Genomic DNA, 55,448 nt, shown 5'->3' on the forward strand with positions numbered 1-55,448 from the left:
TCGAGCCGAGCACGATCGCGACGGCGGCGCCGTGGTTGATGCCGAGCAGACCGGGTTCCGCGACCGGGTTGCGCGTGATCGCCTGCATGAGCGAGCCCGCCAGCGCGAGCGCCATCCCGACCAGGACGCCGAGCACCGTGCGGGGCAGGCGATCGTCGCGGACGACGACGTCGCTGTAGCTCCCGTCGTAGGCGAAGAGGGCGTGCAGGACTTCGCCGAGCGAGAGGCGGTTCGAGCCGAAGCCGATCGACAGCAGGATGACCGCGACGAGCGCTGTCAGGGACCCCACGAGGACCAGCGTTCTCACAGAAACGCTGGTCCTCATGGTCGTGCCGCGCTCCGTGACCTGGACCATGGCGTCCACGATAAGGGAAGGCTAGCCTAACGACGAAATCCGGTTCGACGGCGAAAGAAGATCTCCATGCACCTCTCCCGACGCGGCTTTCTCGCCGGCACCGCGGCGCTCGGCGCCACCGGCCTCCTGACCGCCTGCGGCTACCAGGACGAGACACCCACGCAGGGAGCGGGCGCGACCTGGTCGTTCACCGACGACCGCGGCCGGAAACTCGAAGGCGAGCGGCCGACGCGGATCGTCGCGCAGGTGACCGCGGCGGCGGCGCTGTGGGACCTCGGCGTGAAGTCGGTCGGGATCTTCGGTCCGTCGAAGTTCGCCGACGGCAAGCCGGACCCGCAGGCGGGCGGCGTCGACCTCAACACGGTGACCTCACTCGGGAACGTGTGGAACGAGTTCAACTTCGACAAGTTCGTCTCGCTGAACCCGCAGCTGCTGATCAGCGTGATGTACCTCAAGGACCAGATGTGGTACGTCCCGGACACGCAGACCGAGAAGATCGACAAGGCCGCGCCCAGCGTCGGCGTCCGGCTGCAAGACATCTCGATGCCCGAAGGGATCGCGAAGTTCATCGCGCTCGCGAAGGCGCTCGGCGCCGACACCGAGACTCCGGCGATCAAGGCCGCGAAGGAGGAGTACGAGAAGGCTGACGCCGCGCTCGCCGAAGCGGCGAAGAAGGCCGCTGGGCTGAAGATCCTCCTCGTGTCCGCGCAGAAGGACGCCGTCTACGTCTCGAACGCGCCGAAATTCGCGACCTCGAAGCACTACCAGAGCAAGGGACTCGACTTCGTCACGCCGGAGGCGCCGGACGAGAGCCAGGGCGGCTACTACCAGCAGATCAGCTGGGAGAACATCGGCAAGTACCCAGCCGACGTGATCATGTACGACAACCGCGGCGGTTCGCTTTCGCTCGGCCCGGACGGGCTCGGCGGCGTGCCGACCTGGGCACAGCTGCCCGCGGTGAAGGCCGGGAAACTGATCCCCTGGAACAACGAGACGCCGTTCTCGTACCAGCGTTTCACGCCGCAGCTGACGGAACTCGCCGCGGCGCTGAACAAGTTCGCCTAGCCCAGGAACTCCCGTAACGCCGCCGCGAGGTCGGCCGGGTTGTCCTCGGCCATGTGGTGCCCGGATTCGATCGCGAAGCCGCGGACGTCGTCGGCCCATTCGCGCCACACCGCGATCGGGTCGCCGTACAGCTCGGCCATGTCATCCCGGCTGGACCACAGCATGAGGACGGGACAGCCGAGCTTCCGCCCGGCCACCTTGTCGGCGTCGTCGGCTTCGCGGTCGGGCCCGAGGCCGGCGCGGTAGTCCTCCAACATCGCGTGGACCGTCTCGGGATCGTGGATCGCACGCAGGAAGTCGGCGTGGTTCTCCGCGCCCATCGCTTCGGGATCACCGCCGTACCAAGCGTCCGGGTCGGCGTTGATCACCCGCTCGGCGGGTTTCGCGAGCTGACCGAAGAAGAACCAGTGCCACCATTTCCGCGCGAAGGTCGCGTCGGCCCGCGCGAGCGCCTCACCGATCGGGACGCCGTCGAGGACGACCAGCCTGGTGACCGCTTCGGGGTGATCCATGGCCAGCCGATGCGCCACGTAGCTGCCGCGATCGTGCCCGGCGACGGCGAACCGTTCATGCCCGAGGTGCCGCATGAGGGCGACGATGTGCCTGGCCATGGCACGTTTCGAGTGCGCCGAGTGGTCTTCGGCGGTCTCGGGTTTCGAGGACTGGCCGTAGCCGGGGAGATCCGGGCAGACGACGGTGAACGCGTCCGCGAGCCGCGGCGCGACGTCGTACCAGGTGGTGTGGGTGCGCGGATGTCCGTGCAGGAGGACGAGCGGCGGCCCCGATCCGCCGTGGCGGACCCTGAAGGTCACTTCGCCCGTGTCGACGTTTTCGAGCTCGAAGCCTTCGAACATGATCCTCCCGCGCGTGCAATGAAAGGTCCTTTCCTAGCGAATTTTGCTAGGAAAGGACCTTTCATTGCAGCGTGAGCCGGGAGATCAGCTCTTGGCGTGCGCGTCCAGGATGTGCGCGACCGCCTCGGTGATCCGCTGCGCGAAGTCGATGTTCAGCCACTCGTCCGGCACGTGGATGTTCGAGTCCGGCCCGCAGGCGCCGGTGACCACGAACTGCGCGTCCGGGTACTTCTCGCCGAGCAGCCCCATGAACGGGATCGACCCGCCCATGCCGAAGCTCTTGTGCGGCTCGCCGAAGACCTCGCCGCTGACGTGGTGCAGCACCTCGTCGAGCCACGGCGCGGTGTCCGGAGCGTTCCAGCCGTTCTCCGCCTGGAAATCGCCGAGCTCGACCGAAGCGTCGTAAGGAACGTCGGTGGTGAGGACGCGGCGGACCGCCTCCATCGCGGCCTTCGCGTCGGCGGTCGGCGGCAGGCGGAAGCTCAGGGTGAGCGTGGTGCTGTCGCGCAGCACGTTGCCCGCGTCGGCGGGGAGCGGGAAGCCCTTCGCGCCGATCACCGAAAGCGTCGGCCGCCACGAGTTGTTGAGCAGCAGCTCCAGATCGTCGTCGGAGACCGTCCGGCCGACCACGGGGAAGAGCGTCTTCGCCGCGCCGGGCGCGATCTCGACGACGCCACGAGCCTCTTCGACGCGGTTCTCCGGGATGTCGACGCTGAGCTCGGCGAGCTTGATCTCGCCGGTCTCGACGTTCTCGATCCGGTCGATCAGCGCACGCAGGACGCGGAACGAACTGGCCACGATGCCGCTGGCCATGCCGGAGTGCTGCGCGGACTCGAGCACCTTCACGGTGACGTTGACGTGCAGCATGCCGCGCAGGCTGGTGGTCAGCCACAGGCGCTTGTAGTCGGTGCCGCCGGCGTCGAGGCAGACGACCAGGGAGACCGCGCCGAGCTTCTCCTTCAGGTGCTCGACGTAGGCGGGCAGATCCGGGCTGCCGGATTCCTCACCGGTCTCCAGCAGCACGACCGCGCGGGAGTGCTCGCCACCGGCGGCGCGCACGGCTTCGATCGCCGTCGTCGCCGCGTAGCCGGAGTAGCCGTCGTCGACCGCGCCGCGGCCGTACAGCCGCCCGTCGCGGATCACCGGCGTCCACGGGTCGAGCCCCTCGGACCAGCCACCGACCGGCGGCTGCTTGTCGAGGTGCCCGTACATGAGCACGGTGCCCTTGTCGGCGGCTTCGGACGTCGCCGGGATGTCGACGACCAGCAGCGGGCTGCGGCCTTCGAGCTCCACGACCTCGAGCGTCGCGCCGGGGATCTCCCGCGCGGCGATCCAGGAGCGGACGTGCTCGACTGCGGCGGCCAGATGGCCGGTCTTCGCCCACTCGGCGTCGAACGCCGGCGACAAGGCGGGGATCGCCACCAGGCCGGACAGGCTGGGAAGGACGTCGTTCGTCCAGTTCGAAACCACGGTTTCGCGTACGGATTTCTGCTCCACGTCCGCCATCCTGCCACGGGTGCCGGAGAGTGGGATGGATCACAGCGGCGGGCACGGATCGTCATCGCCCGCGCCGGCCAGGACACCCGTCCGGGTCTGTCGTCCGCTGGTCGACCCGCGAGTGCAACCCCTACTTTCGGCGGCCCCACACTCGGGCTTCCTAGCATTTTCCCTGTTCAGGCACCCTTTCTCAGCAACAAATCAGCATCCGGCCCTGACCAAAACGGCGTCCGGCATGCCAGGATGTGCGCACGAACCGTCAACGCCGATGGTGACCCGGCGCTTCAGATCCGACGCGCTGGTCCCCGCCGGCGCAGTCACTGTCGCCGCCACAAGTGGTCGCCAGCGGCGCCGACATCAAGGAGAGCAGCGCATGCCGTCCGAACACTGGACGCACCCGGAACCTGGAGACGGTCCCGCCGCCGCGGCGGCGCAACCCACCCCCGAACAGGTGATCGCGGGTTTGCGAGCAACGAGCGAAGGTGGCGCTGAGCTGACTCAGCTGCTCACTCCCGAAGGCGAACGGGTCGCCTCGCCGCAATTCGACCGGTATGTCGACGACATCGACGCCGAAGCCCTCAAAGGCCTGTACCGCGACATGGTCCTGGTCCGCCGGGCGGACCGCGAGGCCAACGCCATGCAGCGCCAGGGCCAGCTCGGCATCTGGGTCCCGCTGCTCGGCCAGGAGGCCGCGCAGATCGGCTCCGGCCGCGCGCTGGAGAAGCGGGACATGGCCTTCCCGAGCTACCGCGAGCACGGCGTCGCGTACGCCCGCGGCATCGACCTCAAAGAGGTGCTCGGCATCTTCCGCTGCACCGACCACAGTGGCTGGGACTACCAGGCCCACCGCTTCCACCCGTACACCATCGTGATCGGCAACCAGGTGCTCAACGCCGCCGGTTACGCGATGGGCCAGAAGTTCGAAGGCAAGGTCGGCGACGAAGACAGCGAAGCGACCATCTGTTACTTCGGTGACGGAGCGACTTCGCAGGGCGACGTGCACGAAGGCTTCGTCTGGGCCGCCGTCTACGACGCGCCGATCGTGTTCTTCTGCCAGAACAACCAGTGGGCGATCTCCGAGCCCACCGAGCGCCAGTCGCGGCTGCCGCTGTACCAGCGCGCCCGCGGTTACGGCTTCCCTGGCATCCGCGTGGACGGCAACGACGTCCTCGCCTGCCTCGCGGTCTCCCGCTGGGCGCTGGAGGAGTGCCGTCACGGCAACGGCCCGGTGCTGATCGAGGCGTTCACCTACCGGATGGACGCGCACACCACCACCGACGACCCCACCCGCTACCGGCTCTCCGACGAACTGGAGGAGTGGAAGCTGAAGGACCCGATCGAGCGCGTCCGGGCGTACCTCGCCCGCGGTGGCGGCGCCGACCAGGCGTTCTTCGACCAGGTGCAGGCCGACTCGGACGCCTTCGCGGCCGAACTGCGCGACTATTGCTTCAACATGCCCGAACCACCACCGGACCGGATCTTCTCCCACGTGTACGCGGAGTCCACGCCGCTGCTGGACGCGCAGCGCGAGGAGTACCTGTCCTACCTGGACGGTTTCATCGGGGCGGGGGAGCACTGAAATGGCCGACCTCCAGAAACTCACCATCGGCAAGGCGATCAACCTCGGCCTCCGGCGCGCCATGGAAGAGGACCCGAAGGTCCTGATCATGGGTGAAGACGTCGGCAAGCTCGGCGGCGTCTTCCGCATCACCGACGGACTGCAGAAGGACTTCGGCGAGCAGCGCGTCCTGGACACGCCGCTCGCGGAATCGGGCATCATCGGCACCGCGGTCGGCCTCGCCGTCCGCGGTTTCCGCCCCGTCTGCGAGATCCAGTTCGAGGGCTTCATCTTCCCGGGCTTCGACCAGATCTCCAGCCAGGTCGCCAAACTGCACTACCGGACGCAGGGCAAGATCAAGATGCCCATCGTGATCCGCGTGCCGTTCGGTGGCGGCATCGGCGCGGTCGAGCACCACTCGGAGTCGCCGGAGTCGCTGTTCGCGCACATCCCCGGTCTCAAGGTCGTTTCGGTCTCGAACGCCGTCGACGCCTACTGGGGCATCCAGCAGGCGATCAAGTCCGACGACCCGATCCTGTTCTTCGAGCCGAAGAAGCTGTACCACTCGGGCGCGATGAAGTCCGAGGTCGACACCGACACCACGCCGGACCCGCTGTTCAAGTCCCGCGTCGTCCGCGAAGGCACGGCGGTCACCGTCGTCGCGTACGGCCCGTCGGTGAAGGTCGCGCTCGACGCGGCGACCGCCGCCGAGGACGAGGGCAAGTCGCTGGAGGTCATCGACCTGCGGACGCTCTCCCCGCTCGACCTGGAGCCGGTTTTCGAGTCGGTGCGCAAGACCGGACGGCTCATCGCGCTGAGCGAGGCGCCGTCGGAATCGTCGCTGACCTCGGAGATCGCCGCGCGCGTGCAGGAGGAATGCTTCTACTCGCTGGAAGCCCCCGTGCTGCGGGTGACCGGATTCGACACGCCGTACCCGCCCGCCAAACTCGAGGAGCACTACCTCCCCGACCTGGACCGGGTTCTGCACACCGTCGACCGTTCGCTCGCCTGGTAAGGGGGAAATAACTGAAATGCCCGAGTACAAACAATTCCCCCTGGCCGACACGGCGGAGGGGCTGACCGAGGCCGACATCATCGCCTGGCAGGTCAAGCCGGGTGACACCGTGACGGTGAACCAGATCGTCGTCGAGGTCGAGACCGCGAAGGCCGCCGTCGAACTGCCCATCCCGTGGGCGGGCGTGGTCACCGAACTGCTCGTCGAGCCGGGCCAGACGGTGGAGGTCGGCGCGCCGATCCTCACCATCGACGTCGACCCCGGCGGCAAGGCGGCACCGGCACCCGCCGCCGCTCCCGCGGCTGAAGAGCCGGCGGAAGAGGAGATGAAGCCGCTGGTCGGCTACGGCTCCAAGGCCGTCGTGACGCAGCGCCGGGCGCGCAAGGGTGCTGCTCCCGCTGCTCCGGCTCCGGTGGCCGCGGCTCCTGCTCCCGTCGCGCCTGCCGCGCCTGCCGCGCCTGCGGTGGCTTCGAAGCCGAAGGGCGGGTACGTGCCGCTGGCGAAGCCGCCGGTGCGCAAGCTCGCCAAGGATCTCGGCGTCGATCTGCACGCGCTCACCGGCACCGCCGACGGCGGCGTCATCACGCGTGACGACGTGCACGCGGCAGCCAACGGTTCGGCCGCACCGGCTGCGGTGTCCACTGTGGACAGCGGCTACGACCCGGCGACGCGGGAACGCCGTGTCCCGATCAAGGGCGTCCGCAAGGCCACCGCCGCCGCGATGGTGCAGAGCGCCTACACCGCCCCGCATGTCACGGAGTTCCTGACCATCGACGTCACGCCGATGATGGAATTCCGAGAGAAGCTGAAGAAGTCGCGCGAGTTCGCCGGAGTCAAGGTCACCCCGCTGACCTTCGCGGCGAAGGCCGTCTGCCTGGCGGCCAAGCGCACTCCGGACGTCAACGCGGTGTGGGACGAGGCGGCGCAGGAGATCGTCTACAAGGACTACGTGCACCTCGGGATCGCCGCGGCCACCCCGCGCGGGCTCGTCGTGCCGAAGGTCCGTGACGCGGATTCGATGTCCCTCAAGGAACTCGCGATCGCACTCACCGAGCTGACCGACGTCGCCCGCGAGGGCAAGACCACCCCGGCGGCCATGCTCGGCGGCACGATCACCATCACCAACGTCGGCGTCTTCGGCGTCGACACCGGTACGCCGATCATCAACCCCGGCGAGTCCGCGATCCTGTGCCTCGGCGCGATCAAGGACACCCCGTGGGTGGTCGACGGCGAGATCAAGGTGCGCAAGGTGCTCCAGCTTTCGCTGAGCTTCGACCACCGTGTGGTCGACGGGCAGCAGGGTTCGGAGTTCCTGGCCGACGTCGGCGCCCTGCTGGCCGACCCGGCGGTCGCGATCACCTACTGACGTTTCGCGCGTGAAGGACGCTTTCGCCGCATGCGATGCGGGGAAAGCGTCCTTCACTGCGTCTGACGCGAGTTTTTCCCTGACAACTGGGAGTTAACGGCGCGATCACGTCGCGTAACAGAGTTGTCCGAGCCCTCGACACCAAAGCCAGGAATGCGGAAGTCGCAGGCCGGGGAGGGCTTGAAATGACCGACGATGCGTTGATCAAGAGGATCGCCAAAGCTTACTCGACCGCACTGGCGATCCGGATCGTCCAGGGTCAGGATGGACCGTTCGCGCGAGTGATCGAAAACGTTGAGATCGATCATGGAGAGTGTCGCCGAAAGCTGACGCTGGACTGGCATCTGCCGACCTTGGCCGAAGCACTGCCCGACTACCCGGAAGTGACGAAGGCCGACTTCATCGCGCACTTTCACGAGGCGAATCCCGTGCTGGTCGTACCGATTCACGTCATGCGAATCGGCAGATTGATGACCGAGTTCGGCGTCGAGGACCAGAAAGGCGAGCAGCTCTACGTCTGCGGTCGAGCCGAATGGACCGAGCGGGCGAAATGGCTGCTCAAGGTCTTCTGGACCTTCGTCGACATCGCGCCTAACGGGCTCAGCACCGAACAGCGCGCACGGATCGAACGTGCGAAAAGTCAGTACCTCTCGCTCCCTATGGAAGATGTCAGCGCCGCCCCGAAGATCGCCAAGAAGGCCGTACGAAGGCTACGCGAAGCCAGCGAATCAGGGCTGGTCCTGCATCCTGGCGCACTGGAGCGGATCGAGGTATTCGGCCGCTACATCGCGACCCGGCACCTGACTTGGGTTCACCTGACACGTCGGCCGGGGCAAACCGTACGATTGACGATCTCGTATCGAACCCGATTCGCGGCCGAATACTCGCCGACACCTTCGAAGGGCAGCCCACTCAGAGGCCGCCGATTCTTGCACCGAGCGATCGAATGGGTTCGCCGAGCGGTCGGTCAAGAACCGTTCATGTTCCGAGTCCCACTCTCGATGCACAGCTATTGCCGCAGCTATCACTTCACCATGCCGTCCCCGACCGGGACTTACTTCAAAGAGCAACGTTTCGTCCTGCAGGACACTCTTCGGATGTCTCAGAAATCTCAGGAAAAAGCGTTCAACAAATTTTGCGAAGAAAAGGGGGCATACGCCCTCGGAAACGAGGAGGCCGGCGGACCGATTGCCCATCTGTATGGACGCAATCTGCGCCAAAAGAAGTTCGGGGACCAACTCCTCTACGCGTACGCCTACGTCAGGGAGCGCCCTCCAGGAACAACGGCGGCGGCCATGTGGCTCTGCCTTTTCTCAGCGTCGTTCCTATGGCTGTTCTACGGCAACTGGGATCGATTGGTCGGTCCGAGCAGCACCGGCGTCAACGTCACCACACTGTTCGTCGCTCTCCCCGGCTTCGCGTCGATCTGGTTCGCAAAGGCCTTCCAAGCAGAGATACGATCCCGCATCCCACTCGTCAACCGCCTCGGCTTGCTTCTCGTCGGGCTGTCGACGTTCTACACCCTCGTAAGCTCGATGGTCGCCCGTCGGACCGGGACGCCTGAGGCAGGCTGGGCCTCGACCCTTTCCGACGGTTTTTCACAAACCGGCGTCGCGATATTCACAGTTTTCCTGTCGATCATGAGCCTGGTTCTGATTTGGCGCAGGATCACGTTCCATTCTTGCTATCAACGCCTGCAGAACAGCGTAGTCAAGCGTTATATGAGTTAAACTGAGTCGAAAGGGTGGCGCGATGTCTGGAGTGCTCAAGATGGACTTCATGAAGCCAAGGCGCGATGAACTGGCCGAGCTTCCGGACGAGACGGACAGCGCCTCGTTCCGACGAGACGCGCTGAAGGTCCTGGACAGCGACGACCAACGGGATCGCACCATGTTCACGGGGCTTCCCGACCAACCCGTGATCGTCGCCGCGGATATCGCGTCGTGCGCGACACTGCCGGACCTGATCCCGAACGTTTGGCAACCACATCTGACCAAGCTGATCTTGCGAGCAGTCGAGGACGATTAAGTCCTCCTCTGGGCGCCGGCCGGGATGCGCGCACCGCCGGGCGGCTCGAAGCACTCTTATTCGCTTGACGGAGTGAGCGCTCACTCCGCACACTGGGCGCATGACAGAAACCACCGCCCGGCGGAGAGCGCCGGGGATGAGTGCCGACGAGCGGCGCCGGATGATCGTCCAGTCCGTGCTGCCCTTGCTGGTGGAGCACGGCGCCGGTGTCACGTCGAGCCAGATCGCGCGCGCCGCGGGCATCGGCGAAGGCACCGTCTTCCGCGTGTTCAAGGACAAGGACGAACTGTTCGCCACCTGCTTCGCCGAAGCGCTGAAGCCCGACCAGGTACTCGACGCGATCGCGGTCATCGACCTCGAACAGCCCCTCGACGACAGGCTCATCGAGGCGGCCGACGCGCTCAGCGCGCACCTCCAGCGGATGGGCGCGCTCATGGCGGTCATGCATGGTTCCGGCAGGCGACTGGAGCATCGCCATGACGATCGCCGAGACCGGCGCAAGGAGTCGATGAGCGTCATGCGCGACGCCATGGCCGAGCTGTTCGAACCGGAGAAGGATCGGCTGCGCCTGCCGCCGTCGCAGTCCGCGGCGCTCTTCCTGTCTCTGCTGTTCAGCGGCCGGATCCGGTTCAGCGAGACCGGGGACGAGCCCACCACGATGGAGCTCGTCGACGTGTTCCTCAACGGCGCCTTGGCGGCCGCGTGATCGGCCCGCCCGGTGGGGGAGGCGGCCTGGAGCTGTTCATGGCCCGCGGCGGCAGGCGCCGTCGTCCGCCGTCGACGGTGCCCGACAGCGGGCTGACCGGCCCGGTCGACATCCCGGAGCCCGAACCCGAAGCCGTCCCGAAAGACCTCAAGTCCCGGCTCGACCGCATGTGGGTCAACGTCGCGGGCACGGTCCGCGGCCTGCCGAAGGTCGCGAAGCTGACCTGGCAGGCAAGCCCGGCGCTGACCATCGTGATCACCCTGGTGACGCTGCTTTCCGGTCTCCTCCCGACGGCGACCGCGTACATCGCGAAGCTGCTGATCGACTCGGTGGTCGCGGCGATCCAGGGACACGGGACGAAGAGCGCGATCGTCGGCGTCGCCCTCTTCCAGTTCGGCATCCTCGTGCTCACCGCGGTTTCGCAGGCGCTGACCACCTATGGCCAGTCGCTGCTGCAGGAACGGATGACGCTGACCATCCGCCACCAGGTGATGGACCACGCGAGCAAGCTGCATCTTTCGTACTTCGAGGGTTCCGCGTCCTACGACATGCTGCGCCAAGCCGCGCAGGAGGCGCCGACCCGGCCGCTGTCGATGATGAACTCGGCCTTGGGCCTGGTCCGGACCGTGATCACCTTCGGCAGCATGATCGCGCTGCTCGTCTCGATCAGCCCGCTGCTGGCGCTCGTCGCCCTCTTGGCACCGATCCCCGCGTTCATCTCGCAGTCGAAATACGGCGCCCGCGCGTTCTGGCTGACGTTGATGATGTCGCCGCTGAAACGACGGATGGACTATCTGTCCTCTTTGGTCACCACCGACACGTATGCCAAGGAGACCAAGCTTTTCGGCCTCGGTCCGTATTTCGTCGACCGGTTCCAGCGGCTCGGCCAGGTCTTCTACGACCGTCAGCGGACGCTGACCCGCAAGCGCAGCGTCAGCTCGACATCGTGGGGTCTGCTCAGCACGGCCGCCGGATCCGCTATCGCGCTGTACATCGCGCTGGAGGCCGTCGGCGGCAGGCTCACCCTCGGCGACCTCGCGCTGTACACGGCGGCCGCGGCGTCGGTGCAGACGTCCGTCCAGGGCCTGTTCACCGCGTTTTCCGGGATGTACGAGAACAATCTCTATCTCGACACGCTGTATCGCTTCCTCGGGACGAAACCGGAGATCGTCGCGCCGCTCCAGCCGCGCCCGCTTCCGTCCACTGTGGAGGGACACATCCAGTTCGAGGAAGTGTCCTTCACCTATCCGGGAGCGCCCGATCCCGCGCTCGACGGCGTGAGCTTCGAGATCCGGCCGGGTGAGACGGTCGCCGTCGTCGGCCGCAACGGGGCCGGGAAATCGACGCTGTTCAAACTGCTGTGCCGGCTGTACGACCCGACGGGCGGGCGGATCCTGCTCGACGGCGTCGACATCCGCGAATACGGCCCGGTGGAGTTGCGACGGCAGATCAGCGCGATGTTCCAGGATTACGTGACCTACCAGGGCACCGCCGCCGAGAACATCGGACTCGGCGACCTGACGCACCTCGTCGACCGCGAACGGATCGAGACGTCGGCGAAACGCGCCGGCGCCGACGAGCGGATCGAGCGCCTGCCCAGCGGGTACGACAGCCCGCTCGGGCGCTGGTTCGACCAGGGTGTCAGCCTGTCCGGCGGCGAATGGCAGAAGATCGCGCTGGCCAGGGCGTTCCTGCGGGAAGCGCCGATCCTCATCCTCGACGAACCGACGTCCGCGCTCGACGCCCAGGCCGAGCACGACCTCTTCTCGCGCCTGCGGGAGCTTTCGGAGGGGCGCACGACGCTGTACATCTCGCACCGGTTCTCCACCGTGCGGCAGGCGGAGCGGATCCTGTTGCTGGAACACGGCAAGGTCGCCGAATACGGGACACACGACGAGCTGATGGCGGCGGAGGCGGGCTACGCCGAACTGTTCACCCTGCAGGCGGCCGCGTACCTCGACGAGGCTTGACCGTGCGGCGGATCATGGTCGTGGGCTGCAGCGGCGCCGGGAAGTCGACGTTCTCGCGACGACTCGGCGCCGCGCTCGGCCTGCCGGTCACCCACCTCGACCGGCTCTACTGGCGGCCGGGGTGGACACCGGCACCGGACGCCGAGTTCCACGCCGCGCAACGAGAGGTCATCGCCTCCGACGCCTGGGTGATCGACGGGAACTACGGGGCGTCGATGCATCTCCGCCTCCCGAGAGCGGACACGGTCGTCTTCCTCGACTACCCGCGTCGTATCTGCCTCCGGCGGGTCCTGGTGCGTAGCCTGCGCGACCTCGGCCAAGACAAGCAGGCGCCAGGTTGCCCCGAAAGGCTGGATCCGGAGTTCTATTCCTACGTCTGGCGCTGGCCGAAGCACCACCGGGAGCGGACGGCGCGACGGCTGGCGGAGCGAGGCGCGCACGCACGGCGGATCGTGCTGACCAGGCCACGCGAGGCGGAGGAGTTCCTTCGCCGGATCGGCTGACCGGGGGTTGGGAGCAAAACGGGCAAGCCGTACGTTGTCCAGGTATGGCTGTCGCGTTCCTGCTCTATGTCGTCGCCGAGATCGCCGCCGTGTGGGCGGTGGGCTCGGCCATTGGCGTGCTCGGCACGATCGCGCTGCTCTTCGCCGGCGCGTTCGTCGGATCCTGGCTCGCGCGCCGTGAAGGCGGCCGCGCCTTCCGGGCGTTCGCCGAATCCGCGCGGCTCGGCCGTCCCGCCGACGCGGAGAAGGAACTCACCGACGGGATGCTGATCGGGCTCGGCGGTCTGCTGATCCTGCTGCCCGGTTTCGTCAGCGACGTCATCGGCCTGCTGTTCATCCTGCCGCCGACGCGGAGTGTCGCGCGCAAGGTGTGGCAGAAGCGGATGCAGCGCCGGGCGGTCAAGTTCGCGAACCGTGCCCGCGGGCCGGTGATGGTCGTGGACAGCGAGGTCGTGACGGACACGCCGCCCGCGGAGGCCGCCAAGAAGCAGCCGCCGGTGATCGAAGGTCGCATCGTCGAGGGCTGAAGGACGCTTTCCCCGCATCGCATGCGACGAAAGCGTCCTTCGCCGCGTCCCATGCGGTGAAGGACGCTTTCAGCTCACGCTCGGCTTCGGGATGTCGAAGTACCCGCTGAACCGCACGGCCGGCGCGTACTCGCCCTTCACCTTCACCTTGCCCGTCACGAACATCGCCGCCACCGCCGCGTTGCCGGTCGCCATCCGGATGAAGTCGTCGACGGAAAGGGTGATCGTGGTGTCCGGAGTGCGCGCGAGATCCGTGCTCGAAACGCAGACGCCGTCTTCGATGACCGTTTGAAAACGATCGAAACCGTCTTCTCCGTCACCATCGGTGAAACGCCATGCGACGACGAAGTCCACATGGCGCGCGCGTTCGGGAACGAAATGGTCCGACATTCTGCGGAAAATCTCGTCGAGGAACGCCGAACGCAGTTCCGGGTGATCGGCGATCGCCTTGAGCTGCTCCCGTGACGCCCGTTGCACGACGTCGACGAGCACCTCGGTCTCGAGTGAGCTCAGCTCGATGCCCGCGCCGGTTTCGCCCAGCATGTGCAGGGTTTCCAGCACTTGCGTGAACTGCTCGGGGCTCAGTTTCGCGAGCTCGAGCTTCTCCGCGAACGCGTTGACGACGTGCTCGCCACCGGTGCGCGTCTTGTGCAGCCTCAACGGACGGGAAAGGCGTACCTTGTCCCGCCAGCGCCGGTTCTGGGAATTTCGGGGCACGGCACGGAAGTGTATCTGCTCGGCCGGGTTCAGGACGGTTTCGGAAGGTCGAAGAAACCGATGAGACCGGCCGCGAACGCCAGGTCACCTTTTACTTTGATCTTTCCGGTGACGAATAGCACAGCCGGCGTAGCCTGATGGGTGATGAGCCGGAAGAAGTCGACGGGCGCGATCGTGATCGTCACCCTCGGCTTCTCCTTCATGTCGCGACTGACCGTGCACTCACCGTGCGAAATCACCGTCTCGTAGCGGTCGTAACCGCCGTCGCCGGTGCCGCCGGACAGCCGCCAGTGGACGACGGCGTGCAGTGTCTTCGCACGGTCCTGCCGGATGTGGGCGCCCATGCGGTCGAAGATCTCGCGCAGCACCCGCTCCCGGAGCGGCCGTTCGGCGACGACGCTCTCGAGTTGCGTGCGCGAGGCACGGGCGACGAGGTTCGCGAACCGGGCCGGGTCCACCTTGCGGAGGTCGAACGCGGGCGCGGATTCCGCGAGCCGCCCCAGCGCGGTGAGCAGCCGCCGGACGTCGTCCTTGCCGAGGTCCTTCGGGTCGATGGCGCCCGCGACCTCGTTGACGTCGAGAGAGTGCGCTTCGGCCGAATCCGGCTCGATCCGTTCCAGCGCGTCGACCAGCGCGCGGCCGGTCAGCCCCACGATCTCGGTCATCTTCCCTCCAGTTCCAGCTACCCGAGCGTAAGGCTACCCGCGAGTAGGTAGGCGGGCAAGCGTGCCGAAATCACCCATGCCGGTGGCAGCCCGGTAGCGTCTTACGCGAGCTAATGGGAGGTCTTGAGTTGTCCGAGGAAGTGCCGCGTCCCGCCGAACGCGCCAAAAGGCTGCCGAGAGCGGTGCGGGAACGCCAGATCCTGGACGCAGCGGTCTCGGTGTTCTCGCGCTACGGCTATCACTCCGCGTCGATGGACGAGATCTCCGAGGTCGCCGGCGTGTCCAAGCCGATGATCTACACCTACCTCGGCTCCAAGGAAGACCTCTTCGGCGCGTGCATCCGCCGCGAAGCCACCCGCCTGCTGGAGGCGGTGCAGGACGGGATCAAACCCGATCTGCCGCCCGACATGCAGCTTTGGCACGGTCTGCGCGCGTTCTACCGCTTCGTCGCCGACTATCGCGAGTCCTGGACGGTGCTGCACCGCCAGGCCATGACCGTCGGCGGCGCCTTCGCCGCGGAGATCACCGACATGCGCACCCGCGCGATCGAACTGGTCGCCGCGCTGGTCGTCTCCGCCGGCACCCGCAAGGGCCTCGGCGAGCAGGCCGAGTTCTCCGGCGCCGGGCTGTCCGCCGCGCTGGTCGGGGCGGCCGAGTCGCTGGCCGACTGGGCGCTCGACCACCCCGACGTCTCCGACGGCGTACTCGCCTCGTGGCTGATGAACCTGGTCTGGCTCGGGTTCAACGACCTGGTCGAGGGCGAGATCTGGAAGCCGTCAGAGAGCGACGACTGAGCCCTCCAGGTGCGGCTTCGGCTTGCGCGCGTTCCACAGCTCGAATGCCCAGCCATCTCCTTCACTCCAAGTGGTGAAAGCGGCCTTGGCGGGCAGCAGGACCGGCTGCTTGAACTTGACGTCGACGGTGAAGGCCTCCGGAAGCCTGCCTTCGAACGCCGCGAGCGCGTGCGCCTTCGTCCACATGCCGTGCGCGATCGCGGACGGGAACCCGAACGCCTTCGCGGTGATCGGGTGCAGGTGGATCGGGTTGCGGTCGCCGGAGACCTCGGCGTAGCGGCGGCCGATGTCGCCGGGCACCTGCCAGATCGCGGTGGGCGAAGGCTGCGAGAGCTGACCGCGTGAGGTCTTCTCGCCGCTGCCGTCACCGCGGCGCAGGTACGTGCTGACGTCCGTCCACACAGGACTGTCGTTGACGAGCAGTTCGCTGATCACGTCGAACTGCCTGCCCTTTTCGTGCGGCCGCAGATCCTCGGCCCGCACGCGCAGGGTGAACGACTCGTCGAGCCGCAGCTGCCGGTGCTGGGTGATCCGGTTGGCGACGTGCACCATGCCCAGCAACGGGAACGGGAAGTCGTCCTCGGTCATCAGCGCCATCTGCAGCGGGAACGCCAGGATGTGCGGATACGTCGCCGGGAGCACGTCGTCCAGCCGGAATCCGCACACCTGGTTGTACGCGGCGAGGTGGGCCGGGTCGACGACGACGCCCTCGCGGACGAACTCGGTCGACGGCAGCGTGTTCCCGCCGCTCTTGCGCAACGAGCCGAGCAACGCCTTGGGGTACAACGAAGACAGGCTCGGCGACTCGTGGAGTTCCTTGACCGCCATGTTCACGCCCCCAGCAGTGCCTGGCCGCAGACGCGGACCACGTTGCCGTTGACCGCGGCCGAAGCCGGGTTCGCGTACCAGGCGATCGTCTCGGCGACGTCGACCGGGAGCCCGCCCTGGCCGAGGCTGGACAGCCGCCGCCCGGCCTCGCGGATGAACAGCGGCACGGCGGCGGTCATCTTGGTCTCGATGAAGCCGGGCGCGACGGCGTTGATCGTGCCGCCGTACTCGGCGAGCTTCGGCGCGCCGACGTTCACCATGCCGATGACGCCCGCCTTGCTGGTGGCGTAGTTGGTCTGGCCGACGTTGCCCGCGATGCCGGCGATGGAGGAGACGCCGATGATGCGGCCGTTCTCGCGCAGCACCTTGTCGGACAGCAGCTTCTCGTTCACCGCGAGCTGCGACGCGAGGTTGACCGCGATGACCGAATCCCAGCCGCCCTCGGTCATGTTGCCCAGCGTCTTGTCGCGGGTGATGCCCGCGTTGTGCACGACGATGTCGACGCCGCCGTGGCGGGTGACGAGGTACTCGGCGAGCTTCTCCGGCGCGTCGGCGGCGGTGATGTCCAGCTGCAGCGCCGAGCCGCCGACCTTGTTGGCCACCTTCGACAGGTCCGCGCCCTGCGCGGGGATGTCGAGCGCGACGACGTGGGCGCCGTCGCGGCCCAGCACTTCGGCGATGGCGGCGCCGATACCGCGGGAAGCGCCGGTGACCAGGGCGACCTTGCCGTCCAGCGGCTTCGCCCAGTCGGACGGCGCGGAGGCGGTCTTGGTCTCGGTGCCGACGCGGATGACCTGGGCGTCGACGAAGGCGGACTTCGACGAGAGCAAGAACCGGAGCGTGGACTCAGTAGCCTCTTCGGCTCCTTCGGCGACGTACACGAGCTGAGCCGTCGCGCCGCGCTTCAGTTCCTTACCGACGGAACGGACGAAGCCTTCGAGCGCGCGCTGGGCGATCCGCTCGTTGCCTTCGGCCAGCTCCGGGGGCGTCCCGAGGACGACGACGCGGCCCGAGGGCCCGACGCTCCGGATCACCGGGTGGAAGAAGTTGTAGACCTCGCGAAGCTGCTTCGGGTCCTTCACGCCTGTCGCGTCGAAGACGAGAGCGGCGTGCCTGTCCGTCGCGGCCGAGACGACCTCGATACCCGCGCGGTGCAGCTGCGCCTCGATCACCTTTTCGAGGCGACCGCCCGGCGCGGCCCCCAGGAGTGCGGGACCCTCGAGAGCGGGCTGGCCGGGCTTGTACCGGCGGAGCGTCGCGGGGTTCGGCAGGCCGAGCTTCGGCACCACGAATTTCCCCACGGGGGATTTCGTGAACTGCTGGTACCTGTCAGCCATTACGTGCCTCCCGTGCAGTTTGCGTCACGTCGCATTCTAACCTACTCGCTAGTAGGTTACAGTGTGAGAGAGCCTACGGAGGAGTGGAAAAAATGGCCACGAAAAGGACGGCACCCGTGCGCAAGGTCGCGATCATCGGCGGCAACCGGATCCCCTTCGCCCGCTCGAACGGTCCGTACGCGAAAGCGTCGAACCAGGACATGTTCACGGCCGCCCTCGACGGCCTGGTCAGCCGCTTCTCCCTGCAGGACGAGGTGATCGGCGAGGTCGCCGCCGGCGCGGTGCTCAAGCACGCCCGCGACTTCAACCTCGCCCGCGAAAGCGTCCTCGGCAGCAGGCTGAACCCCGCCACCCCGGCCTCCGACGTGCAGATGGCGTGCGGCACCGGCCTGCAGGCCATCATCAACGTCGCCAACAAGATCGCCCTCGGCCAGATCGACTCGGCCATCGCGGGCGGCGTCGACACCACGTCCGACGCGCCGCTGGCGGTCAACGACGACCTGCGCCAGATCCTCGTGCAGCTCAACGCCGCGAAGACGCTCCCCGACCGGCTGAAGCTGGCCGCGAAGCTGCGCCCCGGGCACATCGTCCCCGAGATCCCGCGCAACTCCGAGCCGCGCACCGGCCTGTCCATGGGCGAGCACGCCGCGCTGACCGCCAAGGTCTGGGAGATCACGCGCGAGGCGCAGGACGAGCTCGCCGCCACCAGCCACCAGCGGCTCGGCGCCGCGTACGACAAGGGCTTCTTCGACGATCTGGTCACGCCGTACCTCAAGCTGGCGCGTGACCAGAACCTGCGGCCGGACTCCAGCGTCGAGAAGCTCGCGAAGCTGAAGCCCGCCTTCGGTGGTCCTGACGGCACGATGACCGCGGGCAACTCGACGCCGCTGTCCGACGGCGCGTCGACCGTGCTGCTCGCGACCGAGCAGTGGGCGAAGGCGCGGAAGCTGCCGGTGCTGGCGTACCTGACGTTCTCGCAGACCGCGGCCGTCGACTACGTCCACGGCGACGAGGGCCTCCTGATGGCGCCCGCGTATGCCGTCCCGCAGATGCTCACGCGTGCCGGACTCACTCTGCAGGACTTCGACCTCTACGAGATCCACGAAGCCTTCGCCTCGCAGGTGCTCGCCACCCTCAAGGCGTGGGAGGACCCGCAGTTCGCGAAGTCGAAGCTGGGTCTCGACGAGCCGCTCGGCTCCATCGATCGGGCGAAGCTGAACGTCAACGGCTCGTCGCTCGCGGCCGGACACCCGTTCGCCGCGACCGGCGGCCGTATCGTCGCCACCCTCGCGAAACTGTTGAGCGAGAAGGGATCCGGCCGCGGACTCATCTCGATCTGCGCCGCGGGCGGCCAGGGCGTCACCGCGATCCTCGAAAAGTAGCGTTCGCCCGCAGCGGATCGGGGAAAAACCCGGGTGTCTTTGTCGGTGCCCGGGTCTAGCGTGTGCGCATGTTCGCAGTTCAGGCGAAAGCGCTGGTCAAAACCTACGGGTCCACCCGGGCGCTCGACGGGGTCGATCTGTCGATCCCGACGGGAAAGGTGCTGGGCCTGCTGGGGCCGAACGGCGCCGGCAAGACGACGACGGTTCGCATCCTGACCACCCTGCTCCGCCCGGATTCGGGCGAGGCGGAGGTGGCCGGGCACGACGTGCTGGCCCAGCCCGACGCCGTCCGGCGGTCGATCGGGCTGTCCGGGCAGTACGCCGCCGTGGACGAGAACCTCACCGGCTTCGAGAACCTGTACATGGTCGGCAGGCTGTACGGGAGCAAGAAGGCGGCGGCGAAGTCCAGGGCGCGTGAGCTGCTCGCCCGGTTCCGGCTGGAGGACGCGGCGGATCGACCCGCCAAGACGTACTCCGGCGGTATGCGGCGGCGGCTCGACCTGGCGGGTGCGCTGGTCGCCGAGCCGACCGTGGTGATCCTCGACGAACCGACCACCGGGCTCGATCCGCGCGGCCGGATCGACACCTGGGAGGTCATCAAGGAGCTCGTCGCCGACGGCACCACCGTGCTGCTGACCACGCAGTACCTGGAGGAGGCCGATCAGCTCGCCGACTCGATCGTCGTGATCGACAAGGGGAAGGTCATCGCGCGCGGCACCGCCGACGAGCTGAAGCAGGAGATCGGCGGCGAACGGCTGGAGCTCGTCGTGGCGAACACGAGCGATCTCGCCATGACCACGCAGGTGCTCACCGAGGTCGGCTCGGGCACCCCGACGGTCGACGAGCACACCCGCAAGGTCGACGTCCTGGTCGAGGGCGGGCCGAAGGCGCTGATCGAAGCACTGCGGCGGCTCGACGGACACGGCGTCGCCGTCCAAGACGTCGCGCTGCACCGGCCGACGCTCGACGACGTCTTCCTTTCGCTGACAGGGCACGCCACGGACGAGGGGGAGAAGAAGTGAGCGCGGTCGCGAAGGCCTTTTCCGACGGTGGCGTGATCACCTGGCGGAACCTGAAGAACGTCCAGCGCAACCCGGACTGGCTGATGGCGGCGACGCTGCAGCCGATCATGTTCGTGCTGCTGTTCGCGTACGTCTTCGGGGACGCGATCGGCGGCGAGGCGGGCGGGCTCGCGTACCGGGAGTTCCTGATCGCCGGCATCTTCGCGCAGACGGTCGCGTTCAACTCGGCGTTCACCGTGATCGGGTTCGCGAACGACCTGCAGAAGGGCATCATCGACAGGTTCCGTTCGCTGCCGATCTCGCGGCTCGCGGTGATCTTCGGCCGCACGACGTCCGACCTGGTGATCAGCGTGGTCGCGCTGGTCGTGATGTCGCTGTGCGGGCTGCTGGTCGGCTGGCGGATCCGCGGCAGCTTCCTCGACGCCGTGCTCGGCTACCTGGTGATGCTGATGTTCGCCTGGGCGCTGTCCTGGGTCGGCGCCTGGATCGGGCTGGTCGCGCGCAGTGTCGAGGTGGCGCAGAGTGCCGGGCTGATGTGGATGTTCCCGTTGAGCTTCATCTCGACGGCGTTCGTCCCGGCGGACAAGCTGCCGGGCGTGCTCAAGGCCATCGCCGACTGGAACCCGTTCACCGCGGTGATCAACTCGGCTCGCGACCTGTTCGGGAACCGCTTCGGCGCGCCCCCGACGGGCTGGCCGGCCGAGCACGCGTCGCTGTACGCGATCCTGTGCTGCATCGCCATCATCGCGATCTTCGCGCCGCTGGCGACGGCCCAGTACAAGAAGGTCGCGAGCCGGTAGAAAAACTTCTGTGCACAAATGTCGAACCGCCGTCGAGCTGCTCGACGCGTCGATGAAGGCGGGGTAGAAAAGCCCCGCCAAGACACTGAGGAGCGACGATGCGGTTTCTGATGATGCACCGGCTGGACGAGAGCGCCCCGGAGGCCTGGAACCCCAGCAAGGAGTTCATCGAGAAGATGGGCGCCTTCATCGAGGACTCGTTCGAGAAGGGCATCCTCATCACGGCGGAGGGCGTGCACCCCTCCGAGCGGGGCGCGAAGGTCCGCAAGGCGCGCGGCGGCAAGATCACCGCGACCGACGGCCCGTTCACCGAGGCCAAGGAGGTCATCGGCGGGTTCGCGCTGATCAACGCGAAGGATCTGGCGGAGGCCGTCGCGTTCGCCGAGTCCTACGCCGCGCTGTTCGACGAGATCGAGGTCGAGGTCCGCACCGTCGTCGAGGCGGAGGACATCGAGGCCTTCACCTCATGACCCCACGCGTTTAGTCCTCTGGATGCGCTTTTTCGCATCCAGAGGACTAAACGCGGGTCGTCACTTCGTGATGGCCTTCTCGGCCTTCTTCGCCAGCTTTTCGGCGCGCTTCTCCGTCTTGGAGGCGGCCCGCTTGGCGCGCCAGCCGAGCGACGGCTTGCCCGCGGTGTCGGCGGCGGCCAGCAGCAGGCCACCGGCGAGTCCGGCGTTCTTGATGAACTGGATCTGCTGCTGCTGACGCTCGGCCGGTTCCTTGATCTCCCAGAACCGGTGCGCGGCCAGCGTGGTCGGGACGAGGCTGCCGAGCAGCAGCATCGAGGCCAGGCGCGGCGCCTTGCCCGCGGCGAGCGCGACCCCGGCGCCGACCTTCACCGCGGCGTCGATCCGGACGAGGGTGGCGGGGTCGCGCGGCACCGATTCCGGCACCACGCCCTCCAGTTTGTCGAAGGACTCGGTGAGGAACGGCTCCACGGCTTTGGCGTGCCCCTGGGTGTCCCTCAGCGCACCGATCCCGCCGGAGATGAAGATCGCGGCGAGGAGCGGACGTGCGACGCGACGGAGAATCACGGTCGTAAACCTTTCTGGATCCGGACCCGGGAAACAAACCTATCCCCAGACTTCCCGCCCGCCACCGCGCCGAACCGCGCTAACGGTGTATCCCGAAATATTTCTCTAGTGCTAGATGACGCTAGATTTCGCTAGCGGGCCCGGTACGCCTTCGGCAGCTTGAAGCCGCAGTCGGCCGCGGCCTGCCGCAGCCGGTCCGGATAGTCGGTGATGATGCCGTCCACGCCGTCGTCGATGAGCTTGTGCATGGTGGCCGGGTCGTCGATCGTCCAGGGCACGACCTTGATCCCCGCCCGGTGCGCCTCGGTGACCAGCGCCTTCGTGGTGAACGGCCGGTAGTCGGGGTCGCCGACCTTGCCGCCCTGCGGGTTGCCGTGCACCGGCGAGAGCGCGCTCGCGCCGAACGACTTCACCGCGCGGACGGGGCTGCCGCCGAAGTCGTCGATGTCGAGCCCGCCGAGCCACGGCGACTTGCCCGGCTGCCCGGCCTGCAGGAACTCGGGCTGGGTCAGCGCGACCGTCGGGATCCACGGCGCCACTTCGCGAAGCCGCATCAGCGCGCCCCAGTCGAAGCTCTGGACGGTGACGTTGCGGGCGAACCCGCCACGCAGGATCTCGCGCACCACTCGTTGGACGAACTGCTCACGCGGCGCCGTCTCGTGCGGCGCGGCGGCCTCGACCTTGGTCTCGATGTTGAACTCGATCCCCCAGGCGTGGTGGTCCCTGGCGAGCTGGAAGAGCTCGGCGAGCGTCGGCATCTTGGCGCCGGGGGACAGTGTCTGACCGGGGTGGGCGGGCTGCCGGATCGAACCGCAGTCGAGCGTGCGGACCTGCGCGAACGTCAGGTCCTTCACGTATTTGCCGACGTACGGGTACGCCGGGTCGCCAGGCGTCGCGGGCGCGGTGTCGCGGCACTTCGCGGGTGTCGTCTTGCGGTCGTGGGTGATGACCTCGCGACCGTCCTTGGTGATCTGGATGTCGAGTTCGAGCGTGGTCACCCCCAGTTCCATCGCCTTGCCGAAGGACGCGAGCGTGCTCTCGACCGTGAGGCCGAGCCCCCCGCGGTGAGCCTGGATGTCGAAGGCGCGACGCGGCTGCGCGTCGGCGACCCCGGCCGTCGTCAAGGTCAGCGCAGCGGCCATGACCAGCGCGAATGTCTTCATCCGTGAACCATGCCACGGTCGGGCGAACTTCGATTGACTTTGACGCAACGTCAACCTCTACCTTCGTGGACATGCCGAACGAGACGGAGTGGTCGATCCAGGACATCGCCCGCTCGGCCGGGACCACGAGCCGCACGCTGCGCCACTACGGCGACATCGGGCTGCTCGAACCGAGCCGGGTGGGGAACAACGGATACCGCTACTACGACCAGGACGCGCTGGTGCGGCTGCAACGGATCCTGCTGCTTCGCGAACTCGGGCTGAGCCTGCCCGCGATCGGCGAAGTCCTCGAAGGGGAGCAGGACACGACGGCGGCGCTACGCACGCATCTGAAGTGGCTGGAGCAGGAGCGACAGCGGCTCGGGCGGCAGATCGAATCGGTCAAAACGACCTTGAGGAAGACGGAGAGAGGTGAACAACTGATGGCAACGGAAGTGTTCGACGGCTTCGACCACACGAAGTACGAGAAGGAGGTCACCGAACGCTGGGGCGCCGACGCCTACAAGCAGGGTGACCGGTGGTGGAAGTCGCTGAGCGCCGAGGACAAGAAGGCGCACCAGCAGGAACAGAAGGACATCGCGGCCGCGTTCGGCGAGGCCCGCGCGCAGGGCCTGCCCGCCGACGGTGACGAGGCCCAGGCGATCACGCGGCGGCTGTACGAATGGCTCCGGCCGGCCGTGCGAGCCGTGTCGAAGGGCTACTTCGCCGGTCTCGGGCAGCTGTACGTCGACGACCCGCGCTACGGGCAGTACGACGAGAAGCACGGCGCGGGCACTGCGGAATACATCCGTGACGCGATGACGATCTACGCGGAACGCAACCTGAGCGAGTAGGAACGAGGGACGGGGCTGCAGACCCGTCTCTGTTATCTGTCGCGCGCTGACGAAGACGCCCCGCGGGGCGGAGACCGGATGAAACCTCTGGTGGACAAAGCAGCCGCCCCGCAAACCGTCTCCGTGGGCCTCCGGCCCGAACGAGGCGCGCGACGGTGAAGTCTCCGTCGGGCGCAGAGCGCCCTTGGGGAGACCACTCGGCCGCTTTTACCGCGACACGCCTATCCCTCTATGGCGGAATATCGGGTCGACGCTAGAAACCCCGATAGCGTGGGAGAGTGGATCCCATCCGCAACCCCTTCGCCCCGGGTGCCGGTCAACGGCCGCCCGAGCTGGCAGGTCGCGTCCGCGAGCTCCAGGCCTTCGAGGTCGTGCTCGAACGGGTCGCGCGGGGGAGACCGGAACGCAGCCTGATGCTGACCGGCCTGCGCGGCGTGGGGAAGACCGTATTGCTGGGCGAGCTGCGCTCGCGGGCCATCAAGCACGGCTGGGGCGCTGGCAAGATCGAGGCCCGCCCGGACACCGAACTGAGGCGGCCGCTCTCGGCCGCGCTGCACCGCGCGATCCGCGATCTCGCCGTCCGCCATCGCGCGCCGGACCGGGTCGAGCAGGTGCTCGGCGTGCTCAAGGCGTTCGCGCTGCGCGCCAACAAACCGGACGCGAAGCTGCGCGACCGCTGGCAACCGGGCATCGACGTGCCCGCCGCGCAGGGCCGCGCCGATTCCGGCGACATCGAGATCGACCTGGTCGAACTGTTCACCGAGGTCGCGGAGCTGGCGGCCGACGTCGGCACCGGGGTCGCGCTGCTGATCGACGAGATCCAGGATCTGCTGCCGGAGGACGTTTCCGCGCTCTGCGCCGCCTGCCACGAACTTTCGCAGTCCGGGGCGCCGCTGGTCGTGGTCGGCGCGGGACTGCCGCACGTACCCGCCGTCCTGTCGGCGTCGAAGTCGTACTCGGAGCGTCTCTTCCGCTACGCGCGCATCGACAGGTTGGAGCGCGAAGACGCCGACCTCGCGGTGATGGCGCCGATCGAACGTGAGGACGCGGGCATCGAACCGGAGGCGCTGGACGCCCTGTTCGACGCGTCCGGCGGCTATCCGTACTTCATCCAGGCCTACGGCAAGGCCGCTTGGGATGCCGCGCCGGCGGACCCCATCACCGTGAAGGACGTCCAGGTCGCCGCCCCGGAGGCCGAGTCCGAGCTCGCGGTCGGCTTCTTCGGCTCCCGCTACGAACGCGCGACGCCCGCGGAACGTGAGTACCTGCTCGCGATGGCGGAGCTGACGCAGGGGCGGGACGAGTCCGCCGGGACCGCCGATGTGGCCGTCTACCTGGGGCGGAAGCCTTCGTCGCTGTCACCGGCGCGGGACAGCCTGATGAAAAAGGGCCTGGTGTACTCCGCCGAGCGCGGGCACATCGCCTTCACCGTCCCGCACTTCGGCCACTACCTGCTCGGCCGGGACTAAGCCTCTCTCAGACTTTATAGCATCAGCCCTAGAAAGAGGTAGAGAGCGCTAGCGCGCCACTCGATCGAGTGGCTTTCCCCTTTCGCGCTCGGACTCCAGCCGTCTCGAAAGTCATCTGAGGCAACGGAAACCGAGGTTCGACCAGCAGAGTGCCGCTGAATTCGCAGCGGCATCGAGCGCCAGCGGATCTGCGCCCTCAAGTACGGCGAAAGTCGACTCGGAAGCACGACGACGAGAATCGCTACCGTCGCTGCCATGCGGGCCCGGTCGACGAAGAGTCGTTCATGAACTTCCGTCGCGTCGGCGGCACTCCGGGAAGTGCGCCACCCACCCGATTCCTCCCCCAGACGCTCGGCGTGGTCGCCGACGTGGCGGCGGTATCGGTCCTGATCGTCGGCGGCGGACTGCCGATCGTCTGGGCGACGAGCCTCGGCGCGGTGCCCCTCGGGGTGTTCGCCATCTGGCGGCGATGGGGCATGCCGGTCGACGTCCGGCTTGCCGCCGGCGCCGCGGTCGCGGTCGCCGGCGCGGGAGTCTTCGGTTTCTCGCTGGCGACGGAACGGAACACTCCCGATCGGACACCCGGCTTGGCCGCCGCGACCAGCACGTCACCCTCGTCTTCGTCACCCTCGCCTTCGGCGGCGCCACCAAGCGGCGGAGTGTGGCTCATCGACCTGCCGAAGGTCGAGGGCGGCTACGGAGATTGGCGACGGGGCGAAGCCGCCGTCGGCGGCCAAGTCTTCAAACACAGCTACATCGGCACCACGTGCTCGAAATCCGACGACGGCCATGAAGTCTTCGCCATCGATCAGCGCTTTCAACGCTTCCACGTGACGCTGGGCATCGCGGACGGCGCGCCCGCCGAGACCGTCACGCGGTTCGTGGTGAGGATCGACGGACGGGCGCTGGCCACCCGAGACCTTCGCGCCGGACAGGTCGATGTGCTCGACCTCCCCGTGGCCCAGGGCAAGCAACTGCTCCTCCAGGTGGACAACGTCGACTCGCCGTGCAGCGCCACGGCGGTCTGGGCCGACGCGGTTCTGCGCTAGCCGCCGGCGTTATCAAGAAGTGACCGGCGCCACCAAATCTCTCCGGTTTTACGCTCATGTTGCCGATGATTCATCGGCAGGTGTGCCAAGTCACCGGATAATCGTTGGCTTCCTTGTGAAAAAGGGTGCATACTAGGAGCACAGCCACGAAGACGCAAGACCTACTCCCAAGGGGATGACAAAAACCGATGAACAACATCGCCGCCAAGCTCCGTGCCCGTCGCGCCGAGGCTCGCACTCGCCGGGCGCTGAACCGGGCGATCGACACCGCGGCCACCGCGACCGTTCGTCAGGAGCTCATCGCTATCTCCCAGGCGCGTCACACGCACATGCGCTGACCCGACAACAACCGTTGTAGGTGTCGCCCATTCGAGTGACCTACGACACATAGTGCGTGAGGTGTAACGCCGCGGAACGCGGCGTCGATACCCACTACGACCCCGTGATGCTGGCGGACCCCCGACCTGGCAGCATCACGGGGTTTCCATATGTCCGGACCCGAAAGATTTCTTGCCTTCACCGCTTCGCGGAGTAACACTTGACCTCGTCAACGAATCTGTTGAGGTGGTCAAATGAATCGATCCGCAGACCGGGTGGCGACCGTCCGGGCCTTCAACCGCCTGTACACCGGCGTGATCGGCGTCCTCGACGAAGGACCGGCCGACGCCGAGTACTCCCTGAGCGAAGCCAGGGTCATCTTCGAACTCGCGCAGCAGGAGCAGACCCAGGTCACCGACCTGCGCAAACGTCTCGACCTCGACGCCGGATACGCGAGCAGGCTGCTCGCGAGACTCGAGGGACGCGGCCTGCTCACCCGTGAACGCAGCGACGAGGACGCCCGCCGTCAGATCGTCCGGCTGACCGAGAACGGCCGCAAAGCCTTCGCTGTCCTCGACGAACGGTCGGTGGGCAGGATCGGCTCGCTGCTCGGCCGGTTCGGCGACGACGAACAGCAACGCCTGCTCGGTGCCATGGACACGATCACGTCGCTGGTCGGCGAGCGCGCCGCGGATCCCACGCTGGTCCTGCGCCCGCCGCGGCCGGGTGACTTCGGCTGGGTGGTCCACCGTCACGGCGCCCTCTACTCCCGCGAGTACGGCTGGGACGAACGCTTCGAAGCACTCGTCGCCCGTGTCGTCGCGGAGTACGTCGACAGGCGCGGCGATCCGCGCCAAGCGGGCTGGATCGCCGAGCTCGACGGGGAGCGCGTCGGCAGCATCTTCTGCATGCCCGCCGAAGACGGCGTCACCGCGAAGCTGCGGATGTTGCTCCTCGAACCGGCCGCGCGAGGACGGGGTGTCGGGAAACGCCTGGTCAGCGAGTGCGTCGAGTTCGCGAGGGCGTCCGGCTACCCGGCGATGGAGCTCTGGACGGTCTCGCTGCTGGAGGCGGCGAGGGCGATCTACCAGAAGGCCGGTTTCCAGCTGGTGAGCGAAGAGACGATCACGGGCTTCGGGTACGAGCTGACCGGGCAGACCTGGCGGCTGGAGCTGTGACGTGTTCGTCGTCTACTGCCCCGTCTGCGATCGGCGGTCCGTGGTCGGGGTCGACTCGATCGATTTCGTCGACGACCTGACCCCGGGCATGATCTCCGTCTCCGGTCGCTGCCCCGACGGCCACTACGCCGTCCTGCTGACCGGGAAGTCCTTCACGTCCCATGAACCCTGTGTGCGCGAAGTGCGGCAAGTGTTGAAACGGCGACGGCGCCGGACCAGGCTGGGTGCCTGGTTCGCGCGGCAGCGTGAACTGCACGACCGGCTCTTCCGTTATTGATGTCGATTCGCCGGGGGCTCGTTCGTCTAGGGGCCATCGATTCCAAGGAGGACACCATGCCCCAGTACGCCGGTTTCCTGCGGTCCCAGTCGGATTCGCATGATCACCTCGGCCCCGACGAAGCACAACGCGTGCTCGAGAGCTACATCGCCTGGGCCGACGAACGCACGAAGGAGGGCCGTTTCGTCGGCGGCGGCGGGCTGTCGCGAGGCGGCCGGGTGCTGCGCGGCACGGGCGGCGAGGTCGGCGCGACCGACGGGCCGCACACCGAAGCCACCGAGATCGTCGGCGGCTATCAGGTGATCGAGGCCGTGGACCTCGACCAGGCGGAGAAGATCTTCGCGACGCATCCGCATCTGAAGTTCGGGCCGATCGAGGTGCGCAAGATCGGCGAACGCGGTTGTGAGGACTGAGGTCGTCATGAGCCGCCCGGCCGGCGTGGTGGAGCATCTGTTCCGGCACAGTGCCGGGCGGATCGTCGCCACGCTGGCCAGGGCGCTCGGCCCCGAACGCCTGGACCTGGCCGAGGAGGCCGTCGCCGACGCGCTGGAGCAGGCGCTGCGGACCTGGCCGCAGAGCGGGGTGCCGGACAATCCGCGTGGCTGGCTGTTCCGGGCCGCGCGGAACCGGGCGATGGACGTCGTCCGGCGCGAACAGACCTTGCGCGCGCTGCTGCCGCGGCTCGTCGAGCTGAACGGCCACGAAGCCGACCGGCGTACGGACGACGAACTCGTGTTGATGCTGCTGTGCTGTCATCCCGCGCTGCCGACGGTCTCGCAGGTGGCGCTGACGCTGAAGACCGTCGGTGGGCTCGGGGTGAACGAGATCGCGGCGGCCCTGCTGACGAAACCGGCGACCGTGGCGCAGCGGCTCGTGCGGGCGAAGAAATGGCTGCGGGAATCGGGGAAGCCGCTCACCCTGCCAGGGCCGGACGCGCTGGAGTCCAGAGTGGACAGTGTGCTGGCCGTGCTCTATCTGCTGTTCAACGAAGGCTACGACGCGACGACCGGCGAGGTCGCGGTGCGCGGCGAACTGTGCGGCGAGGCGATCCGGCTGGGGCGGCTGCTGCTGGCCGAGCCGAAGACGGATCTGCCGAGGGTGCGGGCGCTGGTCGCGCTGATGCTGTTGCAGGGGAGCAGGCTGCCCGCGCGGGTGGACCGCGACGGTGACCTGCTGCTGCTCGACGAGCAGGACCGGGACCGCTGGGATCACGCGATGATCGCCGAGGGGACGCGGCTGTTCGAGCGGGCGTGCACCGGGCCGGAGATGTCGGCGTATCACGTCGAAGCGGCGATCGCGCTGTGCCACGGCACAGCCTCGCCGCCGGATTGGCGCCGGATCGTGGGCCTGTACGACGACCTGCTGGCGTTGCGGCCGTCGCCGGTGGCGCGGCTGAATCGCGCGATCGCGCTTTCGATGGTGGACGGGGCGGCGGCCGGGATCGCCGAACTCGAAGCCGTCGAGGCCGAACTGCCGGACTACACGCTGCTGCCCGCCGTCCTCGGCGCGCTGTGGCTGCGCGCCGGCGATCCCGGGCGAGCCGCGGACCACTACCGGCGCGCACTCGCGCTGCCCTGCTCGGAGCCGCAACGTCGCTTCCTCAGCCGACGACTGGCGTCCTGCTCACCCGATTGACCAGGCCTTTTTCGCTTCCCCGCGCGTACCCCACCCCCCACCGCTCCCAGGGGGGCGCGCCCCGCACCAGCGTATCGGGAGGGGGCGACGCGGGGTGGGTTCCGGTGGCCCAAGGGGCCGAGTTGTCCACAACGGCGGGTGGGTGTGGACAACTCGGGTGGATGTCTCAAAGGGGGCCTTCGGGACATCGAGCGTCTCAAAGGGACCCTTCAGGACACGGAGATCCGGCGGACGGAGTGACGCGAAAGCCACTTTCGCGAAGTCCAGCGCGGAAGACACCTCCGGTTCACGCGGGCACGGTTACCTGGGGGAGTGAACTGGACGGCGTACGTCGACGGCTACTGCGAACGCCTCGCTCCCGGCCTCTGGGGCGAGCCGCTCAACAGTCTCAGCAATCTCGCGTTCCTGATCGCGGCGATCGCGGTCTGGCGGCAGTCGAAAGGCCGCGTCTTCGCCGTCCTCATCGGACTGGTGTTCCTCGGCAGCACGGCCTTCCACCTGCTCGCCACCCGCTGGTCCGCGGCCGCCGACACCGGCTTCATCCTGGTGTTCGTCCTCTACTACGCCGCCGTGTTCCCGCATCTGTTCTTCGGTGTCCGCCGCGGGCTCTCGTGGCTCGGCATCCCCGTGTTCCTCGCCTTCACCGCCGTCGTCGCGTCACTGGGCGGCGGGCTGTACCTCTCGGCACTGCTCGGGCTCGTGATCTTCGCGGTCATCCTCAGGGGTGAACATCGCCGCAGGTTCGCCCTCGCCGCGGGCGTATTCGGGGTGTCCCTGTCGTTCCGCACGGCCGACCACACGGTCTGCGGCGGTTTCCCCGCCGGGACGCACTTCCTCTGGCACCTGCTGAACGGCCTCACCCTCTACCTGGTGTCGGCGGCAGCCATGAAAAGGGCCGCGTCCCGGCAGGACGCGGCCCCTTCGATCAGCGGTGACTAGTGGACGCCGATTTCGCGGAGATCCTTGTCGTGTTCGTCGGCGTGGTAGTCCTCGGCCTCGGTGTCGTCCGTGCCGTTGAAGACCTTCAGCTGCCGCGCGATCACCGTGAAGATCACCGCGACCAGCAGGTTCGCGATCAGCGCCACGAACCCGACGTAGATCTGCAGCTGCGAGCCGCTGAGCGGGTGCCAGCCGAAGATCGACAGGTCCCCGAGCTTCAGCGCCGAGCCGCCGAAGTGCGCCTTGCCGGTCGCCGGGTTCGGGATGTTGTAGAGCATGATCAGGCCCCACCCGATGCCGACCACCCAGCCGGCGATCAGGCCCCAGCGGTGGAACCACCGCGTGTAGAGCGAGATCGCCACCGCGGGCAGCGTCTGCAGGATCAGCACCCCGCCGATGAGCTGCAGGTCGATCGAGAACTGCGGGTCGATGAACAGGATGAACGCCACCGCGCCGAACTTCACGATCAGCGAAGCGAGCTTGGCCTGCTTCGCCTCCTGGCCCGGCGTCGCGTTCTTCTTGATGTACTCCTTGTAGATGTTGCGGGTCCACAGGTTGGCCGCCGCGATCGACATGATCGCCGCGGGCACCAGCGCGCCGATGCCGATCGCGGCGAACGCGATCCCGGCGAACCACGACGAGAACTGCGTGTCGAACAGCACCGGGACGACGGTGTTCGTGTCGGGCTTGCCGGTGGCGTTGTTCGTGATCGGCTTGACCGAGGCACTGATCGCGACGTAGCCGAGCAGCGCCAGCAGGCCAAGGACCAGCGAGTACGCCGGCAGCGCGACCATGTTCCGCTTGATCACGCTGCGGCCGCGCGAGGCGAGCACGCTGGTGAGCGAGTGCGGGTACAGGAACAGCGCGAGCGCCGAACCGAGCGCGAGCGTGGCGTACTGCAACTGGTTGTTGGCGTTGAGCAGGATGCCGTCCGCCGGTGACGGCGTCTTGTCGAACTTCGCGTCGGCGGCGTCGAAGATCGCCGACCAGCCGCCGAGCTTCGAGGGCAGGTAGATGATCGCCACGAGGATCACGAGGTAGATCAGGATGTCCTTGACGAACGCGATCAGCGCGGGCGCGCGAAGGCCTGACTGATAGGTGTAGACCGCCAGGATGATGAAGGCGACCAGCAGCGGCAGGTGACCGACGATGCCGGAGCCGTTGATGCCCATGGTCCGCAGGACCGCCTCGAGCCCGACGAGCTGCAGCGCGATGTACGGCATCGTCGCGATGATGCCGGTGATGGCGATCAGCAGCGCCAGCGTCGGCGAACCGAACCGGCCGCGGACGAAGTCGGCGGGAGTGACGTAACCGCGGACGCGCGAGACCGACCACATGCGCAGCGCCGGCATCAACACGATCGGGTAGACGATGATCGTGTACGGCAGCGCGAACAGGCCCATCGCGCCGGCGCTGAACATCAGCGCGGGAACGGCCACGAACGTGTAAGCCGTGTAGAGGTCACCACCGAGCAGGAACCAGGTGATCCACGAGCCGAACTTGCGGCCGCCGAGGCCCCACTCGTCCAGGTGATCGAGGGTGTTGCCTGCCTTCCAGCGCGACGCGACGAAGCCGAGAACGGTGACGACCGCGAAGAGGATGGTGAAGATGATCAACTCGGGCCACTGGATGTTGGTCACTTGACGTCCCCCTCGTCGAGCTCGTCCACGGACAGCCGGTCGGGACGCTCACTGGTCGGCTTGTCCTTCGTCATCACGTAGACGATCCATGTGCAGAGGACACCGACCACCACGAAGACGAATTGGAACCAGTAGAAGAACGGCATCCCGAACAGCCGGGGACCGTCCGAATTGAACAAGGACGTGATCAGCACCAGCAACGGGATGATCAACAGGAGGTTCCAGGGGCTGAACTGAAAACCCCTCACCTTCCCGTCTGCCTTACCTGACGCCATCGGACCTCACCTAACGTTCCCGTACCCCCGGATCGACCCGATGACCCTAGAACCTCTCCCCCGTCCGGGTCACGCTTGCCTGATATCGATTTGATCAGCGACGCCTCATACGACGAAGGGCGGTTGCCGTCGGAGTCCCCGGCGGATATCAATAGCCGCAAGTCGCGAACAGGAACTTCGCACGCAACATCAAAGGGGCATCGGATGAAGAAACTCCGCTATGCGGTGGTGATCCCGGCTGTCGCCGGCACCATGCTGGCCGGGTTCACGCCTGCGTTCGCAGGGCCGGAGGCTGCCGGGCAGCAGCCGCTGAACTCCACCAACATTCCGGCGAAGTACGCGGACCAGAAGCTGGACTGGCACAAGTGCACCGCCGGCGAGCTGCCGTCCGCGCCGCCTCCGGGGGCCGAGAACATCGAGTGCGCGACCTACCGCGCGCCGCGTAACTGGTACAAGACGAACGAGGCCATCGACCTGACGATCGCCGTCAGCCGCCTCGCCGCCACCAGCGGCAACGCGACGGCCAGTGTCATCACGAACCCGGGTGGCCCCGGCGCTCCCGGCCGTAACTTCCCGGCCCGTCTGCGTAACCAGACGAAGCTGCGCGCGAACCAGGAGATCATCGGTCTCGACCCGCGCGGCACCGGCAAGAGCACCAACATCACCTGCGGCAACGCGATCGGCACCGGCTCCGACCTGGACCCGCGCGACCGCAGCCGGGCGAACCTCAACCTGATCCTGGACGCCACCAAGTACGCGGCGGACTCGTGCCAGGTGAAGTCCGGCGAGCTGGGCCCGCTCATCAACACCGCCCAGACCATCCGCGACATCGACCTGCTGCGTGTCCTCCTGGGCCGCGACAAGATCAACTGGGTCGGCTACTCGGCGGGCACCTGGATGGGCGCGCACTACGCGCAGCAGTTCCCCACCCGGACCGGCCGCTTCCTGCTCGACTCCTCGACCGAGTTCACCACCACCTGGCAGAACTCGTTCGACGGGCAGCCGCTCGGCTTCGAGCGCCGCTGGCGTCAGGACTTCCTGCCGTGGATGGGCAAGTACGACAAGGTCTACGGCTTCGGCAAGAACGGTGAGGCCGCTCGCCAGACCTACGAGAAGGTCCGCTTCGCGCTGACCCAGAACCCGGTCGAGGTGGACGGCGTCCCGGTTTCGGCCAACGCCCTCGACTCGACCATCGCGTCGTACCTCTACTCGAAGCGCAACTTCCCGGCGCTGGCCGACTACCTGGTCAACCTGAAGACGCTGACCGAGGGCACCTCGTCGCAGCAGCAGAAGGCGTCGGCCGCGCAGAAGGTCAAGGCCGAGACCGTCGACGGTGACGGCGTCATCGGCCCGCAGCCGCTGTTCGTCCCGAGCGACGGCGACTCCTACAACGCCAGCTTCTGGTCCATCCCCTGCAACGAGGGCAAGTGGACCGGCACCCGGCAGAGCGTCATCCGCCAGTCGCAGAAGCTGATCGACCGCGATCTGCCGCTGCTCGGCGCCGGCTGGCTGATCCAGCCGTGCATCTTCTGGAAGAACAAGCCGGTCGATCTGCCGAAGCTCGACGGCCGCGGCGTCCCGCCGGTGCTGATCGTCCAGTCGGTGCACGACCCCGCGACCCCGATCGAGGGCGCGACCCGTGCGCACCGCGCGTTCGCCAACTCGCGGATGATCACCGTGACCGGTGAAGGTGACCACGGTATCTACGCCGGCGGCAACGTGGGTGTGGACAAGGTCGTGGAGGACTACCTCGTCGACGGCAAGGTGCCGAACGACCAGAGCCTCCCCGGACTCCCACTTCCGGTGCCCGCGGGCGCCTGAAGCCACTAGGGATTGTGGCCCCGTCGAGTTTCGGCTCGGCGGGGCCCTTTTCTTGGGGTTGTCCACGACCTGTGCACAGAGTTGTCCACAGGCTGGGGGTAACTCGGCACGCGAGCGGTATTAGTATTGGGCTCATGGTGCGAGTGCCGTTGACGGACGAGGAACGCGAACGCGGCGAGCGGCTGGGGCTGGCGCTCCGGGACGCGCGCGCGGCGTCGTCGCGGAGCATGGTGGAGGTCGCGGCCGAGGCCGGGATCTCGGTGGAGACGCTCCGGAAGATCGAGACCGGGCGGATCCCGACGCCCGCCTTCTTCACCGTGATGGCGATCGCGGACGCCGTCGCGCTGCCGCTGGACGCGCTGCGTTCGGCCGCCGAGGGCGACGCCGAAGAGGTCGCCGAAGCGAGCTGACGAGGGCTTCAGCACCGCTTCGTGAGCAGTGGGCGTACGCGAAGCGGTGAAGGACGCTTTCGCTGCATCGCATGCGGTCAAGGCCCCCTTCAACCCACTTTCCACAGGGCCCCGCCATTGTGGACAACTACCGCCCTCGATCCCCTTCCGCCCCGTTCCCGTCACCCACCGCCGATACGCTGGTGCAGGGCGCGCCCCCCAGGGATGGGTGGGGGGTGGGGTTGCGCGGGTGACGCAGAGATCAGGGGCGTAGGGCGGCCAGGGCGTGTGCCCGGTCGTTCAGGTAGAGGAAGCCGTCGATCGGCAGGTCGAAGCTGTTCAGCAGGCTTTCCAAGGTGGCGTACTCGTCCACGCCGAGGTTCAGGTTCTCCTTCAGCGCGTGCGCGACGAGGACGTCCGCCAGTTCTTCCCACTCACCCGACCAGTGCAAGGTGCGGTAGAAGGCCAGGACGTCCGGCGCGATCCGGTCGCCGATCTGGTCGAGCAGGCTGTCGCCGAAGAAGCTGATCCGGCCGGCGGCGAGGTCGGCGACGGTCGGGTTCGCCGGGTCGGCGGCGGTGTCGGGATTGCGGACCACGCCGGGGCCCGCCACCGGATAACCCGTCTTGACGTGGCCGTTGTCTTCGACCAGCACGATCAGGTGCACGCCGTACCGTTCGCCGGCGCAGCGCCAACGGCCGTTGTGGAGTCTGAGGCGGGGTTCGCTCGGATCGTTCGCGACGTCCTTGATCACCGCGATGATCTGCTCGTCGGTCCAGCCCGCGGGGAACTCGCTGGTCGCCCGCCGCCCCTTTCCCGGTGCGTGCCCGCCGCCCACTCGTGCTCCTTTCGTCGCATCGAGGGTAACCCGCGTTCGGAGTATCCGAATGATCCGAACGCGGGAACGGGTGACCTCAGGCGATCACGCTGAGCAAGACGGCGCCGACGACGAGGACGTCGACACCGCGCAGGGCCTGAAGCCCGGCCGCCCCGCCGCTGACGTCGTAGTTCATCGGTGGCCGGGTCGCCGTCCGCAGCGCGGCGAAGACCGCGAGCGGGATCGCGAGCCACACCGGCCAGGCCGGGATCACGCCGAGGAGCAGCGTCACGAGACCGAGCAGGATCCCCCAAGCGATACCGAGCAGGGCGATCACCAGCCCGTTGACCAGCCGCAACTCCCAGTCGGACGCGCCGAGCCACCGCCTGCGGCCGGGGTTGCGCCACAGTTCGCCGAGCCCGCCGACGAACGGCACGAGCGCCGCGTACGCGCCGAGCGTGAACAGCGCCGCCGCGGGGATCGCCGGGAAGGCCAGGTGCGCGACGCCGGCCAGGCACGCGATCACCACGCTCGCCGCCGCGTAGCGCGCCCGGCCGAGCACCCCGGCCCACGCGAGCCGCAGCGCCGTCGGACGCCGCAGCGACAGCCACGGCACCGGTTTCGACTCCGGGATCAGCAGCATGGGATCCATGAACACCGCGGCCATCGCCCGCAGCAGCCGCGCGTTCCAGCCGTCGACGAGTTCCTGACGGCCGACCCCGGACATCGGCTCGCCGCCGAAGGCCACCGCGACCGCCACCACGAACAACGCGCCGGCCAGTACCTCGACGGCGACCGGGCCGAGGCCCGCGGCCGCGAACGCCAGACCGGCGAGCGCGAGCACGACCGGCGCGAGCGTTTCCCCGCGGATCGCCGTCCGCCGCGCGGTGACGGCGGCCAGGATCGCGCCGGAGGCGGTCAACGCCGACATCGCGATCCACACGTCCTTCGATCCGCCGCCGATCGCGGTGACCAGCGCCCCGGTGTAACCGACCACCAGGACCAGGCCGAACCACAGCGTCCACATCCGCTTCACGACGACACGGCGCCTGTCGACGCGGGCGAAGTCCATCCACGTCAGCGCCGCCGGTTCGGCCCAGACGAAGCCCCGGCGCAGGAGGCCGCGCCAGAACATCGCGCAGAGCACGACCAGCAGCCCGAAGACCGCCGGGAAGTCCACAACGGACTGTCCAAAGAGGAAATCGCGGAGCTTCGGCAGGTTCTGGAAGGCGGTGAACAGCGCGCCGAAACCGAACAGTGCCAGGAAGGTCTGGTAGTCGCCGTTGAGCAGCCCGCCGAATCGCTGACGTCCGGGCACATGCGTTGGCGCCTTCGTGGTCACCACAACTCAAGGGTGGAGTCGGCCGCTTCCAGCAGCGGCGGATGATGCGTGGCCACGACGACGGCCGCCCCGGCGTCGGTCGAACGCTTGATCAACGACGTCAGCCATTCCTTCCCCGCGACGTCGAGCGCCCGCTCGGGCTCGTCGAGCAGCAGGACGTCGTGCGGCCGCGCCGTCGCGCCGAGGAGCAACAGCCGACGGCGTTGCCCGGCCGAGAACTTGCCCGCGGTGACCTTCGCCCGCTCGGCGAGCCCCGCGTCCGCGAGGAGCGCGTCGAAATCGCCGAGATCGGCGCCGAACGAACCCTCCAGCAGTTCGAGATGCTGGAGCGGGGTCAGCTCGGCGAAGAAATCGGAGTCGTCGAACAGGACGGAAACCTTGCGACGGAAGGAAACATCGCGTTCGTCGGGTTTTCCGCCCGCGACGACGACGCGGCCGCGCTGCGGAGTTTGCGTTCCGTACAAACACCGCAACAGGGTCGATTTCCCGACTCCGTTGGGGCCGACGATGACCGCGCATTCGCCGGCGTCGACCTCGAAGCCGAGGCCGTCGAACAACCAGTGCTCCCCGGCCTGGACGCCGAGCCCGCGTACGTCGATCATTTGCCGCGCAAGGATTCGATCACCGGAGCGAGCGCGTCCATGTTGTGTTCCAGCACGGTGAAGTAGGTGAAGCCGAAGCGTTCGCGATGTGCCAGGATCTGTTCGGCGATCTGCTCGTGGGTGCCGACCAAAGCCGTCGGCAGTTCGGCGAGTTGTTCGACCGTGAGCGTGCCGTCGAGTAATTCTCGCAGGCTCTCCAATCCTTTTCGCCGGTCTTCGACCACGGCGACGAAATGCGAGAGGATGTTGAATTCGACCGCGCGGCCGTTCAGTTTCCCGCGGACGAAGTTCACCCGCTCCTCGATTCCGGCCGCGTCGTCGACGGCGAGCGCGCCACCATCGGGAACGGCCGCCGTGCCGGTGAAGCCGATGATGTCGGCGTGTTCGGCCGCCAGGGTGAGGAGCCGGTCGCCGCGGCCGGCGATCATCAGCGGCGGGCCCGGTTTCTGCACCGTCGGCGGTTTGTGGTTTTCGTCGGCATAGAGCCGTTTTAGCTCTTTTATGGTGTTTTCGAGATGGTCGACGCGTTTGCCCGCACGCGGGAACTCCATTCCCGCCGCTTCGAATTCGGCCTTCACGTAACCGGCCCCCAGGCCGAGCTCCAGCCTGCCTTCGGTGAACTGGTCCGTGCCGGTGACGTCGCGGGCCAGCAGCACCGGGTTGTAGAAGGCGGTGTTGATGACGAAAGTGTTGAGCCGAGGGCGGTTCGTCACCTCGGCGGCGAGCACGAGGGCCGGGAACGGCGGCGCCATGCCGAGGTGGTCGGCCGCGCCGATCACGTCGAATCCGAGGTCCTCGGCCTTGCGGCACTTTTCGACCCACGCGGCACGGCTTTCCGGGACGACCATGTTGACGCCGAATTTGACCATGCGGCCACGGTACCGAGCGCACAGGAAGAAGGCCTCATCCTCGGGAATGACTCCGAGGATGAGGCCTTCTCCGGCGTTCGGGTTATCAGCCGAGGCGCTGCTTGAGCGCGTCCAGCTCGTCACGCAGCGACGACGGGACCTTGTCGCCGATCTTCTCGAACCACTCCTCGATGAGCGGCAGTTCCTGGCGCCACTCGTCGGCGGAGACGTCCAGCGCGGCCTGGATGTCGGCCAGCGGCTCCTTGAGGCCGTCGGTGTCGAGGTCCTCGGCGTTCGGCACGAAACCGACCGGGGTCTCGTTCGCGTTGCCCTTGCCCTCGACGCGGTCGATGACCCACTTCAGGATCCGCGAGTTCTCGCCGAAGCCCGGCCACAGGAAACGGCCGTCGTCGCCACGGCGGAACCAGTTGACGTAGAAGATCTTCGGCAGCTTGTCCGCGTCGGCGTTCTTGCCGAGGTCCAGCCAGTGCTTGAAGTAGTCACCGGCGTGGTAGCCGAGGAACGGCAGCATGGCCATCGGGTCGCGGCGCACGTTGCCGACCGCGCCGGCGGCGGCCGCGGTGGTCTCCGACGACATGGTGGCGCCCATGAACACGCCGTGCTGCCAGTCGCGGGCCTCGTTCACCAGCGGGACCGTGGTCTTGCGGCGGCCGCCGAACAGGATCGCCGAGATCGGCACGCCCTGCGGGTCGTCCCACTCCGGCGCGAGGATCGGGCACTGCGACATCGGGGTGCAGTAGCGCGAGTTCGGGTGCGCGGCCTTCTCTTCCGACTCCGGCGTCCAGTCCTGCTTCTTCCAGGAGGTGGCGTGCTCGGGCTTGTCGCCCATGCCCTCCCACCAGATGTCGCCGTCGTCGGTGAGCGCGACGTTCGTGTAGACCGTGTTGCCCTTTTCGATGGTGCGCATCGCGTTGGGGTTGGTGTGCCAGTCGGTGCCCGGCGCGACGCCGAAGAAGCCGAACTCGGGGTTCACCGCGTACAGGCGGCCGTCCTCGCCGAACCGCATCCACGCGATGTCGTCACCGAGGGTCTCGGCGCGCCAGCCGGGGATGGTCGGCTGCAGCATGGCGAGGTTGGTCTTGCCGCAGGCGCTCGGGAACGCCGCCGCGACGTAGTGGACCTTGTCCTCGGGCGAGATCAGCTTGAGGATCAGCATGTGCTCGGCCAGCCAGCCCTCGTCGCGGGCGATGACCGAACCGATGCGCAGCGAATAGCACTTCTTGCCCAGCAGCGAGTTGCCGCCGTAGCCGGAGCCGTAGCTCCAGATCTCACGGGACTCGGGGAAGTGCGAGATGTACTTGGTGGTGTTGCACGGCCAGGAGACGTCCTCCTGGCCCGGCTCCAGCGGCGCGCCGACGGAGTGCAGGGCCGGGACGAACTCGCGCTCGGTGCCGTCCTCGGTGACGAACTTGTCCAGCGCGGCCTTGCCGGCGCGGGTCATCACGCGCATGGAGGCGACGACGTAGGCGAAGTCGGTGATCTCGATGCCGAGCTTGGGGTCCTCGGCTCCGAGGGGGCCCATGCAGAAGGGGATGACGTACATCGTGCGACCGCGCATGCACCCGCGGTACAGCTCGGTCATCGTGGCCTTCATCTCGGCCGGGTCCATCCAGTTGTTGGTGGGACCGGCGTCCTCTTCGTTCTCCGAACAGATGAAGGTGCGCTCTTCGACGCGGGCGACGTCATTCGGGTCGGAAGCCGCCCAGAACGAGTTGGGCTTCGCGTCGAGCTGCACGAACGTGCCGGCGGAGACCAGTTCGGCGTTGATCCGGGCGGCCTCTTCGTCGGACCCGTCGACCCACACCACACGGTCCGGAGTGGTCAGTTCGGCGACCTCCCGGACCCAGGACAGCACGCCACTGTGCGTCGTCGGCGCATTTTCCAGTCCAGGGATGGCGACTGCGGTCATCTCTACTCCTGACTTCCGACGGCAGAAGCCCACACCGGGAACGACGCTGTTCCGATGCGGGCTTCGATGCCGGCGACCGAATGGCTTCGCACACCGGCGGGAAGACCGGTGTGCAGGTTTTGGGATTCCCCGAGAGTAGCCGGATGACCGGCAGGTAACCGAGAGCTGACCTGTCGGTTCTCTCACAAGAACGATAAGGGAATCGATTCAGTATCACCGGAATGGGCCATACGCAGAAATTCTTCCGGTGATCGATGGCACAGCCGGCAGACGAATCGGACATGAGAAAACCCGGCACGAGGTCTCGTGCCGGGTTGTTCTGTGACCAGGATTACATTAATCGGCCCGCCGAAATGGACTAAACCATTCTTGTATTGGTCCAGGCCATTTCAGGATTTAGTTGGGGCTGATCCACTGGCCGGTGGCGGAATCGATCTTCGCCACTCCTTCGAGTGTTTCGGTGCCTTCGCCACCCCACGCCGCGTCGCCCGCCGGGTCGCCTTCGGCCGCCGGAGCGCTCGTGAAGGCCGAGTCGATGTCGTTGTTGACCAGGCCGCTGCCGACCTCGGACCACTGGCCGGGGCCGGTGTGCTCGTAGGTCTTGGAGTTGCCGGAGGCGTCGGTCTCCACCGCGATGTCGGCGCTGCCGTCGCCGTCCTTGTCGGTGAAGGCGATCGTGCGGCCGTCCTCCGTGTGGACGATGGCGGTGTCCGGGGTCCCATCGTTGTTGGTGTCGACGGTGGGCGGGCCGACCTCGACGTCGCCGCTGGGCATGTCGGCGTGCATGGTGCCGCTGGTGCCCGCGTCGGAACCGTCGTCGTTGCCGCCGCCCCCCGCCTCGACCCAGGAACCGGACGCCTCGTCGTAGACGGCTTCCTGGACGACCTTGCCGTTCTCGTCGAGCACCGCGTACTGGTCGGCTTCGCCGTCGCCGTCGCTGTCGACGAACGCCTGGCCCGTGCCGTCCTCGTGCTGGATGACGGCGGCGTCGTTCACGCCGTCCTTGTCGAGGTCGTAGTTGAGCTCGGCCTGGTACTCCTCGCCGTCAACGTGGACGGTGACCGCTTCGGTGGAGCCCGACTCGGTGTCCGTGCCGCCGCTCTCGTCGACCCACATGGGATAACCCCCTCGTTGACCTGCTGGTGTGTCGAAGCTTAAGACTCACCGTAAGCCGGTTCGGTTCCGGTCCACAACAGGACCACCCGCTGGGGCCGTCCGGAGGTTCGTCAGGCTGGGAGCCCCGTGCCGCCCAGACCGACGCACCACGAGCCGCCCTCCTCCTGCGTCACCCACAGGATGCTCGGGTCGGGCGCCGCGTCCGTCCTGCGGATTTCCACGTCGAAGGACACCCGCGTCGCTTCGTTCTGCCGTCGCGCACCGATCATCACCGTGGTGCCGTGCTCCGCGAACCCGGCCACTGATTTCGAAGCCGGGTACTCGGCCGAAGGGGCACAGTCGACATTCGTCAGCTTGACGGGATCCCGAGTCTCCACCGCGTCGGCGTAGGCACGGGCGATCTCGTCCGGGCCACCGGGAAGACGCTGATAGGCCACCTTGTCCGAGTTAGCGACGACGACGCCCACCACGACCACCGTCGCGATGGTCAGCACCATCACCCCGGCCAAGACCCCGAAGCCGATGAAGAGCCTCTTTTTCTTCTTCGCCCTCTTCTCGACCACCCAAGGCGGCTCGGCGAACGGCTGCTGCTGCTGCTGAGGAAAGGTCACGCTTGATTGTCGCGCAGTGACCGAATGCGTCCGAGCAGTGCCTCAGCGCGGTCCCGGCCGTCCGAGACGTCCTTCAGGCGCTTCGCGACGACCGAGATCTTCTTCGCCCGTTCCTGCGCGCCCATCTTGATCGTCTTGTCGACTTCCTTCAGCTCCGCCTCGATCGCGTCGATGCGGCGGCCGAGGGCTTCGTCGAGCGCCATCGAAAGCTGCTGTTCGGCTTCGATCAGCTGCTCCGCGACGAGCTGGTCCAACGTGGACCGCGCGTCGGCGATCGCCTCGACCAGCCATTGCTTCATGTGCTGCTTGTCCGACGCGTGTTTGCGGGTCCGCGCCATCCACCAGCCGGCACCGAGCCCGATGATGATCGTGGCGGGCAGGATCACCGGGTTCAGGATCGCGACGCCCGCCAGCGGCAGCGCGGCGACCTTCCCGGCGCCGAGACCACCGGAAACCCCCATGAAGATGAGCAGTTTGTCCTCGGCCGTCGGCGGTTTCTTGTCCGGCGGGCGCAGCACGACCGGCGGGCCGCCCGCCCTGGCGAACTGGCCTCGGATGATGTCGAGCTCTTCGGGCGAGAACAGCTCGGCGAGCGCGACGTTGGTGACCTGGTTGAGCCGCTGGGAGAGCAGCATCGAGATCCGCTGCGACGTCGTCTGCAGCGCGATGTCGACCTGCTGGGGCAGCGCGGCGAGATCGTCCCGTTTCGCGCCGTCGATCCGCTGGCGGAAGTGGGTCGACGCGTCGCGCATCTGCCTGCTGGTCTCGTGCCCGACCTCGACACGGGTCCGCTGGATCTCCGCACGCAGCTTCAGCTGCCAGCCGCGGGTCGACGACCGGCGTTCGGTGGTCAGGTCGTCGCGGCGCTGGCGCAGCTGCTCCGCTTCGGCCTCGCCGGCGGACAGCGCGCGGCTTTCCGCCTGGAGTTTCGCCTTGAGTTCGCCGAGCGCGCTCGACAGCGCGCGCAGGGTGTTGGCCTCGCCCAGCATCGCCGAACGGCCGACCAGCATCTCCTGCAACGCGCCCTGCAGCGCGGCGATGCCCGCCTTCTCGCGCAGCATCATGGCCATCTGCTCGTTCGGGGCCTTGGCCGCCGTTTCGAACATGCGCGCGGACACCGGGTGGAACACCGCGTCCGCGAACCGGGGGGCGTGCTCGGCGAGCAGCCGCCGGTCGGCTTCGAGGACTTCGCGCCAGCCGCGGAACTGGTCGGTCTTGGTCAGCGCGAACAGCACGGTCTCGACGCGCTCGCCCATGTCCTGCAGGAACTGCAGTTCCTGCGCGGTGAACGGCGAAGAGGAGTCGACGACGAACAGCAGCGCGGTGGCGCCCGCGGCGGCCTCCTTCGCCAGCTCGCCGTGCATCGAATCGAGCCCGCCGACGCCCGGGGTATCCACAATGGACACTCGTTCGAGCAGCGGGACCGGGCCGGAGACCTCGACGTACCGCGGCGGGATCTGCCCTTCCGGCAGTTCGTGCGCCGCCGAGACCCAGTGGATCAGGTCGTTCAGGTTGATCGGCACCGGCGCCAGCTGGCCCGGGTAGCAGGCCTGCGCGGACCACTGCTCGGCGTGCTCGAAGACGAGATACGTCGCCGTGGCCACGTCGGCGTCCACAGGGGATAGTCCCGGCATGGACAGGAGCGCGTTCACGAGCGAGCTCTTGCCGCGGTTGGTCTCGCCGACCACCACGACCGAAGGCTTCTTCGGCCGCGTCTTCCGGATGTCCTCGACCCATTTCGCGGCCTGGGGATCGGCTTCGCGGACGACGGTGAGCAGCTGCTCGCGGGTGCTCTTCACGACCGCGGGCAGGTTGGCCGCCGCGCTCGGAGCGGTCACTGTGCCTTCTTCGCGTAGACGATGACGATCGGCGCGCGCAGCACCCGGTCGTGATCGGCGAACCCGACGACCTCGGTCTCCGCGACGAGCCCTTCGAGTGCCGGATCCTCGGTCGCGACCGCGCCGCCCGCCTCGTGCACGGCGGGGTCGAACCGCTCGCCGTCCGGACGCAGGGCACGGACGCCGATCGCGGCGAGACCGTGTTCGAGCCGCTCGACGACACCGCCGCTGCGGGCGCGATCGAGGGCGTACAGGCACATCTGGATCAGTGCCTGCCTGTCGGCGAGAGCCTGTTCGAGGTCGGCCGGACCCGTGGTCGTGGACTCCACATCGGGTTTCGACGCGGCTTCGACCTCCGTGGTTCCCTCGGACGGCGAAGTCCCGCCATCCGCTTCGGCGATGATCGCCGCCGAGATCTGGCCGGTCGGCACATCGTCCGGATTTTCCTCGTCGACCGCCTTCTTGCGCAGCCAGGCACCCACCGATTCGACCCCCGTAACTGATGTCCCGGGCTTACCGATCAGCCCGGGGAGATTTCACCAGTGTCGGCCACCCGCCCGGCCGCCGGGGGCGGAATCGCCAGAACGGGACGAAGGAATCTGGCGATCAGCTCCTTCATCACCGCGAGTTCCGCCGCCGGATCGAGGTCAGGCTCCAGAATCACGCGGGAGAGCGGCGCATCGACCAAAGCGACGAGCCAGCTGGCCACCGTCCGCGGGGGCAACCCGGGGTCGATCCGGCCCGCGTCCACCGCCCGCGTCACGAGGAGGGTGAGCCCGTCGCGCAGGGCGCGGTCGTTGCCCTGGACGAGCTCGGCAAGGTCGGCGTCGCGGGAGCACTGCGCGGCGACTTCGAGGACGAGTTTGGCCGCGACCGGGTGCAGCAGCTGCTCGGACACGTGCGCGACGACGTGGAGGATCGACTCCCACGGGTCCTCGATCTCCCCGGCGCCCGCGAGCAGGGCCGCGGTCTCGTCGGCGTCCTGCTCGAAGATGCCGACGAACACCGCGCGTTTGTTCGGGAAGTAGTGGAACAGGCTGCCGGTGCTGATCCCCGCCGCGCGGCAGATCTCCGCCGTCGTGGTCTTCTCGAAGCCCTTCTCCGAGAAACGCCACGCGGCCGCGTCGAGGATGGCGCGGCGTTTGGCCTCGTGTTTGGCGGGGTCGACCGTCCTCATTTCACCGCCGGGGGCTCGTCGAGCCACGGGTAGCCGTACTCGAGGAAGGCCTTGGCGACGGCCTCGCGGTCGACGTCGCCCTTCTGCCGCGCCAGTTCCCTGCCGTCGGCGGCGAGCAGGACGAGCTCCTTGCCGTCGAGGAAGACGGCCTCCAGCTCGGCTTCGTACGCGCGGCTGCGGCCCTTGGTGGTGAGCGTGATGCGGGTCGGCGTCACCTTGACGATCAGCCGTTCGTGCGCCCAGACCGCGGCGAACAGCAGGCCGAGGACCAGGCCCACGCCGATTCCCACGACCGTTCCCCAGGGCTGGGGGATGTTCGAGACGAGCTGGAACGGGCCCTTGAACGGGATCCAGCTCAGGGACGCCACCCAACCCGAGATCGACTGGAGGAACCAGCCGAGGGCGGCCCCCGCCAGTGGGCAGCCGATCCAGGAGGCCGTGCGCAGCCACTGGGGCTCGTCGACGATCATTTCCATGCGCCCATTATTAGACCGAGCGCTCGGTTTATCAATCCGGCCCGCGTTTAGTCGACTACTTGCCTGGATGCCTTCCGGCGCCTGACTGCGGTCGGGGCAAGTAGTCGACTAAATGCGCGGATCGCGGGAGGTCAGTCGCGGATCTGCTGCCAGATGAGGAAGTAGGCCCGGTGCACGACGTGCGCGACGCGGCTTTGGGCGGGCGTCGCGCCGAAGGACGCGAAGGAGCGCCACCAGCCGGCGCGTTCCAGGGCGTGGGCGGCGAGATCGGCGCGGGGAGCGCCCGGCTTGCCGAGCTGGGCGCCGATGTCGGCGTTGCTGCCGACCCGCAGGACCTCCTCGGACAGGTCCTCGGGCATGTCGACCGCGCCGGACGCGACCAGGGTGAGCGCTTCGAGCAGGCGCAGCTGATGCGCCTCGGGCTTGGCGAGCAGAACCTCGATCGCGTCGTGGACGCGCTGCCGCTCGGCCGGATCGCCGGACGCGTGGGCCAGCGCGGTGACCGAAGCGAGCGCGGCGGCGGCCTTGATGCCGTCGGCGCGGGCGGCGAAGACGATGCTCAGCCGCTGGCGGACGGCTTCGAGCCCGGAGGCGTCGAGCAGCTTCCGCCGCAGCGAGCCCGCGGTGATCTCGGGTTCCTTGCGGATCGCCTCGACGGCGTACCGGACGCCGAACAGGTCCAGTTTCTCCAGCAGCCGCAGCCGGGTGCCCGCCGCGACGTCGCATTCCCAGCTGGTGAAGATGTCCGCCGAGATCAGCATGGTCTCGAGGATGTCGTCGTCCATCTCGGCCAGCTGGCGCAGCGCCTCGGCGTCGGGTGAGGTGAACCCGCCGGACTCGGCCGACTCCGCGATCAGCCCGATCACCGGCAGCACGTCCGCGACGCGGGGTTTCAGCGTCGCGGCCTGCTTCTCCGACAGCAGCGTCGCGGCCTTCCACACGTCGCCGCCCGAGCCTTCGACCGACTCCGGCGCGATGGTGTCCGCCTTGTTGAGCACCGCGATCGCGTTGACCGGGCCCGCCTCGCGGCTCGCGGTCGCGGCGGTGAACGCGGCCAGCGCCTGCTGGTCGTCGGCGCGCACGCCCTGCGTGACCACGTAGAGCACGGCCTCGGCGCCCGCGACCGCGTTGCGCGAGGTGTCGTCCAGCTCGTCGGAGCCTTCTTCTTCCTCTTCGTCATCGTCGGGCTTGCGGTGCTTCGCCGCGCCCAGCAGTTCCTCGGTCCGCGACACCGAAGCGGCGTCGAGCGAGCCGAGGCCCGGAGTGTCGATGACGGTCATGCCCTGCAGGACCGCGTTGGTGAGGTACGCCTCGATATGCGACACCTGGTCGATGTCGATGCCCAGCTCGGCCGGGATCATCCCGTCGGCGGAGAAGGGCAGCACCTGTTTGCGGCCGTCGTTGAAGACGATCTCGACGCGGTCGACCGTGCCGTACTGGAACCGGGTGACCAGCCGCGTGCACTCGCCGACGTCGGTCGGCGCGACCCGGCGGCCGATCAGGGCGTTGACCAGGGTGGACTTCCCCGATTTGATCCGGCCCGCGACGGCGACCTGCAACGGGCCGCCCAGCCTGCGCAGCACTTCGGCGAAACCCGCCGCGGTCCGCGCGGACACCTGGGGCTGGAGGCGATGGCAGAGATTCGCCACCGACATCGACAACGGACCGGCGAGACGGCCCTGCTCCGTCGCTGAGGTCACGGCGCCCACCCCTCCCAGTCGTCGAGCACGCCGAGGAGAATCGTGCCATGCCGCTCATCCTCGGGTCGCACCGAAGGTGGTACCGGCGACCGACGCGCGAACGGCATCGCCCGACATAGTGTTACCAGGTGCGACGGTTAAGCCTCTGGATGCGTGCCCACCCCATGGCCGGGGACAGCTTCATCGCCGTCGCCCTGCTGCTCACGGACCTGCTGTTCTTCGTGGCGGCGGCCGAGACGCCCGAAGTCCCGATGCCGCCCTGGTACGTGGTCCTGCCGCTGGACATCGCGATGGTCGCGCCGCTGGTCTTCCGGCGGAAGGCGACGCTGTGGTCGGCGTATCTCCTGCTGCTGATCGGCATCCCGCACAGCGCGCTGGAGCTGGGCGCGGCCAGCGCGTTCGCGATGATGATCAGCATCTACTCGGTGCTGGTCTACGTCGGGCGCAAACAGGGGCTGCTGTACCTGCTGGCGACCGTCGTCGTCTCGGGGCTCCAGCTGTGGATCGACACGCCGGAAGACGTGTGGATCCTGGCGATCATCGCCCTTTTCTCCACCGCGCTGTGCTGGACGCTCGGTGAGTTCGCCGGCGCGAGGCGCGCCTATCACGAGGAGGTGGAAGCCAGGTTGCATCTGCTTGAGACGGAACGGGACCAGGCGACCAGGATCGCCGTCGGCGAGGAGCGCGGACGTATCGCCCGTGAGCTGCACGACGTCGTCGCGCACGCGGTGAGCGTGATGGTCGTGCAGGCCGACGGCGCGTCCTACGCGGTCGACGGGAATCCCGAGATGGCGAAACGAGCCCTGCAGACGATTTCGGAGACCGGCCGCGGCGCGCTCGCCGAACTGCGGCGCCTGCTGGACGTGCTCCGCAGCGACGGCGACGACGAGCCGCGCGTGCCGCAGCCGGACGCCAGCGCGCTGACCGACCTGGCGGACCGGATCCGCCAGGCGGGGGTGCCGGTGACGCTGGCGATCGGGCCGGAAGCGCTGGCCGGGCTGCCCGCCGGTGTCTCCCTCGGCGTGTACCGGATCGTTCAGGAATCGCTGACGAACACGCTGAAACACGCCGGTCAGGGCGCACAGGCCGAGGTGGTGGTGCGCCGCGAGGCCGACGTGATCGACGTCAAGGTCACCGACGACGGCGCCGGCCGCGCGAAACAGCTGGTGCCCGCGGCGACGAAGGTGGCGGCGCACACCGCGCCGCCGCGGAAGCTCACCGTCCCCGGTGGGAACGGATTGATCGGAATGAGGGAACGGGCGAACGTCTTCGGCGGCACGCTGGAGGTCGGCCCCGCTCCCGGTGGAGGGTGGCAGGTGCACGCGAGGCTCCCGGTTAGGTTGGCGACGTGATACGGGTGGTGGTCGTCGACGACCAGGAATTGATGCGCGTCGGGTTCCGGATGGTCCTGGGCGCGCAGGCCGACATCGATGTCGTCGGAGAGGCGGGGGACGGCGCGCAGGCGATCCGGCTCGCCGAGGAACTGCGGCCCGACGTCGTGCTGATGGACGTCCGGATGCCGGTGCTGGACGGGGTCGAAGCGACGAAGCGGATCGTCGAGGCCGGAACGGCTCGGGTGCTCGTGATGACGACGTTCGATCTGGACGAGTACGTCTATTCGGCGTTGCAGGGCGGGGCCAGCGGGTTCCTGCTGAAGGACACGCAGCCGGACCATCTGGTGTCGGCGCTGCGGGCGGTCGCTTCGGGTGACGCCGTCGTCTCACCTTCGGTGACCCGGCGGTTGCTCGATCGGTTCGTCGGCGGCGGCGGGAAGCCGATGCGCGACGCGGCCGAGCTCGATGTCCTCACCGAACGGGAGCGGGAGGTGCTCGTGCTGATCGCGAAGGGGCTCTCGAACCTGGAGATCGCCGAGACGCTGTTCCTGTCCGAGGCGACGGTGAAGACGCACGTCGGGCGGATTTTGTCGAAGCTGGATCTGCGCGATCGGGTGCAGGCCGTGGTGCTCGCCTACGAGACCGGGCTGGCGCGTCCCGGCGTCACCTGAGCCTCTGCGCCACTGTCACACTCGCTCGCCCCTGCAGTACGTGAAGGCCCCCTTCATTGCGCTAGACGCAGTGAAGGGGGCCTTCATGTACTTGGGGAAGGTGTGAAGGTCGAGTTTCCTCGGCTGAGCCGAGGGAAGGGGGCCTTCGCGCGCAACTGCTGGGGCTGGCGACCGCGAGTCCCTTCGGAAAGCCGGATCTCGCGTGATTCCAGGCGGAACTCACGTGATTGGAGCCGGAACACACGGAAAAGTGATCATTCGGTGAGCACTTTGCGGTGGATCCTTCTTCTCAGAGCCACTACTTGAGGAGAACGAAATGCTGCGAGGTCTCACCACCACCACGTTCTACGCCGACGACCTGGCCGCCGCGATCGAGTGGTACTCCGGCCTCTTCGGAATCGAGCCGTACTTCGTCCGCAACGGCCCCGACGGCACGCCGGCGTACGCCGAGTTCCGGATCGGTGACTACCAGCACGAGTTCGGCCTGGTCCGCGGGGACTTCCGGCCGCCGTCGGCGCAGCCGGGCCCCGGCGGGGCCATCGCGAACTGGGCCGTCGACAACGTCGAGGACGCCTTCGCGAAGCTGCTGGAGAAGGGTGCGAAGGAGTACGAGCCGATCATCGAGCGCGGGCCGGGCTTCGTGACCGCGGCCGTCGTCGACCCGTTCGGCAACGTCCTCGGCGTCATGTTCAACCAGCACTACCTGGACGTGCTGGCCGGGAAGAAGTAGCTCCCCGGCCGGCACGATCCCTCAGCGGTACAGCGCGTGATCCGCCGTCGCGGTGTCCTTGCCCGGCTCCCTGACTTCGGCCATCCACTTGCCGAAGTCGGGGCGTGAGCCATCGACGTCGGTCAGGCCGTACTCGTTCATCAGCGTCCACGACGCGAGCGTCTTGCCGGCGAACCGCGAGACCTCCGGGTCGGTCGCCAGCTTCGCGACACCGCGCCCGAGCAGCGCCGGGGTCTCCGAGATGGCGAAGTCGACCGGGGCGGTCTTGCCGACCGCGTCACGCCACGTCTCCTCGGTGACCCCGAAGTGGTCGAGCATGGCTTCCGACCGCAGGAAGCCCGGCGTGACGGTCATGCCGACGCAGCCGTACTTCTCGAGTTCGGCGCCGAGTGCCCTGCCGATCGCGCGGATCCCGCATTTCGCGAGGAAGTACGGGATCCCCGCGCCGACGTACTCGTCGTGGTCGCCGTCGGTGACCTCGATGACGAGGCCACCTTCCCGCCGCACGACCAGCGGGAGCAGCCGGTGCAGCGCGATCAGATGCGTGTCGATCGCGTTGTGCACCAGCGTGAGCGCGTCGTCGAGGCTGGAGTCCCAGTACGCCCCCTCGAAATCCGCGAACGGGTCACCGCCCCACACGTCGTCGACCAGGACGTCGATCCGGCCGTCCACTTCGGACTCGATCCGCGCCTTCAGCGCGTCCACATCGGACACGACGGTGAAGTCGGTCCGGACGGGGATCCCCCGGCCGCCCGCCGCGTCGACGAGCTCCGCGGTGTCTTCGATCGTCTCCGACCGCTTCATCGGCGACTGGTGCTCCCGCGTCGTGCGGCCGGTGACGAACACCGTCCAGCCGAGCCTTCCCAGTTCCACCGCGATCGCCCGGCCGCAGCCCCGCGTCGCCCCCGTGACCACGGCCACTTTCCGGTCCATTCAGGACACTCCCTTCCACGCGGTCAGCACCGCGTCCACGTCTTGCCCCAACCGTTCGGTGATCCGTCCCTTCGGCCGGATCGACCAGTCCAGCGCGGCCCCGTTCGCCACCCCCAGCAGCACTCGCGCGGCGCGGACGACACCCGGCGCGCCCGGCAGGTCACGCGTCGCGACGCGCACGAGCCTGCGTAATTCCGCTTCCACGGCGGTGAAATGTTCACCGAGCAGGGCGCGCAGCTCCGGATCGCCGATGTCCACCCCCAGCTGCCCGAGATGGTTCGCCGCGGTCTCCGCGTCGCCCAGGCCCTCGTAGACCACGACGACCGCCGCCCGCAGTGCTTCCACGGGATCGGCCAGCTCGCCGCATTCCCGCATCAGCCCCACGACGGATCGCGTGTTCGCCCGGCTCAACGCCAGCAGAAGACCGTTCTTCGAACCGAACCGCTGGGCGACGGTGCCGACCGCGACCCCGGCCTCCGCCGCCACCTGGGCCAGCGTGAAACCAGGGCCGACCTTGCCGATCACGGTTCCCGCCGCGGTCAGCAGTCGTTCGTCGGTGATGCTGCGGGGCCTCGCCATGCGATTATTGAACCACGGTTCATTAACCCTGGCGAATCAGGGTCACTCTCAGGGGTATCACCGATCGCGTACGCCGCCGGAAGACGGCAAGCTACGTCTCAGGTCGGGTATCAGGTTGGCACCTCAGGATGACGCGCTCGGCCACCCACATGGACGACGATTGTTCTCGCAGTCGCCGAGGGGAGCAGACATGATCGAGGCAGCGGGCCTCACCAAGCGGTACGGCAAGACACTGGCGGTGAACGACCTGTCCTTCTCCGTCGCGGCGGGTGAGGTCACCGGGTTCCTCGGCCCCAACGGGGCGGGCAAGTCCACGACCATGCGGATGATCCTCGGTCTGGACAACCCGACCTCGGGCCAGGTGCGCATCGGGGGCAAGCTCTACCGCGAACTGAAAGACCCGCTGCGGACCGTCGGCGCGCTGCTGGACGCCAAATGGGTGCACCCCAACCGGTCGGCGCGGGCGCATCTGCGATGGATGGCGAAGTCCAACAAGATCGCGGAGAGCCGGGTCGACGAGGTGCTCGAGATCGTCGGGCTCACCAGCGTCGCCGGGAAGCGCGCCGGTGGTTTCTCCCTCGGCATGTCGCAGCGGTTGGGGATCGCGGCGGCACTGCTGGGCGACCCGGAGGTCCTTCTGTTCGACGAGCCCGTCAACGGCCTCGACCCCGAAGGCATCCTCTGGATCCGGAAGTTCATGCACCGGCTGGCCGACGAAGGCCGCACTGTATTCGTTTCCTCGCACTTGCTTTCGGAGATGGCGCTGACCGCGAGCCACCTGGTCGTGATCGGCAAGGGGAAGCTGATCTCCCAGTCCTCCACCGAGGATTTCGTGGCGCGGGCCGCCGAGAACACGGTCAAGGTCCGGTCGCCGCAACTGCCCGCGCTGCGCACCGCGCTGACGCAGGCGAGCGCTCAGGTCACCGACGCCGACCGAGCGATCGTGGTGTCCGGTTTGGACAGTGACAAGATCGGCGAGATCGCCGCGGCCAACCAGATCGTGCTGCACGAGCTCAGCCCGCAGACCGGCTCCCTGGAGCAGGCCTTCATGCAGATCACCGGCGATTCGGTCGAGTACCACACCGGTCTCGAAGCCGAAGCCGCCGAAGTGGTCACCGCCGCCCAGTAGCCGTCCACTCTTCTGAGGAAAGAAAAGCCATGACTCTGCTCGCCGTGGAACGCATCAAGCTGTTCACCACCCGCTCACCCTGGTGGTGCGCGCTGGCCGCACTCGCGGTCGTGATCGGCTTCGCCGCCATCGTCTCCGGTGCCGCGCCCGCCGGGGAACTCACCGACGTCAGCCTGACCCAGTTCGGTTACGGGTTCGGCATGGCCGTGATCATGGTGCTCGCCGCGCTTTCGGTGACCACCGAATACCGTTTCGGCACCATCCGGACCACCTTCCAGGCCGTGCCGAACCGCACTTCGGCGTTGCTGGCCAAGACCGGCGTCGTCGCGACGCTGTCGCTCGTGATCGGCGAGATCGCCGCGTTCGGCGCCTGGGGCCTCGCTTCGATCATGCGGCCGGAAGACCTCATGCTGGACACCACCGCGGAGTGGGTCAGCGTCGCCGGGGTGGGCGTGGTGTTCGCCCTCGCCTCGGTGATCGCGATCGCCGTCGGCATCCTGATCCGGCACAGCGCCGGCGCCATCTCGCTCGTGCTGATCTACGCCCTCGCGGTGGAGAACCTGATCCAGCTGATCCCGAAGATCGGCAAGGACATCTATGACTGGATGCCGTTCCACGTCGCCGACCGGTTCCTCACCGGGGGCCCCGCCGCGGCGGACGCACCGTTGAACCAGGCAGGCTCGCTGGCCTACTTCGCCGGTTTCGCGCTGGTGCTGCTGGTCATCTCGCTGGTCGTCGCGAACAAGCGCGACGCGTAAGGACTTCCACAGGGGAGAAAGCCGGACGTCTCACTCGGGGGAGCGAGACGTCCGGACGGGGAGAAAAAGGGGAACAAGGACCGGGCCGCCTATCGGGGGGCAGCCCGGTCCTTTCCCGCGTAATGTCGGAATCCACCGGAGGGAGGGCTGATGATCGAGGCCATCGGACTCACGAAACGCTACGGCGACAAGCTCGCCGTCGACGATCTTTCCTTCACCGCCGAAGCAGGACGGGTGACCGGGTTCCTCGGCCCCAACGGGGCGGGGAAGTCCACCACCATGCGGATGATGCTCGGGCTCGACAACCCGACGTCGGGCACGGTGACGATCGACGGCCACGCCTACCGCGAACTGCGTGATCCACTTCGGACGGTCGGCGGCATGATCGACGCCACCTGGCGGCATCCCGGCCGCACCGCCCGCGAGCACCTCCGCTGGATCGCCGCGACCAACGGCCTGCCGGACAAACGCGTCGACGAGGTGCTCCGGCTCGTCGGGCTGGAGCCGGTCGCCCGCAAACGCGCCGGGCAGTTCTCGCTCGGGATGGCGCAGCGGCTCGGGATCGCCACGGCGCTGCTGGGCGACCCCCGGGTGCTGCTGTTCGACGAGCCGGTGAACGGGCTCGACCCCGAGGGCATCGTGTGGATCAGGAAGCTGATGCACGCGCTCGCCGCCGAGGGACGCACCGTGTTCGTGTCCAGCCACCTGCTGCCGGAGATGGCGCAGACCGCGCAGGACCTCGTCGTGATCGGACGCGGGAAGCTGATCTACCAGGGCACGATGGAGGATTTCGTCGGCCGCGCGAAGGGTCTCGGCGTGCGGGTCCGCAGCCCGCATCTGCCCGAGCTGCGGAGGGCGCTGACCGAGAAGGGCGCCGAATTCCGCGAGGAGGACGGCGCGCTCGTCGTGTCCGAAATGGACAGCGACCACATCGGCGAACTCGCGTTCGCCGCGGGCGCGACCCTCCACGAGCTGAAGCCGCTCACCGGCTCGCTCGAACAGGCGTACATGCAACTCACCGCCGAGGCCGTCGAGTACGGCACCGGCCAGGTCCCGGAGGTCGTCGGATGACCGCGGCGAACATGCTCCGCGCGGAGCGGATCAAACTGCTGAGCACCCGCATGCCCTGGTGGTGCGCGGGTATCGCGGTCGTGATCGCGCTCGCCTACACCGCGTTGTTCTTCGGTTTCGTCCCGCTCGAAGGCCAGACCGGCGTCAACTCGACGCAGGTCGCCAGCGCGCTCGGCCGCACCGTGGTGCTGGTCCTCGCGATCCTCGCGGCGGCGACGGAGTTCAACTGGGGCACGATGAAGCTCACCTTCCAGGCGGTGCCCTCGCGGTTGCCCGCCTTGCTGGCGAAGGGCGCCGTCGTCGGGGTGTTCTCGGGGCTGATCGGCCTGCTGGTGGGCTTCGGCTCGTGGGCGATCGCGTACTTGATCAAACCGGCCGCCGACCTGGGCCTGGCTTCGGGCGCCGACTGGCGCGCGGTGGCGGGGCAGGGCCTGACCTTCTTCCTGACCGGTCTGCTCGGCGTCGGCCTCGGGCTGTTGTTCCGCAGTCCCGCGTTCGCGCTCGGGTTCGCGCTGGCCTGGACGCAGCTGCTCGAGGGACTCGTCATGCTGATCCCGAAAGTGGGCGACGACATCTACCAGTGGATGCCGTTCTTCGCGGCGAATCAGTTTTCGGGGCCGGATCTGACGGTTTCGATGCTGAAACTCGAACCGCCGTTGGGACCGTGGGGCTATTTGGCTTATTTCGGCGGCATCTGCGTGATTGTTTATGCGGCCGGGCTGATGATCACCCATCGAAGGGATGCTTGAGCTTTTACCGCGGCCAAAGGAGTTA

58 protein-coding genes (1 of these 58 cut by a window edge) are annotated in these 55,448 nt (G+C 67.8%); 33 read left to right on the forward strand and 25 right to left on the reverse strand.

All coding sequences use genetic code 11. The annotated features are described in order from the left end of the window. Positions 1–289: the 5' portion of a FecCD family ABC transporter permease gene (locus AMK34_RS15925; protein WP_241832777.1), read on the reverse strand. 677 nt of this gene lie to the left of the window's left edge; the window shows 289 of its 966 coding nt (coding positions 1–289); its start codon is at positions 287–289; its stop codon lies beyond the left edge, outside the window. Between the two features lie 132 nt (positions 290–421). Between AMK34_RS15925 and AMK34_RS15930 the strand changes: the two genes are divergently transcribed. Further along, positions 422–1,420, forward strand: coding sequence for an ABC transporter substrate-binding protein (locus tag AMK34_RS15930; RefSeq protein WP_073845855.1), 999 nt, complete (start codon positions 422–424; stop codon positions 1,418–1,420). Here AMK34_RS15930 and AMK34_RS15935 read toward each other — a convergent pair. Beyond that, complete coding sequence (locus AMK34_RS15935) at positions 1,417–2,274, reverse strand: alpha/beta fold hydrolase (protein ID WP_073845856.1); 858 nt, start codon at positions 2,272–2,274, stop codon at positions 1,417–1,419. The genes AMK34_RS15930 and AMK34_RS15935 overlap by 4 nt on opposite strands. Positions 2,275–2,358: 84 nt before the next feature. Next, entirely contained in the window at positions 2,359–3,771 is a 1,413-nt protein-coding gene (locus AMK34_RS15940) for a M20/M25/M40 family metallo-hydrolase (RefSeq protein ID WP_083649873.1), read from the reverse strand. Positions 3,772–4,144: 373 nt separating this feature from the next. Between AMK34_RS15940 and pdhA the strand changes: the two genes are divergently transcribed. The 9 genes from pdhA (at position 4,145) to AMK34_RS15985 (ending at position 13,444) form a co-directional block, all read left to right on the forward strand. Continuing rightward, complete coding sequence (pdhA, locus tag AMK34_RS15945; RefSeq protein WP_038521738.1) at positions 4,145–5,350, forward strand: pyruvate dehydrogenase (acetyl-transferring) E1 component subunit alpha; 1,206 nt, start codon at positions 4,145–4,147, stop codon at positions 5,348–5,350. 1 nt (position 5,351) lies between these two features. Then, positions 5,352–6,344, forward strand: coding sequence for an alpha-ketoacid dehydrogenase subunit beta (locus AMK34_RS15950; RefSeq protein ID WP_038521741.1), 993 nt, complete (start codon positions 5,352–5,354; stop codon positions 6,342–6,344). A gap of 16 nt (positions 6,345–6,360) precedes the next feature. Next, positions 6,361–7,710, forward strand: a complete 1,350-nt coding sequence (locus AMK34_RS15955; protein ID WP_073845857.1) for a dihydrolipoamide acetyltransferase family protein — start codon at positions 6,361–6,363, stop codon at positions 7,708–7,710. A 185-nt stretch (positions 7,711–7,895) separates the two neighbouring features. Continuing rightward, positions 7,896–9,440 carry a hypothetical protein gene (locus AMK34_RS15960; protein ID WP_073845858.1) on the forward strand — a complete coding sequence of 515 codons (1,545 nt, stop codon included), beginning with the start codon at positions 7,896–7,898 and terminating at the stop codon, positions 9,438–9,440. Between the two features lie 22 nt (positions 9,441–9,462). Beyond that, entirely contained in the window at positions 9,463–9,738 is a 276-nt protein-coding gene (locus AMK34_RS15965) for a hypothetical protein (protein WP_143202459.1), read from the forward strand. Between the two features lie 136 nt (positions 9,739–9,874). Beyond that, a complete protein-coding gene (locus tag AMK34_RS15970) occupies positions 9,875–10,444 on the forward strand; it encodes a TetR/AcrR family transcriptional regulator (protein ID WP_037334344.1) in 570 nt (189 codons plus the stop codon). A gap of 26 nt (positions 10,445–10,470) precedes the next feature. Beyond that, positions 10,471–12,414: an ATP-binding cassette domain-containing protein gene (locus tag AMK34_RS15975; protein ID WP_143202508.1), complete on the forward strand. Its 1,944-nt coding sequence runs from the start codon at positions 10,471–10,473 to the stop codon at positions 12,412–12,414. 2 nt (positions 12,415–12,416) lie between these two features. Then, positions 12,417–12,917, forward strand: a complete 501-nt coding sequence (locus tag AMK34_RS15980) for a DNA topology modulation protein FlaR (protein ID WP_073845860.1) — start codon at positions 12,417–12,419, stop codon at positions 12,915–12,917. Positions 12,918–12,961: 44 nt separating this feature from the next. After that, positions 12,962–13,444 (forward strand): FxsA family protein, encoded by a 483-nt coding sequence (locus AMK34_RS15985; RefSeq protein ID WP_038521751.1) that lies wholly within the window; start codon positions 12,962–12,964, stop codon positions 13,442–13,444. Between the two features lie 69 nt (positions 13,445–13,513). Here the strand turns inward: AMK34_RS15985 and AMK34_RS15990 are convergent, their stop codons facing one another. Both AMK34_RS15990 and AMK34_RS15995 read right to left on the reverse strand, forming a co-directional pair. After that, a complete protein-coding gene (locus tag AMK34_RS15990; RefSeq protein ID WP_073845861.1) occupies positions 13,514–14,104 on the reverse strand; it encodes an SCP2 sterol-binding domain-containing protein in 591 nt (196 codons plus the stop codon). 86 nt (positions 14,105–14,190) lie between these two features. Continuing rightward, a complete protein-coding gene (locus AMK34_RS15995; RefSeq protein ID WP_072029445.1) occupies positions 14,191–14,826 on the reverse strand; it encodes an SCP2 sterol-binding domain-containing protein in 636 nt (211 codons plus the stop codon). A 128-nt stretch (positions 14,827–14,954) separates the two neighbouring features. Between AMK34_RS15995 and AMK34_RS16000 the strand changes: the two genes are divergently transcribed. Next, positions 14,955–15,620 (forward strand): TetR/AcrR family transcriptional regulator, encoded by a 666-nt coding sequence (locus AMK34_RS16000; protein ID WP_007032385.1) that lies wholly within the window; start codon positions 14,955–14,957, stop codon positions 15,618–15,620. On the opposite strand, the gene AMK34_RS16005 is transcribed toward AMK34_RS16000, so the two are convergent. Together AMK34_RS16005 and AMK34_RS16010 are read right to left on the reverse strand one after the other, a co-directional pair. Further along, a complete protein-coding gene (locus tag AMK34_RS16005; RefSeq protein WP_073845862.1) occupies positions 15,603–16,448 on the reverse strand; it encodes a MaoC family dehydratase in 846 nt (281 codons plus the stop codon). The genes AMK34_RS16000 and AMK34_RS16005 overlap by 18 nt on opposite strands. Before the next feature lie 2 nt (positions 16,449–16,450). Next, positions 16,451–17,785, reverse strand: a complete 1,335-nt coding sequence (locus tag AMK34_RS16010; protein WP_073845863.1) for a 3-oxoacyl-ACP reductase — start codon at positions 17,783–17,785, stop codon at positions 16,451–16,453. A 92-nt stretch (positions 17,786–17,877) separates the two neighbouring features. Here AMK34_RS16010 and AMK34_RS16015 point away from each other — a divergent pair, with 92 nt between their 5' ends. From AMK34_RS16015 to AMK34_RS16030, 4 genes are all read left to right on the forward strand, one after another. After that, positions 17,878–19,167, forward strand: a complete 1,290-nt coding sequence (locus tag AMK34_RS16015) for an acetyl-CoA C-acetyltransferase (protein ID WP_073845864.1) — start codon at positions 17,878–17,880, stop codon at positions 19,165–19,167. Between the two features lie 68 nt (positions 19,168–19,235). Further along, positions 19,236–20,189, forward strand: a complete 954-nt coding sequence (locus AMK34_RS16020) for a daunorubicin resistance protein DrrA family ABC transporter ATP-binding protein (protein ID WP_038521766.1) — start codon at positions 19,236–19,238, stop codon at positions 20,187–20,189. Further along, positions 20,186–20,989 carry an ABC transporter permease gene (locus tag AMK34_RS16025; protein WP_037334316.1) on the forward strand — a complete coding sequence of 268 codons (804 nt, stop codon included), beginning with the start codon at positions 20,186–20,188 and terminating at the stop codon, positions 20,987–20,989. Before AMK34_RS16020 ends, AMK34_RS16025 begins: the two co-directional genes overlap by 4 nt. Positions 20,990–21,087: 98 nt before the next feature. Beyond that, entirely contained in the window at positions 21,088–21,459 is a 372-nt protein-coding gene (locus AMK34_RS16030; RefSeq protein WP_083649874.1) for a YciI family protein, read from the forward strand. 60 nt (positions 21,460–21,519) lie between these two features. On the opposite strand, the gene AMK34_RS16035 is transcribed toward AMK34_RS16030, so the two are convergent. Further along, positions 21,520–22,026 carry a DoxX family protein gene (locus tag AMK34_RS16035; RefSeq protein WP_038521769.1) on the reverse strand — a complete coding sequence of 169 codons (507 nt, stop codon included), beginning with the start codon at positions 22,024–22,026 and terminating at the stop codon, positions 21,520–21,522. A gap of 131 nt (positions 22,027–22,157) precedes the next feature. Beyond that, entirely contained in the window at positions 22,158–23,189 is a 1,032-nt protein-coding gene (locus tag AMK34_RS16040; RefSeq protein WP_073845865.1) for a glycerophosphodiester phosphodiesterase family protein, read from the reverse strand. A 71-nt stretch (positions 23,190–23,260) separates the two neighbouring features. Here AMK34_RS16040 and AMK34_RS16045 point away from each other — a divergent pair, with 71 nt between their 5' ends. The 9 genes from AMK34_RS16045 to AMK34_RS16080 all read left to right on the forward strand — a co-directional run bounded on the left by AMK34_RS16045 (position 23,261) and on the right by AMK34_RS16080 (position 30,887). Then, positions 23,261–24,022: a MerR family transcriptional regulator gene (locus AMK34_RS16045; protein WP_073845866.1), complete on the forward strand. Its 762-nt coding sequence runs from the start codon at positions 23,261–23,263 to the stop codon at positions 24,020–24,022. 278 nt (positions 24,023–24,300) lie between these two features. Then, on the forward strand, positions 24,301–25,491 hold the full coding sequence (locus AMK34_RS16050; protein WP_007032375.1) for an ATP-binding protein: 1,191 nt from the start codon (positions 24,301–24,303) through the stop codon (positions 25,489–25,491). Positions 25,492–25,775: 284 nt separating this feature from the next. Further along, positions 25,776–26,540 (forward strand): NPCBM/NEW2 domain-containing protein, encoded by a 765-nt coding sequence (locus AMK34_RS16055; protein ID WP_073845867.1) that lies wholly within the window; start codon positions 25,776–25,778, stop codon positions 26,538–26,540. 188 nt (positions 26,541–26,728) lie between these two features. After that, entirely contained in the window at positions 26,729–26,878 is a 150-nt protein-coding gene (locus AMK34_RS43175; protein WP_007032374.1) for a hypothetical protein, read from the forward strand. A gap of 234 nt (positions 26,879–27,112) precedes the next feature. Beyond that, the gene (locus tag AMK34_RS16060; RefSeq protein ID WP_038521779.1) at positions 27,113–28,036 is read left to right on the forward strand and encodes a bifunctional helix-turn-helix transcriptional regulator/GNAT family N-acetyltransferase; all 924 of its coding nucleotides are present in this window, start codon (positions 27,113–27,115) and stop codon (positions 28,034–28,036) included. A gap of 1 nt (position 28,037) precedes the next feature. Next, positions 28,038–28,313 (forward strand): hypothetical protein, encoded by a 276-nt coding sequence (locus AMK34_RS16065; protein WP_038521781.1) that lies wholly within the window; start codon positions 28,038–28,040, stop codon positions 28,311–28,313. A 56-nt stretch (positions 28,314–28,369) separates the two neighbouring features. Then, a complete protein-coding gene (locus AMK34_RS16070; protein ID WP_038521784.1) occupies positions 28,370–28,726 on the forward strand; it encodes a YciI family protein in 357 nt (118 codons plus the stop codon). A gap of 7 nt (positions 28,727–28,733) precedes the next feature. Further along, complete coding sequence (locus tag AMK34_RS16075) at positions 28,734–29,948, forward strand: RNA polymerase sigma factor (RefSeq protein WP_073845868.1); 1,215 nt, start codon at positions 28,734–28,736, stop codon at positions 29,946–29,948. Between the two features lie 312 nt (positions 29,949–30,260). Then, on the forward strand, positions 30,261–30,887 hold the full coding sequence (locus tag AMK34_RS16080; RefSeq protein WP_073845869.1) for a hypothetical protein: 627 nt from the start codon (positions 30,261–30,263) through the stop codon (positions 30,885–30,887). On the opposite strand, the gene mctP is transcribed toward AMK34_RS16080, so the two are convergent. Together mctP and AMK34_RS16090 are read right to left on the reverse strand one after the other, a co-directional pair. Next, entirely contained in the window at positions 30,884–32,527 is a 1,644-nt protein-coding gene (mctP, locus tag AMK34_RS16085) for a monocarboxylate uptake permease MctP (protein WP_073845870.1), read from the reverse strand. The two genes, AMK34_RS16080 and mctP, sit on opposite strands and share 4 nt — an antisense overlap. After that, complete coding sequence (locus AMK34_RS16090; protein ID WP_038521797.1) at positions 32,524–32,802, reverse strand: DUF3311 domain-containing protein; 279 nt, start codon at positions 32,800–32,802, stop codon at positions 32,524–32,526. Before AMK34_RS16090 ends, mctP begins: the two co-directional genes overlap by 4 nt. Before the next feature lie 204 nt (positions 32,803–33,006). Between AMK34_RS16090 and AMK34_RS16095 the strand changes: the two genes are divergently transcribed. Then, positions 33,007–34,623: an alpha/beta hydrolase gene (locus AMK34_RS16095; RefSeq protein ID WP_038521800.1), complete on the forward strand. Its 1,617-nt coding sequence runs from the start codon at positions 33,007–33,009 to the stop codon at positions 34,621–34,623. A gap of 134 nt (positions 34,624–34,757) precedes the next feature. Then, positions 34,758–35,033, forward strand: a complete 276-nt coding sequence (locus tag AMK34_RS16100; RefSeq protein ID WP_038521803.1) for a helix-turn-helix domain-containing protein — start codon at positions 34,758–34,760, stop codon at positions 35,031–35,033. Between the two features lie 241 nt (positions 35,034–35,274). Here the strand turns inward: AMK34_RS16100 and AMK34_RS16105 are convergent, their stop codons facing one another. From AMK34_RS16105 to AMK34_RS16160, 12 genes are all read right to left on the reverse strand, one after another. Beyond that, positions 35,275–35,850, reverse strand: coding sequence for an EndoU domain-containing protein (locus AMK34_RS16105; protein WP_038521804.1), 576 nt, complete (start codon positions 35,848–35,850; stop codon positions 35,275–35,277). A gap of 76 nt (positions 35,851–35,926) precedes the next feature. Next, positions 35,927–37,174 carry a DUF6297 family protein gene (locus AMK34_RS16110; RefSeq protein ID WP_073845872.1) on the reverse strand — a complete coding sequence of 416 codons (1,248 nt, stop codon included), beginning with the start codon at positions 37,172–37,174 and terminating at the stop codon, positions 35,927–35,929. Then, positions 37,168–37,773 carry an ABC transporter ATP-binding protein gene (locus tag AMK34_RS16115; RefSeq protein WP_073845873.1) on the reverse strand — a complete coding sequence of 202 codons (606 nt, stop codon included), beginning with the start codon at positions 37,771–37,773 and terminating at the stop codon, positions 37,168–37,170. Before AMK34_RS16115 ends, AMK34_RS16110 begins: the two co-directional genes overlap by 7 nt. Further along, complete coding sequence (locus AMK34_RS16120; RefSeq protein ID WP_083649875.1) at positions 37,770–38,642, reverse strand: LLM class F420-dependent oxidoreductase; 873 nt, start codon at positions 38,640–38,642, stop codon at positions 37,770–37,772. Before AMK34_RS16120 ends, AMK34_RS16115 begins: the two co-directional genes overlap by 4 nt. An 85-nt stretch (positions 38,643–38,727) precedes the next feature. Beyond that, entirely contained in the window at positions 38,728–40,551 is a 1,824-nt protein-coding gene (locus AMK34_RS16125) for a phosphoenolpyruvate carboxykinase (GTP) (RefSeq protein WP_038521813.1), read from the reverse strand. Positions 40,552–40,947: 396 nt separating this feature from the next. Beyond that, on the reverse strand, positions 40,948–41,667 hold the full coding sequence (locus tag AMK34_RS16130) for a hypothetical protein (RefSeq protein ID WP_038521816.1): 720 nt from the start codon (positions 41,665–41,667) through the stop codon (positions 40,948–40,950). Between the two features lie 110 nt (positions 41,668–41,777). Continuing rightward, complete coding sequence (locus AMK34_RS16135; RefSeq protein ID WP_073845874.1) at positions 41,778–42,278, reverse strand: hypothetical protein; 501 nt, start codon at positions 42,276–42,278, stop codon at positions 41,778–41,780. Beyond that, positions 42,275–44,116, reverse strand: a complete 1,842-nt coding sequence (locus AMK34_RS16140) for a dynamin family protein (RefSeq protein ID WP_037334264.1) — start codon at positions 44,114–44,116, stop codon at positions 42,275–42,277. Before AMK34_RS16140 ends, AMK34_RS16135 begins: the two co-directional genes overlap by 4 nt. After that, entirely contained in the window at positions 44,113–44,598 is a 486-nt protein-coding gene (grpE, locus tag AMK34_RS16145) for a nucleotide exchange factor GrpE (RefSeq protein WP_038521821.1), read from the reverse strand. The genes AMK34_RS16140 and grpE overlap by 4 nt, the downstream gene beginning before the upstream one ends. A gap of 38 nt (positions 44,599–44,636) precedes the next feature. Then, positions 44,637–45,293 (reverse strand): TetR/AcrR family transcriptional regulator, encoded by a 657-nt coding sequence (locus tag AMK34_RS16150; protein ID WP_073845875.1) that lies wholly within the window; start codon positions 45,291–45,293, stop codon positions 44,637–44,639. Continuing rightward, positions 45,290–45,769, reverse strand: coding sequence for a YqeB family protein (locus tag AMK34_RS16155; RefSeq protein ID WP_073845876.1), 480 nt, complete (start codon positions 45,767–45,769; stop codon positions 45,290–45,292). Before AMK34_RS16155 ends, AMK34_RS16150 begins: the two co-directional genes overlap by 4 nt. Positions 45,770–45,900: 131 nt before the next feature. Continuing rightward, positions 45,901–47,424 carry a dynamin family protein gene (locus AMK34_RS16160; protein ID WP_143202509.1) on the reverse strand — a complete coding sequence of 508 codons (1,524 nt, stop codon included), beginning with the start codon at positions 47,422–47,424 and terminating at the stop codon, positions 45,901–45,903. A gap of 194 nt (positions 47,425–47,618) precedes the next feature. On the opposite strand from AMK34_RS16160, the gene AMK34_RS16165 reads away from it, so the two are divergent. From AMK34_RS16165 to AMK34_RS16175, 3 genes are all read left to right on the forward strand, one after another. Beyond that, the gene (locus tag AMK34_RS16165; protein WP_443111207.1) at positions 47,619–48,821 is read left to right on the forward strand and encodes a sensor histidine kinase; all 1,203 of its coding nucleotides are present in this window, start codon (positions 47,619–47,621) and stop codon (positions 48,819–48,821) included. Next, a complete protein-coding gene (locus AMK34_RS16170; RefSeq protein WP_005167029.1) occupies positions 48,818–49,474 on the forward strand; it encodes a response regulator in 657 nt (218 codons plus the stop codon). Before AMK34_RS16165 ends, AMK34_RS16170 begins: the two co-directional genes overlap by 4 nt. Before the next feature lie 316 nt (positions 49,475–49,790). After that, complete coding sequence (locus AMK34_RS16175) at positions 49,791–50,204, forward strand: VOC family protein (RefSeq protein ID WP_038521830.1); 414 nt, start codon at positions 49,791–49,793, stop codon at positions 50,202–50,204. A 21-nt stretch (positions 50,205–50,225) separates the two neighbouring features. Here the strand turns inward: AMK34_RS16175 and AMK34_RS16180 are convergent, their stop codons facing one another. Both AMK34_RS16180 and AMK34_RS16185 read right to left on the reverse strand, forming a co-directional pair. After that, entirely contained in the window at positions 50,226–51,137 is a 912-nt protein-coding gene (locus AMK34_RS16180) for an SDR family NAD(P)-dependent oxidoreductase (RefSeq protein ID WP_038521833.1), read from the reverse strand. Next, complete coding sequence (locus AMK34_RS16185) at positions 51,138–51,716, reverse strand: TetR/AcrR family transcriptional regulator (protein WP_073845877.1); 579 nt, start codon at positions 51,714–51,716, stop codon at positions 51,138–51,140. Positions 51,717–51,906: 190 nt separating this feature from the next. Here AMK34_RS16185 and AMK34_RS16190 point away from each other — a divergent pair, with 190 nt between their 5' ends. From AMK34_RS16190 to AMK34_RS16205, 4 genes are all read left to right on the forward strand, one after another. Further along, on the forward strand, positions 51,907–52,845 hold the full coding sequence (locus AMK34_RS16190) for an ABC transporter ATP-binding protein (protein WP_073845878.1): 939 nt from the start codon (positions 51,907–51,909) through the stop codon (positions 52,843–52,845). 29 nt (positions 52,846–52,874) lie between these two features. Next, the gene (locus AMK34_RS16195) at positions 52,875–53,603 is read left to right on the forward strand and encodes an ABC transporter permease (protein ID WP_073845879.1); all 729 of its coding nucleotides are present in this window, start codon (positions 52,875–52,877) and stop codon (positions 53,601–53,603) included. Positions 53,604–53,753: 150 nt separating this feature from the next. Beyond that, positions 53,754–54,674 carry an ABC transporter ATP-binding protein gene (locus AMK34_RS16200; protein ID WP_038521845.1) on the forward strand — a complete coding sequence of 307 codons (921 nt, stop codon included), beginning with the start codon at positions 53,754–53,756 and terminating at the stop codon, positions 54,672–54,674. After that, positions 54,671–55,423 (forward strand): hypothetical protein, encoded by a 753-nt coding sequence (locus tag AMK34_RS16205; protein ID WP_073845880.1) that lies wholly within the window; start codon positions 54,671–54,673, stop codon positions 55,421–55,423. The genes AMK34_RS16200 and AMK34_RS16205 overlap by 4 nt, the downstream gene beginning before the upstream one ends. Positions 55,424–55,448 lie beyond the last annotated feature (25 nt).

Origin of the sequence: Amycolatopsis sp. CB00013 (genome assembly GCF_001905755.1) — a bacterium.
In the GTDB taxonomy this organism is placed as follows: Bacteria; Actinomycetota; Actinomycetes; order Mycobacteriales; family Pseudonocardiaceae; genus Amycolatopsis; species Amycolatopsis japonica.

Bases quoted from the DNA above. Each gene is read 5' to 3' on its own strand.
- AMK34_RS16075 (WP_073845868.1), top strand. From the start codon at position 28,734: ATGAGCCGCCCGGCCGGCGTGGTGGAGCATCTGTTCCGGCACAGTGCC.
- AMK34_RS16055 (WP_073845867.1), top strand. From the start codon at position 25,776: ATGAACTTCCGTCGCGTCGGCGGCACTCCGGGAAGTGCGCCACCCACC.
- AMK34_RS15970 (WP_037334344.1), top strand. From the start codon at position 9,875: ATGAGTGCCGACGAGCGGCGCCGGATGATCGTCCAGTCCGTGCTGCCC.
- AMK34_RS16125 (WP_038521813.1), bottom strand. From the start codon at position 40,551: ATGACCGCAGTCGCCATCCCTGGACTGGAAAATGCGCCGACGACGCAC.
- AMK34_RS16070 (WP_038521784.1), top strand. From the start codon at position 28,370: ATGCCCCAGTACGCCGGTTTCCTGCGGTCCCAGTCGGATTCGCATGAT.
- AMK34_RS16175 (WP_038521830.1), top strand. From the start codon at position 49,791: ATGCTGCGAGGTCTCACCACCACCACGTTCTACGCCGACGACCTGGCC.
- AMK34_RS16115 (WP_073845873.1), bottom strand. From the start codon at position 37,773: ATGATCGACGTACGCGGGCTCGGCGTCCAGGCCGGGGAGCACTGGTTG.
- AMK34_RS16180 (WP_038521833.1), bottom strand. From the start codon at position 51,137: ATGGACCGGAAAGTGGCCGTGGTCACGGGGGCGACGCGGGGCTGCGGC.
- AMK34_RS15985 (WP_038521751.1), top strand. From the start codon at position 12,962: ATGGCTGTCGCGTTCCTGCTCTATGTCGTCGCCGAGATCGCCGCCGTG.
- AMK34_RS16120 (WP_083649875.1), bottom strand. From the start codon at position 38,642: ATGGTCAAATTCGGCGTCAACATGGTCGTCCCGGAAAGCCGTGCCGCG.
- AMK34_RS16090 (WP_038521797.1), bottom strand. From the start codon at position 32,802: ATGGCGTCAGGTAAGGCAGACGGGAAGGTGAGGGGTTTTCAGTTCAGC.
- AMK34_RS16190 (WP_073845878.1), top strand. From the start codon at position 51,907: ATGATCGAGGCAGCGGGCCTCACCAAGCGGTACGGCAAGACACTGGCG.
- AMK34_RS16200 (WP_038521845.1), top strand. From the start codon at position 53,754: ATGATCGAGGCCATCGGACTCACGAAACGCTACGGCGACAAGCTCGCC.
- AMK34_RS16020 (WP_038521766.1), top strand. From the start codon at position 19,236: ATGTTCGCAGTTCAGGCGAAAGCGCTGGTCAAAACCTACGGGTCCACC.
- AMK34_RS16095 (WP_038521800.1), top strand. From the start codon at position 33,007: ATGAAGAAACTCCGCTATGCGGTGGTGATCCCGGCTGTCGCCGGCACC.
- AMK34_RS16205 (WP_073845880.1), top strand. From the start codon at position 54,671: ATGACCGCGGCGAACATGCTCCGCGCGGAGCGGATCAAACTGCTGAGC.
- AMK34_RS16040 (WP_073845865.1), bottom strand. From the start codon at position 23,189: ATGAAGACATTCGCGCTGGTCATGGCCGCTGCGCTGACCTTGACGACG.
- AMK34_RS16130 (WP_038521816.1), bottom strand. From the start codon at position 41,667: ATGTGGGTCGACGAGAGCGGCGGCACGGACACCGAGTCGGGCTCCACC.
- AMK34_RS16045 (WP_073845866.1), top strand. From the start codon at position 23,261: ATGCCGAACGAGACGGAGTGGTCGATCCAGGACATCGCCCGCTCGGCC.
- AMK34_RS15930 (WP_073845855.1), top strand. From the start codon at position 422: ATGCACCTCTCCCGACGCGGCTTTCTCGCCGGCACCGCGGCGCTCGGC.
- AMK34_RS15960 (WP_073845858.1), top strand. From the start codon at position 7,896: ATGACCGACGATGCGTTGATCAAGAGGATCGCCAAAGCTTACTCGACC.
- AMK34_RS16100 (WP_038521803.1), top strand. From the start codon at position 34,758: ATGGTGCGAGTGCCGTTGACGGACGAGGAACGCGAACGCGGCGAGCGG.
- AMK34_RS43175 (WP_007032374.1), top strand. From the start codon at position 26,729: ATGAACAACATCGCCGCCAAGCTCCGTGCCCGTCGCGCCGAGGCTCGC.
- AMK34_RS16195 (WP_073845879.1), top strand. From the start codon at position 52,875: ATGACTCTGCTCGCCGTGGAACGCATCAAGCTGTTCACCACCCGCTCA.
- AMK34_RS16030 (WP_083649874.1), top strand. From the start codon at position 21,088: ATGCGGTTTCTGATGATGCACCGGCTGGACGAGAGCGCCCCGGAGGCC.
- AMK34_RS15935 (WP_073845856.1), bottom strand. From the start codon at position 2,274: ATGTTCGAAGGCTTCGAGCTCGAAAACGTCGACACGGGCGAAGTGACC.
- AMK34_RS16005 (WP_073845862.1), bottom strand. From the start codon at position 16,448: ATGGCGGTCAAGGAACTCCACGAGTCGCCGAGCCTGTCTTCGTTGTAC.
- AMK34_RS16150 (WP_073845875.1), bottom strand. From the start codon at position 45,293: ATGAGGACGGTCGACCCCGCCAAACACGAGGCCAAACGCCGCGCCATC.
- AMK34_RS15950 (WP_038521741.1), top strand. From the start codon at position 5,352: ATGGCCGACCTCCAGAAACTCACCATCGGCAAGGCGATCAACCTCGGC.
- AMK34_RS16185 (WP_073845877.1), bottom strand. From the start codon at position 51,716: ATGGCGAGGCCCCGCAGCATCACCGACGAACGACTGCTGACCGCGGCG.
- AMK34_RS16015 (WP_073845864.1), top strand. From the start codon at position 17,878: ATGGCCACGAAAAGGACGGCACCCGTGCGCAAGGTCGCGATCATCGGC.
- AMK34_RS16010 (WP_073845863.1), bottom strand. From the start codon at position 17,785: ATGGCTGACAGGTACCAGCAGTTCACGAAATCCCCCGTGGGGAAATTC.
- AMK34_RS15955 (WP_073845857.1), top strand. From the start codon at position 6,361: ATGCCCGAGTACAAACAATTCCCCCTGGCCGACACGGCGGAGGGGCTG.
- AMK34_RS15995 (WP_072029445.1), bottom strand. From the start codon at position 14,826: ATGACCGAGATCGTGGGGCTGACCGGCCGCGCGCTGGTCGACGCGCTG.
- AMK34_RS16155 (WP_073845876.1), bottom strand. From the start codon at position 45,769: ATGGAAATGATCGTCGACGAGCCCCAGTGGCTGCGCACGGCCTCCTGG.
- AMK34_RS16165 (WP_443111207.1), top strand. From the start codon at position 47,619: ATGCGTGCCCACCCCATGGCCGGGGACAGCTTCATCGCCGTCGCCCTG.
- AMK34_RS16160 (WP_143202509.1), bottom strand. From the start codon at position 47,424: ATGTCGGTGGCGAATCTCTGCCATCGCCTCCAGCCCCAGGTGTCCGCG.
- AMK34_RS16060 (WP_038521779.1), top strand. From the start codon at position 27,113: ATGAATCGATCCGCAGACCGGGTGGCGACCGTCCGGGCCTTCAACCGC.
- pdhA (WP_038521738.1), top strand. From the start codon at position 4,145: ATGCCGTCCGAACACTGGACGCACCCGGAACCTGGAGACGGTCCCGCC.
- AMK34_RS15965 (WP_143202459.1), top strand. From the start codon at position 9,463: ATGTCTGGAGTGCTCAAGATGGACTTCATGAAGCCAAGGCGCGATGAA.